The following is a 57,671-nucleotide window of genomic DNA, read 5'->3' on the forward strand; positions in this document are numbered from 1 at the left end:
ACCGTCTGCGGCCACACCCCGAGCCTCGCGGCGACGTCCTTGTTCGTCGCGCCTTCCGCGCACGCCAACACGATCCGCGCCCGCAACGCCAACGCCTGCCCGGTTTTCGCCCGACGCGACCAAGACATCAGAGTCTGACGCTCCACATCGGACAAAACCAGCTCGGCCTTCGGGCGCCCTGTTCGCGGCATACCATGAAGCCTACCCGAATTCAGCAGCTAATCAACGACTCAGGACACTAGACGAGTAATTCCTAAGTCGGTCCGGGGCTGCGAACGCAGCGAAGGGTGTTGATGATCCGTTTGTGACGACAGACCTCAACACCCTTCTCACCGCACTGTACGTGAAGATCGACGACTGCTGGGGCAGGCCCGCAGGGCCGGTCGGCCACCGAAGCTGTCAGACGCCGAGCTGTTGACCCTCGCGGTGGCCCAGGCGCTGCTCGGGATCCGGTCCGAGGCCCGCTGGCTGCGGTTCGTTCCCGCGCGTTTGCCCGGGGCGTTTCCCTATCTGCCGGGCCAGTCCGGCTACAACAAGCGCCTACGAGCCGCCCTGCCGCTCCTCAAGCGGGCGATCCGGGCGGTAGCTGCGGACACCGACCTGTGGACCGACTCCGCCTGGGTGGTCGACTCCACCCCGGTCGAGTGCGGCCGGTCCCGGCCCACCGCGCGCCGCTCACGGTTAGCGGGATGGGCCAGCTACGGCTACTGCCCGTCGCACTCGCGCTGGTTCTGGGGCCTGCGGCTACACCTGATCTGCACCCCGGCCGGCCTGCCGGTCGCCTGGGCCCTGGCCAGCCCCAAGGTCGACGAACGGCAGGTGTTGACCGCAATCCTCGAACACGACCCGGAACTCCTGGCCGAACGCCCCGGTCTGCTGATCATCGCGGACAAAGGCTACGTGTCCGGTGAACTGGACCGCTGGCTGGCCGAACGCGGAGTGCGGCTGCTGCGACCGTCCTACCGCAACCGCACCCCACGACCCGGCGAGCACCTGCTCAAGCCGATCCGGCAACTCATCGAGTCGGTCAACGACACCCTCAAGGGCCAGCTCGACCTCGAGCTACACGGCGGCCGCAGCATCGAAGGCGTCGCCGCCCGCGTCGCGCAACGACTCCTGGCCATGACCGCCGCCATCTGGCACAACCGGACCACCGGACAACCCCTGACCAGGTCCTTGATCGCCTACGACCACTGATCAGGATTAGGACTTACTCGTCTAGGTGTGGCGGAGGAGCTGCGCGGGGTCGCGGAACTCGGCGTCTCCGTCGGCATCTCGGGAGGGCAATCGGCTCCTCAGACGCGTCCGGCGGGATGGTGGCTGTCACCAGCGGCAGCGCGCCTTCCGGCGGCCCGTCCGACCCCCAGGTAAACGCCAGAGCGCAGACCAGCGCCCCTACCGCGAGCCCGCCGACCGCGATCAGCCAGCGTCGCCGACCGGCTGGCCGTGGGCGGGCGTCAAGCTCCAGGTTGTGCAGCACTTGGGTCGGAGCGTCTTCGATCGCCTCGGGGTGCTGCGGGGCGGACCCGCCGTAGCGGTATTCGTTGAGGCCGGCGTCATCGTCGTGCGGGTAATGCTCCTCGTGGGCGTAGCCCACCTCCGGTACGACGTAGGTCTCCTGCAGCACGGAATGCGCGTCCTCGCGCACCGGACCGGCATCGGTCGGTCCGTAAGGCGCCTGGTCCCGCCGTTCCTCCCAGGGGGCCTGCTCGTGTTCGTCGCCCCGGTAGGTCTGGTCGGGCTCGTAGCCCGGCGGTGCAGGGTCGGCCACCGGGTCGGACCCCCGATACGCGTGGTCGTGCTGGCCGTAGGCCCCGTCGTGCTGCTCGTATTTCTCGTACTGCTGGTCCGCCCGGTATCTTGTGTGCCGCGCTTCGTGCTCCTGGTTCGTGTCCTCGGGCTGTACGACTCCTCGTCCGGGTCCGGCACGTCCTCGCGCCACTGCGGTGCGGCGGCCTCCGGCCACTCGTCGTACGTGTCGGAGTCGTTTGCTGTCGGCCGCGACAGGTGAGCGATCCAGCTGTCAATTTCATTTGGGTCGTCGTTTACGTGGGTTCTAGGGATCGGGGCCTTCCTCAGCGCCGTACGGGAACCCCGGGGGTCGAGGGGCATACCGCTCCGGATGGGTGGCCGCGCACCCCGACCTCTCAAACCGGTCACCGACGCATCCGGGGAACATACTAGGCACGACTCGCGGGACCTGCAGAGCGGGCACGCGTTTGAGGCAAGCCGCGGCCAGGCCATGAAGGGCCCCACCCGACGTCCCATCGCATGCGGTGGTCATCCACCCCCTGTACCGTGCCCACGTGAGCTGGCGTGGCCACGTCGAGGCCGGTGGGGGCGATCCGGACGAGGTCCGGGGCGTGGTGACTCTACTGTCGGAATCGATCACTGAGGTCGCGGTGACGCGGCTGCGGCACGCCGTCGCCGCGGCCTCCGGCGCGGCCGGTCTCGCTGGTGACCCATTGGAGGACTTCGTCTTGGCCGTGCACGAGCTGGTCACCAATGTCGTGCGCCATGGTGGCGGCAGCGGACGTCTCCGCCTGCTGCGCGACGCCGCATCCGTGTCCTGCCAGGTCATCGACCACGGTCCCGGAACAGAGGATGTTCCGATCGCGCTGCCGCGCCCCGGAACCCCGGGCCACCGGGGCTTGTGGCTGGCCCAGCAGCTCACTGACAGTCTGGTCATCGACAGCGGGCCGGACGGGACGACAGCTACCGTCACCGCCCGCCTCCCCGGCGTACAGTCGAGCGGGTGAGGTGCGGCGTGGAGCAGACGTGGCGGTCGGAGACGACGGTGCGCGACGGGACCGCCGTCGTGGCGCTGTTCGGCGAACTCGACATCGCCGCGGCGAGCCCGCTGGGGGAGGTCCTGCAGGCGGCGACCGCCCGCGCGCCCCGCGTGCGGGTCGACCTGGCGCGGGTCAGCTTCATCGACTCCACCGTGCTGAACACGTTCGTCAACGCCCACAGCGGTGCCACCGACAGGGGCGTCCGCCTCGCCCTGATCAATCCCACCGGCCATGTCCGGCGCGTGCTCTCGATGACCGGGATCCTGCCCTCGCTCGCCGAGCCGGACTCCGACAGTTAGATCCGGCGCACCGACTTCTCAGCGCGGATTCTGCGGTCACGCGGAGGACAGTGGGTACGCCGGGTTCGCCGTCGGCGGCGGAGGCGGTCACGACCTTGTTGAGCTGCACGCGGACGGCGGCAGCTTCGGCGGCCCGCCGGAGCAGGGCCTAGCCGGCGCCGGTCGGTCGTTTCCTCGGTGCCGATGGCGCGTTGACCAATTTGGGGACCCACCACCATGAGCAACTCCTGATGGTTCGTCCGATGACCCCGATGCCGGCCGTCGCGTCACCGCCCCCCGTGTCGCGGCGCGCAGGGTTGGAGCAGTGAGACGCGTGGTGAGACGTCTGCTCGATGGCCGCTACCAGTCCGAGGAGCTGCTGGGCAGCGGCGGCATGGGTGAGGTGTGGCGCGGTCGCGACCTGCGCTTGGACCGCCCGGTGGCGATCAAGGTGCTCGCCGCGGCCGGCCTGACGGAGCCGATGGCCGCGGAACGCTTCGACCGCGAGGCCCGTGCAGCGGCCGGGCTGACCCATCCGCACATCGTCGCTGTCCACGACTTCGGCGCCGAGGAGAACGACTCCTACCTGATCATGGAACTGGTGGAGGGGCGGACCGTGTCCGCACTGATCGCCGACGGCCCGCTCACCGTCCTGCAGGCGTTGTCGATCGCCGTACAGACCTGCGACGGGATCGCCGCCGCGCACGCGGCCGGGGTGGTGCACCGTGACGTGAAGCCCGGCAACCTGATCGTCACCGCCACCGGCACGGTGAAAATCTGCGACTTCGGCATCGCCCGCCTTCCTTGGGCAGAGGGGGAGAACACCCTCACCGAGCCGGCGGTCAAGCTCGGCACCAGCTCGTACATGTCTCCGGAGCAGGCTCTCGGCCAGCCGGTGGACCACCGCACCGATCTGTACGGGCTGGGCTGCACCCTCTACGCCATGCTCGCCGGCCGTCCGCCGTTCGTCGGCGAGCAGCTCAGCGTGCTGCATCAGCACGTCAACGAGCCACCCCAGCCGCTGCGCGAGCGCAGGCCCGACGTACCCGCCGAGCTCGAAGCGCTGGTCGCCGAACTGCTGGCCAAAGATCCCGCCGACCGGCCGCCCAACGCGGTCGCAGTCCGGGGCCGCCTCGCAGCCCTGCTGCCCCGGGCCGGCACTCCGGTTCCCCTCGTGCCGGTCACGCCGGCGGATCCGGGCCGGCCGGGACGGTCCACGCCGGTGATTGTTCTTCCGCCCCGGCTGGACGCAGTAGGCCCGGCGCGCACCAGGCCGGGGTGCCGCCCGGAACGGCGTCGCCGCGAGGCGCTGCTGGCGGCGGCCCTGCTCGGCGTCGCGCTGCTCGCATTGACCGGCTTCACGCTGCTCGACCGCGACGACCACACCTCGGTCGCGGGACCGACCACGCCGCCGGCATCGGCCACCACCGTCGTGGCGCCCCGCGTGCCGGCTGTGCCGGTCACCGTCGCGCCCGCCACGCCGACCCTGCGGGCCGTCGCGTCCGCCACCCGGACCCCGGCCAGCCGGACACCGAGCCCTCGGGCCACATCCCGAAGGCCGAGCCCCACTCCACCCGCTGACCCGATCGCCGGCATGCGCCAGTCGATCCGGGAGCAGGTGGAAGCCGGCCGGTTGAACCCGGATGCCGCAAAGGACCTGCACACCAAGGTGGACGCGATCGCGAAAGAGATCTCCGAGAACGACACCGACCATGCCGAAGACCAGCTCAAGAAGCTGCGCGACAAGCTCGGCGAACTGCGACGCGACGGCAAACTCACCGCCGACGGCTACGACGCCCTGACCGCCGACGCCGACCGGATCGCCGCCGACCTGCGGTAAGACGTCGAGGTACCCCGCCGCCGAGCGGCTGACGGAGCCAGCAAAAGCTCGTCTTCCTCAGCGCATCCTCCGCGAGGTAACCCGCCGCGGCGTAGCCGACTGACGAGGCCGCCCAACGGCAGCACCGACGCCCACTCGACCCGAGCTTCCACGCCGTCGACCAGGGCGACCTTCGACTCGTACTGCCAAAGGTCCCCCTGCATTCGTTGTTCCTGATCTTCGCCCGGGGCACCCGATCCCTTTGCCCGACGATGGCGGCGGAGGGACGCGTATGAGTTGCGCTCGCGGTCCGGGGCGGATGGGACTGGAGGGGGTGAGCCCGGCCTGGCGGTGGGAGACCTCGCCGGGTGGGCCTGTGCTACGCCGGCCTGTCGCCCCGATGCTGGCCGCGCCGATCGATTCGGTGCCTGAGGGTTCGAACCTGGTCAATGAGCCAAAGTGGGATGGGTGGCGGGCACTGGCCTTCCGGGGGAGCCTCCGACGTCTACTTGCAGTCGCGCGCCGGCAGGAATCTGACGCCGTACTTCCCGGACATCACGCGGGCGGTCCGTACCTTCGTCCCGCCCGGGGCAGCGCTCGACGGGGAACTGGTCGTCTGGGAGCGCGGGCGGACGAACTTCGCCCTGCTGCAACGGCGGGTCACCGCCGGCCGACAGCTGCTGCGCGAAGCCGCGAGCACCCGGCCTACTACGTCACCTTCGACCTACTCGTCGACGCCGGCGGGGAGCCAGTGCTCGACGCTCCACTGGTCGAGCGTCGTGCCCGGCTGGTGCGGCTGCTCGCCGGCGCCCCGCCGCAGCTGGAGGTCACCCCCCAAAGCGCTGACCTGTCCGAGGTCAGCGAATGGCTGACCACCTGGACCGCGGCCGGCGTCGAAGGGGTTGTGATCAAACGCCTCGACAGCCGGTATGAGCCTGGCCGGCGAGGCTGGGCGCAGTTCCGGGCACGTGCCACCACGGAGGCGATCATCGGCGGCGTCACCGGCAGCATCCGCAACCCCGAGACCGCTCTCCTCGGCCGCTTCGACCGGCGGGGTGGACTGCGATACACCGGCCGCACACACCCGCTGGCCACGCCGCAGCGTCTGGAGCTGGCTTCGCTGCTGTCGCCGCCACGTCCGATCGACCGCGGTGTTGCCATCCACTCCTGGCCCGATCCGCTACCGGCCGCCTGGTCCGGCCAGTTCGAGCGGCCCGAGCCGCTGCGCTACGCCCAGGTCGAGCCGACCGTGGTGGCTGAGATTCAGGTGGACACCGCCTACGAGCACCACCGGTGGCGTCACCGCGTCCGGTACGCGCGGCCCAGACCGGACCTGTCGGTGTACGACGTGCCGCTGATCCTCGGCGAAGGCGAAGACCCCTTCTCTGACCACGCGCAAATCGCTTGACTGACCTCAGCCCCACTCTGGACAGGAAGGGTGCCGCAACTGCCCTGCTTATGCAGCAGGAGTTGGCCCAGCTGGTCAGGGCGTTCTTCTCGACGGTGTCGACGGTGAGCCGCCAGCGGATCTTGGTGGCGACCCGTTCGTTGATGTAGCGGCATCCGGCTGAGCTGTAGGGCGGCATCCAGGATCTGGATGGGGCCATCATCGGCCCGGCACTGAGCGGCCAGCATTACCCCGGCCATTGGTCAGGACCGCAGTCGGCGGATCAGGATTCGAAGCGCCACGGTTAGCGCAGCGCCCACAATGGTGAGGACGACTCCGATCACGCTAAAACCGACCGCATAATATCCGTAGTACGACTCGCCGCAGTTCCAGCAGGGGAGACCCCAGCACGCCTACCGTCACCGCGAGCCCCCACGGGATCCCCAGCCATCCAGCTGCCATGGTGCTCCAACCAGGGACCCGCCACGCGAATCCCGCCCCCAACAGAACGGCTGCTAGCAGCAGCGGCCAAGCCGGAGCCGTTGCGCCGAACATGGCATCCCAGACGGTGCCCAATTGCCCTTCGCAGAACCCGCAGACCGCCGCGAGCAGGGATGCCCACAACAGTCGCGGCCTGGGGACGACGAAAGTCATCGCCGCGGCCCCGACGGCCACCAGCAACACAACAGGACCTTGCAGACCCAACGACGTATCCATAGGGCCTCCGAGCGGTGATCCTTCGGGGTCACCAGCGTGACGCACACCGTCAGCGCGGACGATGTCACGCTACGCGTGCTCGCGACCGCAGCCAACCAGGCGACGGCGGCGGGGGAGCGACACGGGTCGACTCGCGGCCCGGGCCAGCGACCATCGCCGCCACCAGCCGGGCGGGTCCGAGGTGGCGGTCGTGTTCCAGGTGGGAACGCGGTGCTGCGGCGTGGCCGCCACGTCAACTGCCGGAGTCGGTGCGACACTGGCCTCATGACCGTCGAACGGCGACCGAGCGAAGCCGAGCGTGAGCGCGGTTGGTACGGCTACGAGCCAGAATCGTTTCAGCGGGCGTCGTTCCTGCAACGGGTGCAGCTGCGCTGGTGGCGCATCCGGTACTGGCGCAAGCACCGACGCGCCCACCAGGCCGCACTGGAACGGTTGGCTGTCCGGCAACGCGAGCGGGGACAGCTGAGCTAAGCAGGGCCGGCGGACTGCCCCTTACCTCGGCGGACCCGTTGAGCAGGCAGGGCGAGGTTGACCGGGGCGGCCCGCTCCTGGGCAGTGTGGGGGTTCGGGGCGGGCAAGAGGCCCCCGGCGAACCTAGGGCCTCAGCGGTGTTTCCTCAAGTGTCAGCAAGGGGAACGCAGAAAGGGGCAGGCCTTTAGCCACCGCAAGCGCAGCGTGCCAGCCAAGATCAAGTCAGGCAGTGACGCCCTGACCGATCTCGCTAGAAGGCGCGGACGACGGTGATGGTGACGTTGGGGCAGGAGTTGGCCCAGCTGGTCAGGGCGTTCTTCTCGGCGGTGTCGACGGTGAGCCGCCAGCGGATCTTCGTGGCGACCCACTCGTTGATGTAGCGGCAACGCGCCGAGCTGTACGGAGGCATCCAGGTGGCGGGGTCCTGGTCACCCTTGGCCTGGTTGACGTTGTCCGTGACGGCCACCAGGGGACGGGAGTCGCCGAGGTCGTTGGCGTAGGCCTGGCGGCGGCTGGTGGTCCAGTTCCGGGCGCCGGAGTCCCACGCTTCGGCGAGAGGCGCCATGTGGTCGATGTCCAGATCGCTGGTGAGCGTCCAGTAGGCGTTGTCGTAGTACGAGTACCAGCGCCCGCCGGACAGGGAGCAGCCGGAGCCGATGGTGGGTTTGGTGGTGGCTTCGGCGATGAGGACCTCGTTGCGGGTGTTGCAGCCGTCGCCGTCAGCGTCGATCCAGTGCGGGAACAGGCTCCGGTCGTACCCGGTGCGAACCTCGGTCGCCACGGGCAGGCTCGACACCGCGGTGCGCAGGTAGGCGGAATAGGTTTCGGCGTAGGCAGGTGCGGCGGTCAGGGCGGTGGTGGCGGTGACGGCGGCCAGCAGGGTGGCGGCCCATCGCGCGGTACGGGTCACGGTCGGCTCTCCCGTTCATCGAAGATAGCGGTACTTCGATATACGCAGGTGCCGACCGGCATAGCAATGGTCTACAAGCGAACAATCCCAGAACAACCGCTTCGCCGGCGGTAGCTGTCAGTCCGTCGCCTCCGAAGCGGGCTGCCGGGACTGGTAGACCTCGACGTCATCAAACCCGTCGGTCAGGACGTAGACGTGCTCAAGCGCGGGCGCCGGGACATCGCTCGTCCCGACGTAGAAGCCAGTCTGAGGCAGCTTGATCACCGCCGGCGGTGCCGTCGGTCGTGACCTCCACGGGCATCAGTCTCCCGTCGGCCGGCCCACCCAGAAACCATGCCTCTACTGCCGCCATCCGACCATCATGCCGCCCGCCATTCCCTCGGCGGCATCCATCAGTAACATCGAGCGCCATGGCCGAGGTGGACGTTCGGCCACTGCGAGGGGAGCACTGTCAGGGCCGGAGTCGGCGGCCGCCCCCCCAGCGGCGGCCCGCTTGGTCGGCGGGGCGTCGATGGCGATTTCGTAGTGGCCGCGTCGGAGGTTCTGCATGAACGCGTGGCCGGCGATGATTACCTGTGCTGTCTTGTCCGTTCGTAGCCCGTGCATCGGTTTCAACCGCTGTTTGAGCTGGCTGTGATCAGCCTTGATCGGGTTGTTCGCGTACTGCTCGACGTGGTGCCACGTGGACGGGATCAGCTCGTCGAGCACAGCGGGGTAGATCGCGGCGGCGTCGGTGACCACCTCGGCGGGTGTCACCTTCAACGTCGATAGCGCCCGTCGGAAGAACCGCCGGGCCGCGCCGCCATCGCGGCGGGCTGAAACTAGCCCAAGCTCCGAGTCGTTTCGGCGTTCAGTGAACTCGCCGGGGTGATCTGACCGCAGACCCGACCCGGGCGTACCGCGTCTCCCGACCAGATAGTGCAACGGCACTGGCGAGACTATGGCGACATGCACAACAGCGTCCGCTCGAAGGAGACCACCGATGCGACCCCTGCGCCTTGTCGCGAACACCCCACGCTCCTTCTATCGCGGCACTGGGCGCATTCATCGCTTCCGGGGGCTACCCGTGCCGGCTGACGCCTACTATCCCGAGGACTGGGTGGGCTCGACCACGGCTCGTTATCGGTCCGCGCCCGCAGGCCTAACTGTGCTCGACGAGGGGCGCACGCTGGCCGAGGAGATGGAGGCGGAGCCGGTGCGCTGGCTGGGCCCGGAGCATGTGGCGCGGTTCGGGCCGGACCCGGCGATTTTGGTCAAGCTGCTGGACGCCGGCGAGCGGCTGCCGCTCCACGTCCATCCCGACCGGCGATTCGGCCGCGATCACCTGGCCTCGCCCTACGGCAAGACAGAGGCGTGGGTGATCGTGGATGCGGTGCCGGACGCGGTCGTGCATCTCGGCTTCGCCCGCGACGTCAAGCCGGACGAGCTGACCGGCTGGGCCAGGACCCAGCAGCTTGCGCCGATGCTCGCGGCGACGAATCATGTCCCGGTGCGGCGGGGTGACGCGGTCCTCGTGCCGGCCGGTCTGCCGCACGCCATCGGCCCTGGGATCTTCCTTGTCGAGGTGCAGGAGCCCACCGATTTCTCGGTGCTCCTAGAGCGCGAGGGGTTCCCGGTGTCGGAATCGTCCGCCTACCTGGGCCTTGTCATGGATGAGGCGTTGGCGTGTGTGGATCGGGGAGCGTGGAGCGAAGGGCGTCTGGCCGACCTGAGTCGGGCTCGCCGGGATGCTCGGCAGGGCCGGCAGGGCGTGGAGCGTCTGTTCCCGGAGCAAGCCGACGAGTTCTTCGCCGCGGAGAGGCTGCGACCTGATCCAGTCAGCGACCTCGACGAGGGGTTCTCGATCATCGTGATGTTGTCTGGACACGGCTCGCTGCGGTACGCCGAGGGAACACTGCCGATCACGGCGGGCGACACGATGGTGGTGCCGTTCGGGGCAGGCCGCTGCGAGCTGCGCGGCGAGTTGGAGGCGATCCGCTGTCGTCCCGCTCTGCGCGCTTAGCTTGCCGCGATCAGAAGGCGGGTGCGGGACGTCAGATGCGAACGGTCGACGTCAGTGATGGCGTCATCGGTGATGAGCGCGTCGAGCCGGCCGTAGTCGCAAATCGGGACCGGTGCGATCTGCCGCAGCTTTGACGAGTCCGTCAGCAGCACGACCCGTTCGGCGATGTCGATGAATGCTCGCTTCGCCTCGGCGTCGAGGGGGGTGCTGCAGTACGCCCCGTCGCGGCCTAGACCGCTCGCGGCGAGGAAGAACGTGTGGACCCGGAGCCGGCTGATCGCGGCGATGGTGTCTGGTCCGGTGAACGCCTGGGTGGATGGATGGAGCAGACCCCCTAGACCGATGAGGGTCAGGTCGTCCCGCTCGGCGAGTGCTGCCATGGTGGGTAGCGAGTGGGTCACCACCGTGACACCGCTTCCGGCCGGCAGCAGCCGAGCCATCTCCAGTGTGGTGGTGCCGGAGTCGATGCCGATGGTCGCTCCGCCCTCGACGAACCGCAGTGCCCGGCTGGCAATCGCACGCTTCTGTCCCGACTGCACCTTTGAGCGCGTGCCGAAGGGGGAGCCGGGCGTGACGCCGGCCGGCGCCAGCGCCCCGCCGTAGACGAGTTCGACGAGCCCTAGGTCGGCGAGTTTCTGTAGGTCGCGGCGGACGGTGCGTTCGGATACCGCCAACTCGGCGCTCAGCTCGGGCGCCGATACGTAGCCGGCGTTGCTCATCCGGCGCAGGATTTCCTCCCGGCGTTTGGGGGCGGAGTCGTAGCGCAGTTTCTGGTCGCCGGTGTGCTGTCGGGCGGTCACAGGTCGACGGTACCGGCCTGGCGACGCCGCCTGTCCGCTGAGCGTCCAAGGCTGGACACAATTTGTCCAACTGTTGACATCCTCTGCTCCCGGCCACAGAGTGGGTGGGGCCAGCCGATCGAAGGGGGCAGGCGTGCCGGACCTCGCTACCTGGCGGGCCGAGGTCGCAGCCGACCAGCGACCGAAGGTGATCGTCGACGACGACCCGACGGGGACCCAGGCCGTCAGCGATGTGGATGTCATTTTGCGACCCCACCGGGCCGCCTTCGACGATTTCTTCGCCTCGGCACAGCCCGCAGCCTTCGTCCTGTCCAACAGCCGGGCGCTCGCCGCGCGGCCCGCAGCCGAACTGGTCGGCGGCATCGCCCTCATGGTCAACGCGGCGGCCCAGGACACCGGACGTCCCGCGACCCTGATCCTGCGGGGAGACTCGACGCTGCGCGGCCACGTGGTTGCCGAGGTCGAAGCCGTCGCGCCACACACGCCGGTGCTCTTCGTGCCAGCCTTCCTCGACGGTGGACGATTCACCCGGGACGGCATCCACTATCTGCGGACCGCGGCCGGGAACGTCCCGGTGGCCGACACCGAGTTCGCCCGGGACCCCGTCTTCGCCTACCGCAGCGCCAACCTCTGCGACTGGGTGCGCGAGGTCAGCGGCGGGCGTAGACACGCGGTAACCGTGCCGCTGGCACGGCTACGCGGACACGGACCGGAAGCCGTCGCCGAAGCGCTGCTGAGCGCGCGGCCCGACGCGTTCGTCATTCCCGACTGCGTCAGCGAAGCCGACATCCTGGCCATCGCGGCGGGCCTTATCAGAGCACAGAACCGGGGTGCGCGGGTGGTGGTCCGCTGCGCCGCCTCGTTGGCCGCCGCCCTGGCTGGCCTGTCCACGCGGCCGCTCGAACGCATCCAACTGCCTCCGCCCGGTCGCGTCCTGGTCACCTGCGGCTCCTTCACCGCCGCCAGCACCCGGCAGTTGCGGGCCTTGGGTGGGCTGTGGGACCGACGCGTGGAGATACCAGCCAGCGCGCAGCGCGGCGACGACGACTTGCTGGCCAGCGTCGCACGGGAGCGACTCGAGCAGGACGGCCACGCCCTGCTGGCGAGCGACCGGACACCCAGTCACGCCGAGATCCCCGCCGCGCCGGAGCTGCTCATGGACACACTCGTGGAGACGGTTCGGCGTCTCGCCGCCGAGGTGGACCTGGTCGTGGCGAAGGGTGGCATCACGTCGGCGCGGCTGGCCACCGACGCGCTTGGCGCGAGCGGCGCGTGGGTCCGGGGACAGATCCTCCCCGCGTACCGGTATGGAACCTGCGCACGCCGCAGGGCGCCCCGTCCTACGTGGTCGTACCCGGCAACGTCGGCACCGACAGCACACTGCGGGACATCCTCGACCGAATCTCCATCGACCCCGACCCGCAGCGGTCGTTGCTCGATCAGGGTGCCGGGCGATGACGGCGGGGCAGCCGCTGCTGGCCGGTCTGGATGTGGGCACCACGCACACGAAGGTCGGGGTGTACCGGGCGGACGGCATGCCGGTGGCACAGCGACACGCCATCACCCCACCCGACGCCGAGGCCATCCGGGACACCGCGCTGCGGCTGCTCGCGGAGTGCGTGGCCGCCGCCGGCGCCCCGCCGCTGGCCCTGGGAGTCGCGAGCATGGCCGAGACCGGCACCTTCGTGGCCGCCGACGGCGCCCCGGTCGGCGAGCTGCTGCACTGGCGGGACCGCCGGGCCCACCGGCAGGCCGACCAGCTGTGCGAGGCCGTCGGGCGTGAGGCCTTTTTCGCCGCCACCGGCCTGCACCCCAGCGCGAAGCTGCCCCTGGCCCGGTGGATCTGGCTGCGCCAGCATGAACCAGACCTACTGCGAAGCGGGTACTGCTGGGCGAACACCGCGGACCTGGTCGTGGCTGCCCTCACCGGAACGCTGGCCACCGGCCCGACTCTGGCCGCACGCACCGGCGCGTTCGACATCACCGCGAAGGCCTACTCGCCAGGGCTGCTCGACCTGGCGGGGCTGCGACCCGACCAGATGCCCCCGGTCCCCGTCGACCGGGTCGCCGGACACGTCACATCCTCGGCCGCGGCACGCACCGGGCTGCCGGCCGGGACGCCGGTCGTCGTCGCCGGACACGACCATCTCGCCGCCGCCTGGGCCGCCGGCGTGCGCGCCGTCGGCCAGGTCGCGGATTCCATGGGTACGGCGGAGGCCGTCATCACCCCGGTCGCCGCGCCCCCGCCGCCGTCCGCGCAGCCCACCGGAACCTCGGTCGGCCCCTTCGTGGACGGCCGCTCGTACTGCCTCATCAGCGGCCTGTCCAGCAGTGGCGGCCTGGTCGACTGGCTGCTCGACCGGGTTGCCCCCGTCACGGAGCCCGACCGGCACCGCTGGTTCAGCGACCTCGTCGGCCCCTCGGACGGACCGCCCACCGGCATCACCGTGCAGCCGTACCTGCAGGGGCGGGCCAGCCCCGAGCCGGACCCGCACCGGACGCTGTCCTTCCACGGCATCAAACCCGAGCACACCCTCGCCGACATCGGCCGCGCCGTCCTTGAAGGGCTGTGCATGCAGGTGCGCTGGATGCTCGAGAGCCAGATGAGAATCAGCGGACGCCGTCCCGACACCGTCACGGTCTTCGGCGGCCCCACCGCCAACCCCACCTGGATGTGGATCAAAGCCCAGGTAAGCCCCGTACCGATCGTGGTGCTGCCCGGGCAGCAGTCCGCGGCCCTCGGCGCCGCCCAGCTCGCCGGGCAGGCGATCGGCGTCGAGGACGTGCCGCCGACGGGACAGCCGCTGGCACGGGATCCGGGGTCGGCGACCGAATGGGAAACGACGTACCGGTCGCAGTTCCTCCCGCTGGTGCGGGCCGCCGACGTGGACACCCCCGACAGTAAGGAACAAGCGTGAACGACACACCGCCGCTGACCCTGGACCGGCTCGCCCGGCCCACCGGGACGTTCGCCATGGTCGCCATGGACCAGCGCGAGAGCCTGCGGACGATGCTCACCGAGCAGGGCCACCCGGCCGACGACGGCGCGCTGGCCTCGTTCAAGCTCGACGTCGCCGCCACCCTGGCACCGCTCGCCTCCGCGTTCCTGATCGACCGGCACTATGCCTACGCCCAGTTGGTCCGCGACCGGGTGCTGCCGGCCGGCTGCGGGCTGATCCTCGCCGTCGACGCGCTGTCCCAACAGCCCGGCGGCCCGGTGGAGGACACCTGGTTGGACGATGACGTCGACCTCGGGCAGGCGCGACGGGACGGCGTGGTGGCGCTGAAACTGCTGGTGATCTGGAAGCGCGACGGTGCCGAGGAACGCCGAGTCGAGCTGGCCCACCGCTTCGTCGAGCTGTGCCGGCAGGCCGGCCCGCTGTCCGTCCTTGAGCCGGTCGCCGTTCCGGCACCAGGGCAGCAGGACTTCGACCTCGAGGCGGGCATCCTCGATGCCGCCGCCGCGCTCGGGCCGCTCGGCCCGAGCCTCTACAAGGCGCAGGTGCCGCGCCGGGGGCGCGGTGACCTCGGCGACCTCGTGGCCGCCTGCGAGAAGCTCGACCGGCAGCTTGCCCGGCCCTGGGTGGTGCTTTCCAACGGGGTGGACGCGGCGGATTTCCCGACGGCGGTCGAAGCGGCATGCCGGGGAGGGGCGTCGGGCATGCTGGCCGGGCGCGCGCTGTGGCGTGACGCCCTTGCCACCGGAGACCCGGCGGCGGCCCTGCGCGCGGAATCCGTGGCCCGGCTGCGGCGGCTCACCGACATCGTCGACCGGTACGGCCGTCCCTGGACCGAGGCGGCGTGATGTACCCGGTCGTCAATCTGGGGCTGCTGTTCACCGAGCTACCGTGGCGGCGACGCTTCGCCGCCGCAGCCGAGACGGGCTTCGACCGGGTGGAGTTCCCGTGGCCCCCGCTGCCGCCGGACGAGGTGACCTGGCTGGTGCGGGCGGCGGGCGTACAGGTCGCGCTGCTGAACATGGACGCCGGCGACCTCGCCGCCGGCCAGCGCGGCTACAGCAACGATCCACGCCTCACCGCACGCTGGCGTGACGACCTGCGACGGGCGGTGGACCTGGCCCGGGACATCGGCTGCCCGCTGGTGAACGTGCTCGCCGGGCGGCGGTTGCCCGAGCTCGACGAGCGCGACCAGTTGAGCTGCCTGACCGACAACTTGCGCTGGGCGGCGGATCTGGCCGAGGCTGCCGGGCTGAAGCTGGTCGTCGAGCCGATCAACGACCACGACATTCCCGGCTACCTGCTGCCCCGCGTCTCGGACGTGATCGCCTTGCTCGACCAGGTCGGCCGGCCCGTCGTCGAACTGCAGCTGGACGCCTATCATGTCGCCGCCATGGGCGATGACGTGACGAAGACGGTCGCGGCGGCGGCAGGGGTGCTGGGGCACGTACAGATCGCGGATTTCCCCGGCCGGCACGAGCCGGGCACCGGGGCTCTGGACGTCGACGCGCTGCTCGCGGCGCTTGGTGCGGCCGGATACGACGGCGGGCTCGCGCTGGAGTACGTGCCCACCCTGCCGTCGTCGGCGAGCCTGCGCGCCGTCGCGGCGCGGTACCCCCGACTGGGGCCGATCCGATGAACCGGGTCTGCCTCCTGCACACCGTCACGGGCCTTCCCGCCGTCTTCGCCGACCTGCTCCGCGCCGAGGTGGGCCCGGTGGACGCGGTCAACATCGTGGACGAAACGCTGCTGCGGGACACCATCGAGCACGGCATGCTGGCGCGCACCCGTCGGCGGGTGGCTGCGTACGCGGCCTTCGCGGAGGAGTCCGGCGCCACCGCGGTGCTGGTCACCTGCTCGTCCATCGGTGAGGCGGCGGAACAGGCCCGCGCCGAGGTAGGCATCCCGATCTACCGGGTCGACGAACCGATGGCCGCCCAGGCCGTCACTGCCGGCGGTCGCATCGGCGTGCTGGCGACGCTCGCCGCCACCCTGCAACCCACGCGCGACCTGTTGCGGCGCACGGCCGGCGAGCCGTGCGAGATCCGCGAGTCGGTCTGCCCCGGCGCGTTCGACGCGCTGCGCGACGGCGACGCCGGCCGGCACGACGAGATCGTCGCCGCCGAGGTGCGCCGCCTCGCCGCCGAGGTCGACGTGCTCGTCCTCGCCCAGGCCAGTATGGCGCGGGTGGTCGACCGGCTGCCGCCGAGCAGGTACCGGTGCCGGTGCTCACCTCACCCCGCTCCGGCGTACGGCAGCTGCGCCCCTTCGCTACGGGCTGAACACTGCGACGGCTGCCCGGTCGGTCCACAGCTCGCCGTTGCGGCAGGCGTGCACCAGGGTCGCCGGCCAGTCCGCCTGCCATCGACGGACGGCCAGCACGCGCGCGACGCTGGCCGCCTTCGCCGGCCCGGTCGCCACCAACCGCACCCGCCGCGACAGCCGGGCGATCGTCGCCGGCCCGACGCTGACCCCCCGTCTCGGTACCTTGTCGAGCGCCGCGAAGTGCGGAAACGTGGCCAGGTTGTCGCGTCGGGTGGTGTCGGCGAGCGCGATCACCCGGGTCCCGTCGGCGATGTCCGAGCCCGGCGGGTTGAAGGCGACGTGCCCGTCGGAAGCGCCGCTGGCCAGCAGAAACAGGTCGACGCCGCCGGCCGCGGCGATGCGCTCGTCGTAGCCCGCGGGGTCGAGCGGGTCGGGCAGCCACACCTGGTCGGCGGGAACCCCGGGACGGCTGCCCACCGCCCGGTTCCAGGGCTCGGCGATCTGCCGGCGACCGAAGCGCTCGCAGCTGTGCAGCACCTCGACCGGCACGCGGCGCGCCGGCCCCGGCGTGTCGTCAAGGTAGTCGTCCATCATCACGATCACGACGTGAGCCAGGTCCATGGGCGCCACGCGCAGCCGGGCGGCCACGGCCAGGTACGTGCTGATCAGGCTGCGCCCACCGGGACAGCCGAGCAGATACCGGCGCCCCTCCCGCGCCGCCTCCGTCATGCCCGTGACGATCTCGACGGCGAGGGCAGCACCGAGCGCATCGGCGTCCGGGAAGATACGCAGCGCGGTCATGGCGACAGCTCCTCAGGGCACACCAGCCTGGGGGCCGCGTCGCGGAACCCCGCGCGTACCGCCTCGTCGGCGGAGAACCCCAAATGGTCGAAGCCGAGCAGCGCGGCACCCGCCACGGGCGGCTCGGCAGGAACGGTGACGGTGAAGTCGGTGTCGAGCTGCGGTGCGGCGGCACGGACGGCGGCGAGCAGCCGCTCGTCCGGATCGGCGAACAGCCCGCCGCCCAACACCAGTGTCCAGTCGCGCTGGCTCCCGGGGAGGCGACGGCGGGCGGTGCAGGCGAGTGTGCCGACCTCCACCGCCAGGCTGTCCACCACGGCGGATGCGACGGCGTCCCCGTCGCGCGCGCAGTCCAGGACGGCGGGGGCGAGGATGCCGAGCCGATGCTCCGCGAGCGTCCCGGCGAGCATCCGCTCGGCGACCGCCCGGACGCCGGGCACGGCGAGCTGTTCGCGGATCACCTGCCGCAGCCCGGTGTCCGGGCCCCGCCCGTCCTCGGCGCGTGCCGCCACCCGGACGGCCTCTCTGGCCAGAAAGTCACCGGCGCCGCTGAGGTCGCCGGTCTGCCAGCCCAGACCGGGGAACTCGTACCGCTCGTCGCCGGCGCGGGCCACGCACTTGAGCCCGGCGCCGCAAACGACCACCACCGCAGGCGCTGCGGCGGCGACGCCCAGCCGCATCAGCGCCCACGCGTCGTTGCCGACCTCGACCGACGTCAGGACCTGCTGCGCGGCTACCGCCTCGCGCCGGGCGTCGACCTGGACGGGCAGGTCGGCGCCGGCCAAGTAGTACGCCCCGTGCGCCCGCGCGAGCGCGTCGGTGGCCAGGCCGGCGTCGCGCGCCGCGATGCCCGCCAGCCGTGTGACGAGGGCGGCCGTGCGCTGCGCGCCGAGGGCGCTGCCGGGACCGCGCACCCAGGACAGCAGCAGCCCGTCGGCGTTCATCAGCGCGACGTCCGTCTTGGAGTTGCCGCCGTCCACCGCCAGGACGAGACGCGGCATCACCGGGCCCAGGGCAGATGCTCGCGATTGCCGGCGATCAGCAGGTCGGTCAGCCGTTCGGCGATGGCGTGCTGGCCGATGAGCGGGTGCGCCAGCAGGGCACGGAACACCCGTTCGCGGCCGCCGTGCACCGCGGCCTCCAGCGCCAGCTGCTCGTACGCGGTGACATGCGCGATGAGGCCGGCGATCAGCGGCTCGACCGGCTCGACCGGCTGGGCGACGGCGCCGTCCGGGGTGATCGTGGCCGCTACCTCGACGACCGCGTCCGGCGGGAGGAACGGCAGCGCCGAGCTGTTGCGGACGTTGAGCACGTGTACCCGGCTGTCGCCTCTGCGCAGCGACGCCATCAGATCCAGCGCCGCCTGCGAGTAGTAGGCGCCGCCGCGCCGGCTGAGCAGGTCGGGTTTGCCGGTCACCTGCTCGTCGGCGTACTGGGCCAGGAGTTGGCTCTCGATCTCCATGACTTCCTGGGCCCGGACGCCGTGCGTCTTCTGCTCGGCGACCACCTCGTCATGCGCGTAGTAGTAGTGCAGGTAATAGGACGGAACGGTGCCGAGGCGCCGGACCAGCTCCGTGGGCAGCCCGGTGGCGCGCGCCACCCGGTCGCCGTGCTCGGCGAGCAGCTGCGGCAGCACGTCGGTCCCGTCGAGAAGGACCCGACGCTCCCAGGTCAGGTGGTTGAGCCCGACGTGGTCGAGGGTGATGCGCTGCGGGGCGACGTCGAGCACCTTGGCGAAGTGCTGCTGGAAGACGACCGCGGCGCTGCACAGCCCGACCACCCGTTCGTGTCCCGCCTCGAGCAGGGCCCGGGTGACGATCCCGACGGGATTGGTGAAGTCGATCAGCCACGCGGTGGGGTTGACCGCCCGAACCTCCTTGGCGACCTGGAGCATCACCGGCACGGTGCGCAGCGCCTTGGCCAGCCCGCCGGCGCCCGTGGTCTCCTGTCCCAGGCAGTCGCACTGCAGGGGCAGCGTCTCGTCCTGCAGCCGCGCGGCCTGCCCACCGACGCGCAACTGCACCAGCACGATGTCCGCGCCGTCCGCGGCGGATGCGATGTCGGTGTGCGTGCTGACCGCCGCCAGATGGTGGCCGGCGGCGAGCATCCGCCGGCTCATGGCGGCGAGCACGGCCAGGCGGTCGGCCGAGACGTCGTGCAGGGCGAGTTCGGTGATGTCGAGCTGGCGACGCAGGCGTACCAGCCCGTCCACGATCTCGGGCGTGTAGGTCGATCCGCCGCCGATGATCGTCAGTTTCACGATCTTCCTTCTGACTGGTCGGAGACGTCGATGACCGCGTTGGCGGCGATGACCGCCGCGAAGTAGCGAGCGCTGTCCTTGACGGTGCGTCGCTGGGTAGACCGGTCGACGTGGATGAGGCCGAAGCGTTGGGCGTACCCCTCAGCCCATTCCAGGTTGTCCAGCAGCGACCAGTGCAGGTAGCCGAGCACCCGTGCGCCGTCGTCGATCGCGCGGGACAGTGCGTGCAGGTGCTCGCGCAGGGCGTGCACGCGTCCGGTGTCCCGCACCCGCCCGTCGGAGTCCGGTTGGGCGTTCCACACCCCGCCGTTCTCGGTGATCAGCATCGGCACGTCGTAGTCGCGGTGCAGCCGTACCAGCAGTTCGTGGAACGCCTCTGGGACGCTCTCCCAGCCGCTGTCGGTGACCGGGACGCCCTCTTGCGCGGGCAGCACCCGCCAGGGCAGTTCGTCCTGACTCGCGGTGATCCGCCGGCGGGTGTAGTAGTTCACGCCGATGAGGTCCGGCCGGTTGCCGATGATGTCGAGGTCGCCCGGGCGCACCCAGTCCATCGGCCCGATCAGCCGTTCGAACAGCTCGGCGGTGTCGGCGGGGTAGTGGCCGCGCAGCACCGGGTCGAGGAACCAGCGGTTCGTGTACCCGTCGGAGGCCCACGATGCCGCGACGTCGGCCGGATCGTCGGTGGCAGGGTAGTTGGGGAAGAGGCTCAGCGGGATGCCGACGCGGGCGGTGGGGCGGCGCTCGCGGATGCGGTCCGTCGCCAGGCCGTGCGCCAACAACAGGTGGTGGCCGACAAGGATGGAGGTGCGAAGATCCTTCTCACCGGGGGCGTGCAGGCCGAGCCGGTAGCCCAGGACGGACACCACCCACGGCTCGTTGACCGTGAGCCACGTGTCGATCCGGTCACCGAGCAGGTCGAGGCAGACGTCCGTGTAGGCGGCGAAGGCCTCGGCGGTCGCGCGGTTGGTCCAGCCGCCGCGCTCCTGCAACGCCTGCGGCAGGTCCCAGTGGTACAGCGTCGGTACCGGCGTGACGCCACGTTCGAGTAGACCGTCGACAATCCGGTCGTAGTGCGCCAGCCCAGCCCGGTTCACCGGGCCGGTCCCCCCGGGGATGATGCGCGGCCAGGCCAGCGAGAACCGGTAGGCGTTCATGTTGAGCTGGGCCATCAGGTCGGCGTCTGATAGCCAGTGGTGGTAGTGGTCGCAGGCGTCCGCGCCGGAGTCCATCCCGCGCTCGGCCGTGAACGTGTCCCAGATGGACGGCGCGCGGCCGTCCTCGTCGACGGCGCCCTCGACCTGGTACGCCGAGGTAGCGGCGCCCCACAGAAATCCGGGTGGGAAGGTACTCGTCACCAGTTCACCTCCGGCAGGCTCAGTGCCGCCTCGCAGCCCAGCAGCAGCACGCCGACGCTCCACGCGTGCGACAGGGTGAGCACCATGCCCTTGGCCTGGAAGCAGGCGGTCTGGTAGTAGCGTTCGCTGGCCATGCCCCGGTAGGCGTTGAAGTCGCCGTCGGCGCGGGCGATGAACTGCCGGAAGCAGGCCAGGTTCTCCCGGGTGCGGTCGAGGTAGTGCCGGTCGCCGGTGGCGGCGGACAACTCGACCATCTCCGGGAGGCAGATCAGGCCGTACGAGTGCAGGTGCTGGTTGCTGGGGGAGGCCTGGTCGGCGCCGCGGCTGCGGAAGTCGTACTGCGCCAGCAGGGTGTGCCCGTCGAAGCGCACGTCGTAGCTGTAGCGGAAAGTCAACATCCAGTCCGCGGCCCGGCGTGCGAACTCCAACCAGCGCGACTCGCGGGTGGCGCGCCACAGGGCCACATACGCCAGCACCGCCGCGTAGCCGTCCTCCGACGTCGGCGCCAGATCGACGTCCTCGGGGGCGCCGTGCAGGAACTCCTCCTCGACGAAGCGGGCGTAGTAGTCGCCACCGCGCCGCGCGGCCTCCAGGAGGCCCGGGTCGAGGTCGCCCGCCTCGGCAAGCGCGGCGACCCAGGTCAGACCTGCGGCACCGGCCCAGGACAGCACCCGGCCGTCGTCGGCGTGCAGCAGGCTGCCCAGGTTGCCGTCCGCGCGCTGGTTGCGTACCGCGACGTCGAGGTTGCTCCGCACCGCCGCCAGCCACCCCGGGCGGTCCACGCCGGCGGCCTGCTCGGCGCGGACGGCGCGGTGCAGGAACAAGGTGGCCTCGGCGAGGGTACGGGCGTGCAGGCCACCCCGGACCGGCGTCCAGCTCTGGCCCCAACCCTTCGCCGCGGTCCACTGGCCCCAGAACGTCCCGGCCGGCGCGAGGTTGCCGCAGATGTGGTCGATCACCGCCGCACCGGCCGCGACATGGTCGTCCTGTCCCCGGCGGCGGCCGTGCGCCAGCAGCGCGTGGGCGTACGGGATTCCGCTGATCCACGCGACGTGCATCGCTGCCCGGTCACCCAGGCCCTGGACGTTGTCGTTGAACTCCCGGTCGAACGCCGCCGTCTCCAGCAGCACCGCCGGGTCGGGGCGGAAGTGCCAGCGGTGCAGGCCGTACGCGGCCAGGTCCGCCGCCTCCGTCACGTCGACCCACGGGCGCAGCGGCTCCGTCGCCGACCGGGCGTGCCGCTCCCGCAGTACCGGCACGTAGGCGTGCCGGTCGGCGGGCAGCCGGTAGAGGCACAGCTCCACGACGTGCCGCTCGCCCGGCTGCCAGACGTGCGTCTGCGCCAGCGGCGCAGCGGGTTCCTGGCTGCCGACGTAGCTGACCGGCTCCTCACGGTACGGGAAATCGGCGTGCAGCTGTGCGATGTCGCCCTCGTGCGCGAACCCGATCCCGGTCAGGCCCAGCGAGCTGTGCTCGTCGACGGTGAGCGCCAGGCCACCGGACGCTCCCCAGACGAACACCGCGGGCGTGGCGGCCCGGTCGGCCCGGAAGCTCCATGCGGGGGAGACGTACCGCCCTGGGGCGGCGGGCTCGTCGACCGTGCGGGCGAAGCGCGGGTAGAGCCGGTGGTTGTCCGCGGGACGGTTGTCGCCGTAGAACAGCCCGGGAATGAGCCAGTACGGATCACCGGCGTCGGCGAGGCTGGCGGACACCCGCAGCCGTGCCTCCACGGGCACCGTGCCCCGGTACGTGGCCGTGATGGTCGCCGTCACGCCCCCGGCGGGCGAAGCCGTCGGTGCCTGTCGCAGTTCCACCTCGAACAGGTGCGGGTCGAGGCCGCTGACGTGCAGCGGCGCGTTCGTCAAGGTCGCCGCCATCAGCCGGCCTCGTGATCAGTTGAGCGGACACGTTCCAGCCGTCGAGCCGTACGCGCCGGTCCTCGGGTGCCACGCCGTCCCACCGGCCGTGCAGGACGCGCTCCTCGCCGGGCAGCAGGTCGATGGCGTTGTCGTCCCAGGTCAGCCAGCCGGGCTCGGCCGCGTGGCGGGCGTCGAGCAGCCGCAGGAACGGGATGGCCGGCCCGGTCTCGTGGCGCAGCCGCAGCGTCCAGGTCGCGCCGGTGGTGTGCAGCCGGGTGGAGATGCCGGCCGGTGGCAGGGCGAGCAGGTCCTGGAAGTCGTGGCCGGCGGTGAGCAGATAGCGGTTCGCCCGCGAGTCGGTTCCGGCGTGCACGGACAGATCCAGCAGGAACGGTTGTGCGTCCAGCTCACCCGCGGGGCACCGGATCTCGCCGAGCGGCTGGGGCCGGCCCTCGACGAATTCGGTCGCCCAGTGCGCCTCGGCGACCTGGCGTCCGCCGAGGCGTACCACCCGGGCGGTGACGCTCCCCGGCCCGGACGCGGTGTCCCACCACGCCCACACGGTCGCGGCGAACTCGTCGCCGGTGACGCGGGGCGCCGGCAGGGCGGCGCACACGTGCAGCGGACGGTAGGCGCGGCGCACGTAGTGGTAGGCGGCCTTCGGCTCGCCGAAGTAGTCGACGGCGGCGGTGCACCAGCCGTTGGGGAAGGACTCGTTGAGCTGCCAGGGCAACACCCCGCAGCTCTCCGGCCGGCGCCGGTTGGCCTCGACGGCGTAGCGCAGGCCGTCCGCTTGGAGGAACTGGCTGGCCCGGGAGAGCGCGCCGAGGTCGGTGAGGGCGTCGCCGAACGCCTGCCGCACCAGCGGTTCGTTGTTCCACCACCGGCCGAGGTGGTCCCAGACGGGGTTGCCGGCCGTGGGAAGGGCATGCTCCGGGGCCGGTACGACCGACTCGATCGCCCGGACATTGCTCATGCCCTCCACGCCGAACTCGCTGAGCAGCAGCCCTCGGCCGGAGTCGTAGAGCCGGTAGTGGTCGGACAGGCCCTGGTGCTCCCAGGGTCCGTGCACGTCGTGCTGTTCCGGGCTGGTCCGTACGCTGTCGAGCGTGTTGCCGAACACCGGCCCCGACGGGGAGGTGGGCAGCCACTGCCGGTTGGGGTCGAGGCGTGCGACGACGTCGTGCAGCGCGGCCAGCACGGGGGAGTCCGCGTCGGTCAGCGGTACCCCGTCGGCCCGCTGCAACTCGTTGCCGCCGCACCAGATGGCCAGGCTAGGATGGTTACGGCGGGCGGGAACGATCTGCTCGGCCTCGGCGACCATCCGGGCCACGAAGCTCTCGTCGTCGCTGGGCACGCTGCGCATGCCGGAGCTGGACTGGGCGAACTCCTGCCAGACCAGGATCCCGAACTCGTCGCATAGGTCGTAGAAGAGGGTGCTTTCGATGAGGCCGCCGCCCCACACCCGCAGCATCGTCACCGCGGCGTCGCGGGCGAGCCCGAGTAGGTGGCGCAGTCGGGCCTCGTCGACCGCGCCGTAGAGGGCGTCGGCGGGGACCCAGTTCCAGCCCTTGATGTCGCTGGCCCGGCCGTTGACGGTCAGCCGGTAGGGCAGGGCGGTGGCGGGCGCACCGGCGTCGCGGCTGAACCGCACGTCCCGAAAACCCAGCCGCAGGTGGCGGTCGTCGCTGCGCGTTCCGCTGCCGTCGTGCAGCGCCACGCGCAGCGCGTACAGGTGGGCCTCGCCACGGCCGTTGAGCTCCCATTCGAGGGGTGCCTCGACCTGGAGGGTGACCTCGGTGGCTGCGCCGTCCAGCGGCACGGTGCCCTTGGCGACGGTCGCGCCCGCCGGGTCGTGCAGGGTGCACTCCGCGCTCGCGCCGGTGGCCTCGCCGTCCACCGACACGGTCACCGTGACGCGGCCCGCGGCGCCGGTCACCGTGGGTCGCGCCCACACGTCGGCCAGCCGCAGCGGTCCGGTCGTCCGGAGCCGGACCGGCGCCCACAGACCCTGGTGCACGATCCGGGGGCAGAAGTCCCATCCGTAGCCCATTCGCCCCTTGTGGACGTTCACCTCGGCGGTGTAGCCGACCTGTGGTTGGCTCATTGGCGCGGGATCGACGACCACGGCGAGGGTGTGTTCCCCGGGGCCGAGTCGTCCGGTCACCTCGACCGTGCGGGAGACGAACGTGCCCTCGTGCACGGCGATCCGCTCGCCGTCGAGGTAGACCGCTGCCGAGTAGTCGATGCCGTCGAATTCGAGGAACGCACGCTCGGTGGGCGCGAGCCCGGCGGTGCGCAGGCGGGTGCGGTACACCCACGTCCGCTGCGGCACCCACTCCGACAGCAGGCTCTGCGTGCCCACGTACGGGGAGGGGACCTGGCCGGCGGCGAGCAGATCGGCGAGCACGCTGCCGGGGACCCGGGCGGGGATCCACCGCCGCTCGTCGTCCTGGCTGTCGCGGGCGTGCAGCTGGGCCCGGTGCAGCTGCCAGTCGTCGCCGAGGAAGCCGCGCAGCCGCCAGCCCTCGGTCAAGGCGGTCACGGACGTCATTCCCGCTCACCTTCCGGCTCGTCCGTGGCCACGGCCTCGGCCGCCGCCGTCGGCCGCTCCAACAGGTCAGCCTCGGCGGCGGGCCGGGCGGGATCGCGCGGGACGACCAATGTCTTGATCTCGTGCGGGCCGAACTCGGCGGTGATCGTGCGGCCGAGGAACGGCAGGTCGATGGCGGCGTTCGCCGCCGCACCGGCCGTCTCGTAGCCCCGGACCACGTAGTCGCCGGTCTGCTCCTCGGCCTGCTTGATCACCGTGATCACCACGTTGTCGGCGTCGGAGACGGCGGCGAAGCAGTGCTGCTGGGGCAGTGGACCATCGTGGCACGACTCCAGCAGGGCGACCGGCGCCTGATCGAGTTCGGCCGCGGCGCGCACGGTCCCGGCGGCCCGCCAGTCGCCGGCATGCGGCAGCAGCCGGTAGGTGAACTGCTGCACCCCCTGGTCCATGACCTCGTAGTCGCCGTCGGCGGGCAGGGGCTGCGGGGCGTGCCATGCGTATGCCGGGCTGCGCAGCGCGGTGAGCCCGATCTCGCCCCCGGTCACGTCGACACCGAACTTGGCGTCGTTGAGGACCGACAGGCCAGCCGCACGCCCGCTCAGCGTGCCGGACACGTCCACCCACGAGTGGCTGACCGTCTCGTGCCCGTCGGCGACCCGCTCGACGTGCCCGTAGGGGATCGCGTGGGTCGCGGTGACCTCGGTCAGGTTGGTCGGGAAGCGCAGCTTGAGCATCCGGAGGCGTTCGTGCCAGTCGATGGTGACCCTGACCTCGAGGTGTCGCGCACCCGCAGCCAGCACGAACTCCTCGGTCAGCGTCGAGGCGCCGAAACTGCTGCATACCCGCAGCACCTGCCGGACGGGGCCGGTCTCGATCCGCCGCACCGACACCGGTGTGAAGGCCCCGATCACGTCCCGATAGGAGACGACCCCGTGGCCCCAGGTGTCGGTCGGGTCGTTCAGCACGACCGCATGCCGCGACCTCGCCGCGTCGCCGCTGATCAGCTCCGCGTCCGTGGCCTTGCACACGAGGCTCGACAGCCACCCCGTCGCCGGGTCGACCATCACCCGCAGGTGATCGTTCTCCAGCACAGTGTCGGTCTCCGCAGCCGGCCTGGGGACAGTGATGTGATCGGGATACATCCGGTAGAGCCGGTAGCCGAGCGGGGGCAGCTCCACCGGCACCACGAGCCGCCGGCGACCGCCGGTCACCGTCGTCGAGCGGGCGGACTGTACGGGGATGCGGTTCTGCGCGTCGTCCTCGGCCACGATCCCGCCGTTGCCGAGGAAGCTGCCGAACTCGACCTCGACGGTGGTCCGCACCGGCCAGGGGTGCGGGTTGAACACCGCCAGGGGCGCCATCCGCTCCTCGTCGGGGATGTCGATCTGGCGGCTGATGCTCTGGATCGCCTGGTTCTGCAGGCGTGCCGCGATCGCCCGCGCCTCACCGAGCTGGTCGCGCGCGTCGTCGTACGCGCTGGGCAGCGCGGTGCCGGCCGCGGTGTCGTGGAAGTGGTTGAGCAGGACCTGTCGCCAGGCGTGTTCGAACTGGTCGGTCGCGCGCGGCACGCCGGTCGCCGCGCTCGCCACCGCAGCCCACTTCTCGGCGGCTTGCAGCGCGTGCTCGGTGTGCCGGATCAGCTTCTTGATGCCGGAGTGCGCGGAGTAGCAGCCCACTCCGTGCGGCTGGATCTCGCCGGAGAACTCGGGCAGGTCCCGTCCGGTGGCGCGGGCCGCGTCGAAGAATGCCCGGACCGTGGAGAAGAGCATCTGCGGGAACTGGTCGCTGCCGTTCAGTTCCCGGATGCTGTCGATGTTCGCCCGGGTCGGGCCGCCGCCGTGGTTGCCGACGCCGTAGAAGCACATCAGCGGGTCGGTGGTGTGCGGCAGTTGGGCCAGCGCCTTGCCGACGTGTACGCCCAGATGCCCCGCGGGGCTGCAGTACTCGTGCGGGATCCGGTAGGCCAGCACCCGTGACCCGTCGGCTGCCTCCCACCAGAACGTCGGTCCGGGCAGCGCGGTCTCGTGCGGCTGTGGCCGCATGAACACGTAGCTGTCTATACCGGACTTCGCCAGCAACTGGGGGATCGTGGCGTTCTGCCCGAACGGGTCGACGTTGCAGCCGACCGACGCCGTCCTCCCGAACTTCTCGGCCAGGTACCGCTGGGAGTACAGCGCGTGCCGGACGAATCCCTCACCGCCGGGAATGTTGCAGTCCGGCTCGACCCACCAACCGCCGACGATCTCGAACCGGCCCGCACGGACCTGCTCCCGCAGCGCCGCGAACAGCTCGGGATCGTGCTCCTCGATCCAGGCCAGGTATCCGACCGAGTCGCAGGTGAAGATGAAGTCCGGATACTCGTCGATCCGTTGCAGGGCGGCGCGGAACGTCGCGCGCGCCTCCTGGTAACCCTCCTGCCACGGCCACAACCACACCGCGTCGATGTGGGCGTTGCCGATCATGTGCAGCTGACCCCGGGTGGCCCGGCCGGCTGGAGGTGCCGACGGGCGGGGGATCGCCGACGGCGACGGGTGTCGGACTGCGGTTGTGCGCGGAGCATGTGGAAGGAGTCCCTTTCCCGTGGTGCGGTGCCGGTCTGGTCAGTGGGGGGCGACGGCCCAGCGGTCGATGTGTTCGCTGAGGAGGTGCAGGAGCAGGACGTGCGCCTCCTGAACCCGGGCCGTGCGCTCGGACGCCACCGCGAAGACGTGCTCGGCGTACCGCGCGGCGGGTCCACCGCCGGCTTCCGGCTGCCCGGTGAACAGGACCGTCAGGGCGCCGGCGTCCCGGCCGGCCCGAAGGCCGGCGACGACGTTGGGGGACCGGCCGCTGGTGGTGAAGGCCACCACCACGTCGCCGGTGCGGGCCAGTGCCGAGACCTGCCGGGCGAAGACGTCCTCGAAGGAGTAGTCGTTGCCGATGCAGGTGGTCACGGTCGGGTCGGTGGACAGGGCCACGGCGGGCAACGCCCGCCGCTCACGGCAGTACCGCCCGATGAGCTCACCCACCAGGTGCTGGGCGTCTGCCGCGGACCCGCCGTTGCCGAAGGAGTAGACGGTTCCGCCGTGGCTGAGGCGCTCGCAGAGCTCGTCGCCGAGGATCTCCACGTTGGCCACGAGCTTGCGGACCGATTCGATTACCGTGAGGTGTTCGTCGACGTGGTGAACGAGCGAGGACCGGTCATCGACAGTCACGAGGGTGCTCCCTGCTGGAGGTGGACAAGTGCGGATGCCGCCGCGCCGACGACGCCGACGGTGTCACCGTGCGAGGCCAGCTCCAGCCGGGCGGCGGCGCCGGCCGGTCGCATGGCCTGCGCGAGCGCGGCGCGGCGCACCGGCAGCAGCAGGGCGTTGCCGGCGCGGGTGACACCGCCGCCGAGGACGACGAGCTGCGGTTCGACCACGTTGATCATCACCGCGATGGCGCGCCCCAGCGCGGCCGTGGTCTCGTCCCAGATCTGCCGCGCCAGCCGGTCACCCTGCGCCGCGTGCGTCGACACGGTCTCGGCGGTCACCACGGCGACATCGCGCATGGACGACGCCGAACCGGCGCCGAGTGCCTCGACGGCCCGGCGTGCGATCGAGGTGCCCGAGGCGTACGCCTCGATGCAGCCGCGCTGGCCGCATCCGCAGACGCGCCCGTTCCAGTCGATGATCACGTGCCCGAACTCGCCACCGTTGCCGGCCGCGCCTCGGTGAACCCGGCCGTCCAGGATCAGGCCGCCGCCCACGCCCGTGGACACCGTGAGGTAGAGCATGTGCTGCACACCACGCCAGGGCCCGAAGTGGTACTCGCCCAGTACGGCGGCCGTGCCGTCGTTCTCCAGGAAGGCCGGCCGGTCGTAGGCGCCGGTCACCAGCTCGACGATGGGCACGTCGTCCCAATACGGCAGCCCGGGCGGGCCCTGCACGCGTCCGGTCACCGGGTCGAGCGGGCCTCCGCAGCCGATGCCGATCGCCGCGATGTCGCCCTGGCTGTGGCCGGACGCCGCCAACGCTTCGTGACCGAGTTTCAGCAGTCGCTCGATGACGATGTCCGGCCCCTCCTCGACCCTCGTGGGTACCCGCACGAAGGAGAGGAGCTTCCCGGTGCGATTCATGACACCTGCCGCGAGCTTGGTGCCACCGATGTCGAGCGCGAGTACGTGATCGCAGAACGGCACGCTGACGTCAGCCCTTCCGACCCTGGGTGGCGATGCCCTCGATGATGTGTCGCTGGGCGACGGCGAAAATGATGATCATGGGAAGGGTGGCGATCACGCTGGCCGCCATGATGATCTCCCAGTGCTGTTCGCCGCCCTGGCCGAAGGTGTCGATGACCGACTTGAGTCCGCGGGGGATCGTGAACAGGGAGGTGTCCTGCAGGTAGATCAGTGGCCGGAGCAGGTCGTCCCAGCTCGCCTGGATCTCGAACACGAACACGATCGCGAGGGCCGGTCGGGACAGCGGCAGGGCGATGCGCCGGAACAACCCGAGGAAGCCGCAGCCGTCCACCCGGGCGGCCTCGAACAGTTCGCGGGGCAGCGACAGGAAGAACTGGCGCAGCAGGAAGATGTAGAACGCCGAACCGAAGATGTTCTGCGCCCAGAGCGGCACCTGGGTCCCGACGAGGCCGAGTTTGTTCCAGATCAGGTAGACCGGGATCATGGTGACGGCCTGCGGCAGCATCATCGTCGCGAGCACCAGCCCGAACAACACGTTGCGCCCGGGAAACCGGAAGTACGCGAAGCCGAACGCCACGAGGGCGCTGCTGATCGTCACGGTCGTGGCCGCGGCGATTCCCACCACCACGCTGTTGCTCATCCACGCCAGCACGGGCGCGTAGTCCCAGACGTCGGCGAAGTTCGACAGCTGCACGTTGCGGGGGATCAGGGCGTTGCCGAACACCTCGGTGCGCGGCTTGAGCGAGGCGCTGATCAGCCAGACGAAGGGATACGTGAACACGACGCTGGCGAGGGCGAGCACGATCAGATAGGGGGCACGCTTCCAGAACGGCCCCTGATCGCGGCCGCCGGACTGCGAACGGGCGCCGGCGACGCGGTCGTTGCCCAACGGGTCAAGGGCAGCCGGAGCCGCAGCGGTCAGGTGCGGAGGCGAAGCGGTCATCGTCAATCCCTTTCGCCTTCGTAGTAGACGAACCGGCGCGAGACGCGCACCTGCACGGCGGTGATGATCATGATGATCACGAACAGCAGCCAGGCGAGCGCCGAGGCGTATCCCATGTGCAGGAACCGGAAGGCCTGCTGGAACAGATAGATCACGTAGAACAGCGCGGCCTCGTTGGAATAGGTGCTGTTCTGCTGCCCGCCGAAGAACATGGTGTAGGCCTCGTTGAACATCTGCAGCGCGGCGATCGTCTGCACGATCAGGGTGAAGAAGAGCGCACCGCTGATCATCGGGATCGTCACCTTGCGGAACTTCGTCCAGCTGCCGGCACCGTCCAGCTCGGCGGCCTCGTAGAGATCCTTCGGCACCTGGCGCAGCGCCGCGAGGTAGATGACCACCGTCCCGCCGACGCTCCACAGCGTGGTGATGACCAGTCCCGGCTTCACCCAGTGGGTGTCCGTCGTCCAGTTGGGGCCGTCGATGCCAAAGAGGCGTAGCGTGCGGTTGAGCAGGCCTTCCTGACCGTTGAGCAGCAGCAGGAACAGCGCGCCCACCGCGACCGTCGGCGTCATCTTGGGCAGGTAGAAGACTGTCCGGAAGAAGCCTGACGCGCGCCCCACCCGGTTGAGCACCATCGCGAGGGCGAGCGCCACGGCCATTGACGCCGGCACGTACATGGCTGCGTATACCAGGGTGTTGCCGAGCGCCTTGGCGACCTTCTGATCCTCCGCCAGTTGGCGGTAGTTCTCCAGCCCCACGTTCTGCGGGGAGTCGATCGCGTTGTAGTCGGTGAACGACAGCACGAGGCTGGCGATCATCGGGCCGAGCGTGAACACGAGGAACCCGATGATCCACAGCGAGATGAAACCGTAGGCGGCACGGATCTCCCGCCAGTTTCTGGTGCGGCGCGCGCCACCCGCAGTCATTCTGTGGGTGGCGGCGACCGATGTCGGCGCGGCCATCACTTCGCCGCGCTGAAAGCCTTGCTCGCCTCCGCCTGCGCCTGCTTCATCGCCGCGTCGGGCTTCTGCTGGCCGGAGAGGGCCCGGTTGACCGCGTCCTGCCAGGCCGTCTTGATCTCACTGCCGGCCTTGGAACCAACGACGGCGAACGCGTACTCGGTGGACGCGTAGTAGTTCTCGATCGCCTTGTCGAACCCGGTCTGGCCGGGCTTGACGTACTTCGCCTTGATCTGCTTGTCGGCCTCCGGGTTGGCGGTCCAGAGGCCGGTGAACTTGGATTTGTTCTTCTCCACCGTCGCCTGGCGTGCCTCACCGGCCTTCAGCCAGGTCTCCGTGCTGGTCATGGTCTTCATCCAGTTGACTGCCGCAGCCGGGTTCTTGGCGCCCTTCGGCAGGCACCAGGCGCTGCCGCTCTGGAAGCTGATCGGGTTGCCCTGCCGGTCGGTGAACGGCAGCGACTGCAGATCGACCTTCGGCGAGGCCTGGACCAGGACGTTGACCAGCCAGCCCTCCCAGGGGAATGCGCCCGCCTGGTTCTTCACGAACTGGTTGCCCGACCCGAAGAGGTCCCACGTGTCGCGGAAGGCCTTGAACTTCGACCAGCCACCCTGCTCGTTGATCAGGCTCAGCGCGTACGTCAGGGCCTCGATGACCTTCGGGTCCTCGAGGTTCGGCGAGCCGTCGGGGTTCACCAGATCGGCGCCGTTGGCTTTCGCCCACAACGGCAGGAACTCCGGCAGCTTCGGGTCGAACCCGATCCGGGCGATCCGACCGCCGTTGGCCTTGTACAGCTTCACGGTGCTGGCGTGCAGCTTGTCCCAGTCGCTGGTGCTCACGTCCGGCAGCGTGAGCCCGACCTCCTGTAGCGCCTTGCCGTTCACCAGGATGTTGCGGGTGTTGTAGAACTCGGGAATGCCGTAGACCTTCCCGTCGACCGTGACCTCCTTGATCGCGGCCTCACGGTAGCCACTGTTCTTGATCCCGGCGCTGGCCATCTTGTCGTCCAGTGGCTCGATGGCACCCTGAGAGGCGTAGCTGCCGACCAACTCACGGTTGAGGTACACCAGGTCCGGAGCGTTGCCGGTGGCGACCGCGGAGAGGAACTGCTGCGGGTCGAAGTCGCCCTCGTTGATGTTGAGTTGAACCTTCGGATAGGCGCTCTTGAACGCGTCGATGCGGGCCTGGCCGACGTCGTCCGGCTTGCCGAAGCCCATTGTCGACAAGGACCCGCTGTCGCCGCCCTTGGTCGCGTCGCTGTTGCTGCTCTTGTTGACCCCGCCGCAGGCACTCACTCCCAGCGCGAGCGCCCCCATCGAACCGGCCAGAAGACCCCGTCGGGTGATCGTCATCGTCACTCCTCACAGACGGCGGATGTCCGGGACCCCTGGGGCGAGAAGCGCAGCCCTGATCTGCCGCTTCGGCGCTGCGCCACCCCGTGGACCAAGAACCAGGACATCGAATGTGGCATCGTTACCACAGTGACCTGGACCATATTTCCGACCCATAGGACTGTCAAGAGTTGTTTGCCGTCGTGTTACCAGCCCGCGACGGCTCCGCTCCCGGGATCAGATCGTGACGGAACCGACCTGTGTGGATGCCGCGCGAGCGACGGGCACGGATGGCTCACGCGGCGCCGCCGTGGAGCTGCGGATGACAATGGACGGCTCGATGTACCGGACGGTCGCCTCGCCGGACTCGGAACCGGCGATCCGGTCCACGACCAACTGCGCACACATCCGCCCGAGTTCGTCGGTGTGCTGGTCGACGGTGGTGATCCCGGGCGACACCATCGACATCCACGGGAGGTCGTCGAAGGCCACCAGCGACAGATCCTCCGGCACCCGCAGCCCGCGCAGCCGCAGCGCCTGGAACGCGCCCTCGGCCAGCAGGTTGTTCGCGGCGAACAGGGCGGTGACGTCGGGACGCCGGTCCAGCAGGGCGTCGACGGCCTCGCGTGCCGCGTCGGGCTGGAACCTCGTCGGCACCACGAGGGCGGGATCCATCGGGGTGCCCGCGGCGCGCAGCGCTGCCCGGTATCCGGCGAGGCGACCGGCGCCGGAGGTCCAGTCCGTCTCGTCGATGAGCAGCGCGATGGTCCGGTGACCGAGGTCGACCAGGTGACTCGTGATCTCCTGCGCCCCCTGGACGTTGTCGACCAGCACGGCATCCGAGCTCAGTCCGTCCACCAGACGGTCGGCCTGAACCACCGGAACACCGTCGCTCATCAGCATCCGCACCGCGCGGTCAGAGACCGGTGTGACGATCGCCGCCGACACCCGGACCGCCAGGAACGTCCGGGCCCCCTCGACCTCGGCGTCGGCCTCGCCGTCGTTGTTGACCACGATCACGTGGTAGCCCGCCGAGCGCAGTCGCTCCTCGATGCCGGCCGCCAGGTTGGCGTAGAACGGATTACGGATGTCGGAGATCAGCACGCCCACCGCGCGGCTGGTGCGGCTGCGCAACGACCGGGCGATGCTGTCGGGGACGTAGCCGATCTCCTCGGCGGCCGCGAGCACCCGGGCACGCACCTCCGCCGACACGTAACCGTTGCCGCTGAGGGCCCGTGACGCGGTGGAGGGCGAGATGCCGGCGGCGCGGGCCAGGTCCTGGATCGTGGGGCGGCGCCGGGGCGAGGCGCGAGTTCCCGCGCGCCCCTCGCCGCCACCCTCACGTTTCCCCACCATAAGACTGGAGTCTATGCGGGAACACCAGCCCGTGCAGTCTACGGTAGGCCGCCCACGCGGCCGCGATCGCCGCCCACGTCGCCTCGACGACGCGGCCACGCTCGAGATCCATCTGATCGGCGTAGTACAGCGCCGGCACGCCCAACGTCGGCGCGGCCGCGGCGTACGCGACGAGGTCCTCCTGGCCAGGCAGGCACCAGCCGTCGGTGTCCACCGGCATCTCCGGACAGGCCGCCTGTACCACCCGCCCCCGGTAGGTCATCTGCTTCACCACAGCGGAGCCGTTCACCCCGGGCGGTGGTGTCCGCCCCTCCGGGTGGTCGAGGTGCAGTACGTCGTTGAGCCGGATCATGTCCGTCACGTCGAGAAACCCGGGATCGGGTGTGTGCGTGACGATCAGGGAGTCCGGCTTCACCCGCTTCGCAGCCCGGTAGGCGACCGCCAGCAACTCGTGCAACAGGTCGAAACCCCACGAGGGGCCGGCGTGACGAAGCGCCGTGCCGGACGGCGTACGGCCCGTGAAGTCGATTTTGAGTCCGTCCGCGTTGAGCCCGTCCGGGTCCAGCATGTGGGCCACGGCGTCCTCGATGACCGACCGGCCCAGCGGGCTCTCGGGATCGATCGCGACGGGCGTGCCGTCGGGATCGCGGACGCACGCCTCGTCGGACGCGCCCTCCGGATCCCACGCCTTCCACCAGAGCAGCACCCGCTGCCCCTCGGCGTGCCGGGCCGCGATGAACCCCGCCAGATCCGGCCATTTTCCGGTGTCGGGCCGGCAGGTGGCGTACTCCGCCTGCCACTTGTCGTCAACGACGACCGTGCCCGGTACGACGCCGTTGGCCGCCAGCGTCGTGAGGAGTTCGTCGTACAGCGCCTGCCGGGACAGGTCGGGCGCGGAGGAATCGCCGTCGGTCGCCAGTGCACACTGTGCCCCCCAACCGCAGAAGATTGGTTGGCGCCAGTGGTCGGCGAGTGACCGTGTGGTGGCCGGCGGGGTCAGGCCGCGCGCGACCAGCTCGTCCCGGTAGCGACCCAACCCGTCGTACGGATCGCGGGCGCCGAACAGCAGCAGCACGGTCGGCGTGGTGAAGGCGTCCTCGACCAGCGTGTGTCCCTGGTATTCACAGCGCAGGCTGAACCCGCCCGGCGTGGGGTCGTATCCGAACTCCACGAAGGGACGTCGTTCGGTCGCCAGCCCGACCATCAGCCACGGCCCGGCTGGCAGCTGTCGATCGTCGTCCGCGGGCTGGCGCGACAATCCGAAGCAGGTCGGCGCGGGGGTGAACAACCAGCGGCCCACCCCGGGCTCGCCGCCCTCACCATTGACGCTGATCACCGCTGGTTCGACCGCCGGTCGGGCGATCCGCCACGGATGGTCGGGGTTCGGCGAGAAGACCGTCCGGTGCCCCGCGCCGCTGGGCAGCATGCCCTGCGGCAGGCGTGCCCCGCCGAGCAGGTGCACGGTCGTGACGCGGCCGTGGCCGCGGACGGTCGCGCGGAAGGTGATCGCACCCGGGTGGAACTCCGTCACCTGGGTACGGCCGGACCAGCGAGAACTGGTGCAGGCGACGGTGACCCGGACGACGCCGTCGTGGAACTCGTGATCGATCCGCTCCACCTGCACCGTCTCATCGGGTCCGTCGAGCGCGTGCACGGAGGCGAGCAGTCGTAGCCGCCCCCACGAACCGCCGTCCGCTCCGGTCACGTCCGCCAGCAGCCGTCGCCGATCAATCCGGGCTGTGTACTGCGCCGTGCGGATCTCCAGGTGTCCGCTCGTCTCGTCGACCTCGATCTCGGGTGTCATCGCACGTCCACCAGCGCCTCGGCCTGCTGCCCGAAGTCGCGGCCGCCGGCGGTCAGGTTGGCCGCCACGCGCGCCCGCCGCTGCGGCACGCCGGGCGGGGGCAGCACGGTGAACCGCACGCACTCCTCGCCGAGCGCCTCGGCCTCGACCTGGCGGTGCCCGGGCGACACCTGCCACCCGTGCGGCGCCACCAGGTCGACCCGCAAGTCGCTGGGCCGCCGGAACGGATTGCGAACCTCCACCTCCAATTGCAGATTCTCACCGCCGGTCACGACCGAGCGGTACGGCAGGATCCGGGCGCCGAACCCCTCTGCACCGAAGTCCACCTCGTCCAGCGGCAGGAGCGCCCGGTGCAGGCGGGCCAGTTCCTCGCCCTTGGCGAGCAGCATGTCCAGGTAGGCGTCGTCGACCAGGCGGGGCTGCCAGTGACCACTGATCATGAGATCGGGGGACAGCCGCCGGTACAGCAGAGCAGAGTCGATGAAGTCGTCGATGCGGAACCGGTTGCGGTACTGGAAGTTGGGCGTCTCCGTGCGCTGCCCGGTGACCGAGCCGCCGTCCTGCTGGTCCCCGGTGGCCACCACCCGGTTGCCGTCGGCCTCGAACGCAATGGCCACCGCGTACAGCGTGTGGCCCGGCAGCGGATACATGGTCAGCTCGTACTCGTGCCACCGCACGGGGATGCCGGTGGGTATCACACGATGCACGGGCAGCGGGTCGTACCACAGGCACGGCAAGTCGTACCGGAGCGGATCGCGCAGGATCGGGGCAATCAGGTCCGCCGCCCAGATCTGGGTGCCCTCCACCTGGTGCAACAGGTTGAAACCGGCTACATGGTCGTCGTGGTAATGGGTGGGCAGGGCCACCTCGACGCGGTCGATTCCGTACTTGCCCTTCAGCGCGTCCAGAGACGCGAGCCATGGCCGGCGCGACGACCGGTCGCTGCCGGAGGGCAGACCGGTGACCATGTCAAAGCCGTAGTCGATGAGCAGCGCCACGCCGGAGTCGGAAAGCAGAGCGTAGCTCGTCGCGAAGGACGTGCGGTTGCGCAGCAGGTGAGGGCTGATCTCCTCGTACGGTTGACGCAGCCAGGAGGTCAGGTCCCAGGGCAGATCGCGCCGGAAGTCCACAAGGGCCTGAAGGTGGTGCCTGGTCTCGGCGATCGCCGGTGCGGGCTCGGCGATGGGTCGACCGTGCGACGGCAGCACCAGGTCGGGCTCGCGGTCGGCGAGCAGGTCGAGCGACAGCACGGACGCGGCGGCGCCTTCCAGTCCGCTGTAACTCCACTGCAGCGCCGACACCGACCAGACCTTTCCGGGACCGTGCAGCAGGTCACCGGTGAACGCCATCCGCTTGCCGTCCAACTCCGCGAGGTAGCTGATCGAGCCCAGGGTATGTCCCGGCGTAGGCAGTGCGGTGAGGGTGATCCCGCCGAACCGGGTGGTCCGGTATTCCGGCACGATGCCATGCACAGGTATGTCGTCCAGCAGCGAGAACCTGTCCTGCCGAAGGTCGTAGTTGTTGTCGAGTGTGCGCATCTGCCAGTGCGCGCTGACGTCGGCGAACAGGTCCCGCTCGGTCGACGGCACCCAGATGCGGATACCGGCGCTGGCGGCCCGCGCCAGGCCCTGCCCCTGGTCACGGTGGTGGTGGGTCATCAGCACATCCGTGATGCGCTCGACACCGTAATCGGCCAAGTGGTCGAGGACCGTCCCGGACCCGAAGTCGATGGCGACGGCGTCCGTCCCGCTGACGAGGAGGTAGACATTGCAGGTGTCGTGGTGCAAGCGCACGCTGTCCGTGAGGCGCATGTGGCAACGATTCCACACGGGCGAACCTCTGGGAAGTACGCCGAGGTCCAAAGATCATTCGACCTAGCAGCCGGGTCGCGGGCCGACCAACCTGTGCAGGCGGGCGATCCCGCCGATCCCCCGCTTCGGCCACGCGCACGTGTTTCTGCCCGCCGCGCCGGGGACCGGCGCGCTGACCGCCGACAGCGAACCCGAAGGGCACTGTGGTGGCCGGCCCTCGGCGGTTGGGTCGCAGCGGTGCTGACAATCACCAGCTGTGGGCAGCCGGTGCGGCAGGAACTTCGACCGGGGTCGTCAAGCAGACGCTTGGCGTGAGCCGCGGACGCTACACCATGATCATGAGGCGGGACGAACAGGAGTTCCGTCAGGAGTACGAGGTGATCGCCGACGGCGACCGGTGTACCCGCATTAACTACTTTAGGGAACCGGACACGGATTGGGAGAAGAGGACGCACGGCAGCTGGATGGTGTGGGACGGCCAGGTCCTGCTCGACTACAACCCGAATGGCGAGCCGGCGTACACCCGGGTCGACGACCCGAACGCCGGCCAGCGGCCGGTCTACGTCCTCCGGGAGGGCTCGCAGCATTTCCGGCGGGCGTGCCCGGAGGCCCGCCGCTTGGGGACGCACACCCTACTCGGGCGTACCGCGGTCCGCCATGCCTGCGCCGCCTCGACCGACGAGGGCGGGACAGGGCCCGGCAAAGCCGTGAGGGTGTCGGGCTTGATCCGATCGGGAGAACCGGCCGGGGCTTGCCCGGCTGTTATCACCGCTTCGACCTGCTCGTCCGTGATCTTCCGGGCGGCGCCCGGACGAGGCTCGTCCGACAGTCCCTCCAAGCGGTCACGCACGAACCGGGCCCGCCACTTGTTCACCGTCTGCGGCCACACTCCCAACGCCGCGGCCACGTCCTTGTTCGTCGCGCCTTCCGCGCACGCCAACACGATCCGCGCCCGCAACGCCAACGCCTGCGCCGTCTTCGCCCGACGCGACCACGAAAGCAGCGTCTGACGCTCTACATCGGGCAACACGAGCTCGGCTTTCGGGCGACCTGCTCGTGGCATACCCGAAGCCCACCCAAATTCAGCAACGACCCCTGCCGGATGGGCGGGCTGAGCGAGGAGTGCGGCGATGCCGTCGATCATCCGCATCCGGTAGTCGCAGTAGGCGTCCTGGTCGCCAGCCTGGTCCTGACGCCAGCGGGTGGCCACGCAGCCGCCGCCTCACGTGGACCGGTACGCGCAGGTGGTGCACCGCCCCATCAGAGCCTTGCCCTGGTTCAGCAGCGGCAGCCGCCGCTGAGCCGCGACGACCGCCTTCTGCCCGGAAACCCGGTCCAAGTGGGTGAGCTGGGCCTGCGGCCAGGGCAAGTTCGTCACAACTGCCGAGCCGTCCGCTTGGATAAAGCGTGAAGACGTGGTCGCACTTCAGGCTGGAGAAGTGACAGAAGCCGGTATCCAGCCCCCGCAGCCGTCGGATGGTGGATACGGCCGGTTCCAGTTTCAGCCGGGCGAAGTGCCCGGCGCCGATCCAGCGGACGCTGGCGGCAAGCACGAACTCGGCGTACTGGTCTGGGGTGGTCGCCCACCCGGGCCCTTGCGAGCCGCGCAGAGCCGCGCGCTGAAGGAGCCGGCTCGCGGGAAGGCGCTGCCCTTGGGCGGCGGTGGGGCCCTGGACGGATGCATCGAAGCAGGGCACGAAGCTGACGGCGTTGATCGCCTCGAAGCCGGCGAGGTGGTCAAAGCGGCCTCGGCACGGCCGAGCACGGTCGGAGTGACCGCGGCGATCACGCCCACCCTTCGGCCGCGCTCGGCCAGCAGCCGCAGCGCGGCGGCTACGCGCGGGTACACCGCCCGGCCGTCGTAACCAACCGCCAGGCGTTGCCCGCCGCGTCCCCGTCGAGGGAGATGCCGATCTGGAGGCGCGGGTACAAGGGACTCGATCAGATCCAGCCACTGCTCATCGAGCAACACGCCGTTGGTCTGCATCGATACCCGCACAACGCTGGGCTGGGACGCCAGTTCGCGCAGGACCTTGGCGACATGGTCGCGTCCGGCCGTCAGCGGCTCGCCGCCATGCAGTTCGACGGCGAGCGGACGCCCCGAGAAGAGCTCGGTGAGCCGACGCACTTGACCGGCGTCGATCCGGGCTCCCCCGGGACCTCCTTGCGCTTCTCGTAGCAATACAGGCAGTCGATGTCGCGGGTCTCACCCCGTAGCTTCAGGATCACCGATACGGCACTGTCGGCGTCTTCGACGTCGAGGCCGCGGTACAGATGGGCCATCGGGTCGTGCTGTTCGGTGGTGCCGTACATCGGCTGCCTCCCAGGGGTGGCCGTGACCGGGCGGGGATCAGTCGTACAGGCGTCCTAGCATGGCGCCCTGGCCGGACTGGAGGATGTGGGCGGCCTCCAGCGGAATCCAGAAGCATTCGAAGTGCGTTGGCTCCTGCTCCCCGTCGTGGTCCTCCCGGCTCATCCACCGCTCCGACGTCGGCTCGGTGAGTTCCATGTGGAAGACGTGGCGGCGCTGGAGCTCGAACCGGTACGGGCTGATGTCGTACTCGGTTTCGCCGAGCTTTCGCACGATCTTGAAGTCCTTGAGGCCGGTTTCCTCCCGGGCCTCCCGCAGCGCCGCCGCCTCTGGCGCTTCGCCGGCGCGGATGCTGCCGGCCGGAACCTCGATGCCGACTTCCTCGTAGCTGTAGTCGGTGTGCCGGAAGACCAGCAGCTTGCCGTCACGTACGACGTAGCAGAGAACCTTGTCCTTGGTGACCCGCTCTGGCATAGGAAAACCTCTTTGGTCCAGCGACCCGAACCTGACGGCGATCGCCTCCGCTGCTTATCGGCGTTGCTGATGCCGTCGGACCTCTTCCTGGAGCACCGCTAGGCGGGCATGAAGATCCGCCAGTTCCGCTGCCACGTGCTGCGCGCGAACGTGCAGGTCGGCCAAATCCCGGCTGAGTTCGTCCTCGCCCTGATCCGAGACCGTCGCGGGCGCCTCCGCCGTCGTCATATCCGTCTCCCCACGGTTGAGCAACCCGCAGAGGGGCAGCGGGTTGCGCAGAACCTACCCAGACCGCCGAGCAGGAAAACCGCCACCCGTTCTCGGCGCCCGCCGGGCGAAAGCGCGGACCGAGCCCGCATGCGGGTTCAAGATCCAGAAGCGAGATCGGCGCGGCATCTGTCGGGCGGCGTGCAGGTGCATAGATGGGGCGCAGGAGTCGTGGGCCGTACCGGTTGGTCAGCTTGTCCGGCCGTTGCGCCACGTCACCAGCCCAGGCGGCGAGTGCTTCGATATTGTTACAGAGAACGGAAGCGTGGCGGCGGCGGCGTCGGGCACCTCGGCGGCGGCGGGAGGCCGCGGCTGCCGGGCTAGTCCACTGAGCGGACCAGCGGGGCGGGTCACGGCGACGCGGCCCGCCCCTTGCCTGTGTCGCAGTCCGCGCCGACCGGCGGCCGCACCTGCACGTCGGGGCACATGCGGCAGCGGATGACCAGGTGCCCGCCGCAGCGGCACGGCCATCATTCCCGCATCGGCGTGGTCGCCGACCCGCCGGCGTAGCCGTGCCCGTTGTGGCACCCCGCGGCTCGTCGCCGACCATTCGCGGACCTGGCGGTAGGGGAAGGCGACCACGTGCGGGTCGGCGCGGGCCCGCTGCACGAGGCGGCGCAGCTCGCGGGGGTGTCGGCGACGCGCTCGACGACGACCACCCCAGCGGGCGAGTTGTCGGCCCGGTTCCAGCGGATCGTGATGTGCCAGCGCGTGTGCCACTCCGCGAGGGCAGGCTACTCGTACAAATGTTCGACCAGGCTGGGAACCTACTGATCTGTGGAGCCCGGGACGCGCACGCCCGCGACGAGACGGCTACCAGCAGCTCACCGCCGAGCACACCCTCTGCAGCAAGCATCGCAGCTCGAAGGGCAGCATCGGCGTACTGCGAACTGCGCTGGAGCGACGCGTGGCCGGAGCAGAGCTGACGCCGCGCGAGCGTGGCCTGGTCCAAAGCGTGGTGGATGCGATGCTGCGCAAGCGCGGACACCCGGGCAGCCCCGAGCACACCGCCATACGCCGGCAGCAGGCCTGCGAGGCGGCGCGGCCCCGCCACCATCAGCTCGCGCAGCTGGTCGCGGCCCGGCTGGCCGGCCTGCCGCAGGACATCGGTATCAGCGACGTCGACCACGTGCTACGCCCGGTCGACGCTGACGAGGCCCACCTCGCGGGTGTGGTGGCGGGCTGGCCGACACCCCGCCCCGTCGCCCGCGTGGTCGCGCGCGCCGCCGCCGGAACCCTGGAGCAGCTGATCGACCGCGGCGTCATCGCCTCGGCGGAGGAGCTGGCGCGGCTCACCCCGCGGTTGGCGGCGGCGACCGCGGCTTCGGCGTACCCGGACCCGGCCCTGCGCATCCTGATGGACGCCACGTACCGTGCCTTCCGCAATCGCCGCTCCCTGTTGCTGCTGAACCTGGAGCACCAGGTACGCCTGGCCGAGCTGCCCTGGGTCCAGGCGGTCGCGTCCGCCCGGACCGATACCAGCGACACCCGCAACCAGGCGCGTCGCACCCTGGTCCGGCTGGCCTCCACCGCGGTCTGCGGGTTCCCGGCCACGGTGCTGCCCAACCCGCTCGTCGGGGAACTGTCGACGCTGTCGAAGCAGGCGAGCCTGCAGCTGCCGTGGGTCGAGGAGCTCGCGGCCGACATCTTCATGGGCAGGTTCTCGGCGAAGTTCCTCCAGGCGGCCAAACTCGCTGGCCGGCGGCTCGCGGGCAGCCTGTACGCGCGGTATTACGACATCGACTACCCGGCCATCGCCGCGATCGACGACACCAGCAGGCGGCTATTCCGGCGTACCCGGACCTTGGACGCCTTCGATCAGGTGTGCCGCGACCGGGCCAGCGCCCGCGGCAAGCGGTCGTGGTTCAACGTCGCGGCCAACGGGATCATCATCGAACAGGCGCAGATTCTGACCGCGCAAAACCTGGCCACGATCGCCGAGCTCGGCATCGACCTGCCCTCGGCGGACCTCGCGAAGCGGTGCCTGGACACCGTGCTGCGGCTGACGGCCCGCATCCACCACAACCCCCGGCCGCTGGGCACCGTCAAGAACACCGCGTACGCGTGGCGGCAGATGCTGTTCTTCCTGTCGCTGTCCTCCTGGGAGGAGCAGACGGCCTTCCCGGCCTACGCCGAGCAGTGGCTGGCCACCCAGCCAGACCACGTGCGGACCCGGCTGGCGCCGGCCGTGACCGGACTCGTGCACGTTATCAGCGGTGGAAAGTTCGACGCGGAGGGCAGGGCCGGCACGGGCCGACGGCTGCTCGCTGGACCACGACCGAGCACTGGATGCTCGACCCGGGACCGCGGGACTGAGGTTCAGCGAGGCAGGGGCTCGGTGTGGTGGGCTACGTGCTCCTGCTGGCGGGTGCCGACGTGGACGCCCGCGACGGGCGAGGGCGGCCGGCGTTGATGTACGTGGTCGAACGCGACGAGCAGCGGGTCATCGCGGCGCTTCTGCTGGGCGTTGCGACCATCGGCCCTATCCGACGAGACGGCCGCCCAGCATGAGCAGCACCGGTCCGAGGTGCTGGCGGAACTCGCCGACCGGTTCGACCCCGACCGCCTGCCGTGACCTGAGGTTCACCCGGGAGCTCTGACCGAGTCGGGCGCGAGGCTGGTGTTGGTGTGCGGGCGGCGGGGCCGAGTCGCTCGTACGCCGAGATCATCACCACCGGTTCCGAGGCTTGCAGGTCGGGGGAGCGCGGTGGTCGTCCCGGTCGGGTAGCTTCGCCGGGTGGTTGATCGAGCGGTGCGACCCGGCGATGTCGCGGTGATGAGGTTGTCAGACGGTGGATTTGGGGCATGTCAGGTTACCGGTGTCGAAGGCCGTGTGACGTCGGCGTATGCGCTGCGCTGGCACTCGGTAGCTCGGCCGAGCCTGGACGAGCTGCGCGGCGTTGAGCCGCTGACGCTTGACCATGCCCACGGCGGGCGCCTTGCTCACTTGTCGATTGGCAGCTGGCATGCGGTGCCGCCGGGGTACACCTGGATCGGAAGTCTGCCCGTCCCCGAGGGCGTGCCGGCGTTGTCGAACACGTACTCGGGCTGGCAGTCACTTGCCGACGATGTGGTCAGGCAGCGCCGCTGGGACCGGGAGTTACCGGCGGCAGTGAAGGCCGCCTACCGTGCGGCCGCCACCCGGGGTCAGGTCGACGTCGACTTCGGCGCCGGGGCGGCGACGCTCGGCGCGGCCACGCCTCGGCTGGACCTGAGCGGTGCGGGGTCGATGCGGGTGCCTACGTCCGGGTCGGTGCGGTGGTCCGCTCTCGATCAGCTGCCCCGCTGCACGGCGTTGACGTGGGCCGGCCCGGACCGTGGCCTCGCCCGGGCGTTGGCGGACCGTCCTGTTGTCTCGTCGCTGACGTGGCGGGAGGCCCCGCCGGTCGTGGATCTGGCCGACACCGGTCTGCAACATCTGTCGTTGGCTGGTGCGGATGTTCGCGAGGTGCGGCTGCCCCGTGGCCTGCATGGCCTTGAGCTGGCGGCAGTGGACCCGGGTCTGGCCGTGTACGCGGCGGACGGCGGCCGATGGCTTCATCTCGTCCTGACCGGCGCCGACGCGGAAACGACGGTTTCTGCAGGCCTGCACGGCGTTCGAGAGGTGGCGATGGACGGTGGCGGCACCATGTCCGCCACTGCCGTCCGGGAACTGAAGGAGTTGGAGAGCCTCCGGATCTACTGGCGCAAGCCACCGGGACAGCTGATCGACGCCGCTGCTCTGGCCGGTCTGACCCATCTGGCCGTCATCGAGCTTGTCGATGGCTACGGCCTGGACGCGGACACACTGCCTGACATGACCTCGCTGACGCAGCTGAGCATCAGCGGTCTACGCCGATCGATCGTGTCCGCCTTGAAAGCCCGGTACCGCGGTACCGGGGTGCGCCTGGTCATCGAAGGCGCGAAGCCCGACACGTGGCTGGCCGCCAACCTGAACAATCCGTTCCGGGACTGGGTCGACGACGATGCCCGAGGCGGAGCCGCCGCCTGCAAGGCATACGCCAGCGCGGTGCGCACCATCGACAAGCTTCCGCAGGACCGTGGTGGGCGTGCCGACGAAGCTGAAGCGGCCTTGCGCAAGCTGGTCGAGGCGCTCAACGGCATCGACCAGAAGTACGAGATCATCGACACGCTGCGCCGAGAGGAAGCCTTCGACGCGTTCATGGAACTCGCCGCCCGGGCCGAAGTCCCAGTGAATCTGGCCGACCAGTGGTTCGACGATTGGCGTGACTTCTAACCGACACGATCCGGCCCGCTGCCGCCGTCTCCGGCGACCCGAGATCAGACCAGGGCCACCGGTACCGGCTTCGCCTCCAGCGGTACGGTGACGCCAATGGGAATCACTAACCAGTTGCCGGTCGGGGCGGGATTGCCTAGCTTGCTCATCGTGCAGAGCATTGGTCCTGGTGCATACGGGTACGCCGGGTGAGTGGTCGTCTTCGCGAGATTGCTCGACAGACGGTCGCGATCGCCGAGTCGGGACGCTATCGCAATGGCGCCGGTGATGAGGTCGTCATCGGCGGGGCGGTACGTGCCGCGGTCGCCGGCACTCGTCATTACCTGTCGGACGAGGTGCTCGCGGTCAGGGACGCGGAGCCCGGCGCCGGCAAGGTGGAGGTGACGTACGAGTCGACGTTGCAGGCAGCCCTTCGGCTTGGGCCTGGTGCGGCTTGTCTGGTTTTCGCGTCGGCGAAGAACCCGGGTGGCGGTTTCCTGGGCGGGGCGAAAGCGCAGGAGGAGAGCATCGCTCGCTCATCAGCGCTTTACCCATGTCTACTTGCCGCGCCGGAGTTCTATGCGTTCCACCGCGGGCAGCGGGATCTGCGTTACAGCGACAGGGTCATCTACTCCCCGGCCGTGCCGGTGTTCCGGGACGACAAGGGCAACCTGCTCGACCAGCCGTACACGACGTCGTTTCTGACAGCTGCGGCGCCGAACCTTGGCGCGATCCTCCGCAACCAGCCCGAGCACGCTGCGGACGTGCCGGCGGTGCTGGTCCGGCGTGCCCGGCGGGTGCTGGAGGTCGCGGCTGCGCACGGGCGTCGAACGATGGTGTTGGGCGCGTGGGGGTGCGGGGTGTTCCGCAACGATCCCGCTACGGTGGCCGGCGCGTTCGCCGACGCGCTGCAGGTGGTCGACCGATTCGACCAGGTGGTGTTCGCCATCCGCGACGGCCTGCCGGGCACACCCGTGTATCGCACGTTCGTGGAACGCTTTCCAGGAACTCCCGTGGACTCGGCGGGTGGTAAGGATCGAGGGTGAGCGTCGCAGGGTCCGCCGGACCCCGCAGGAGAAGAAGCAGCTCAGCTACGAGCACGACCGGCGGAACAACTACGGCGAGAACGACAAGAGTTCCGCACGAGCATTCGCCGTAACAAGCGCTACCCGAACCGGTCGAACCGCCACCACGAGCGGCAGGTGCTCGACGGAGCGGCTGGTCCGGTGGACGAGCGTGTCGCGGATGTGGTCGAGCAGGCGCTGTACGTCAAGCGCCGGCGACGGTGGCGCAAGTGGCCGGACATACCGTTGGGTGTCCACGTCGAGGCGGCTCTGGAGCGCCGGCAGCAGATGGAAGGCGGCCGCAGCGAGCAGTTGGAGGCGAGGCTGCAACGCCTGCGGGGGCGGGGTGGGCGTTGTCCCGAGCAGGGCAAGCGTGGCTTACATGGCTGAGGCCGCCGGTGCACCCCGGATCCGGTTCCGGTTCGAGCTCCGCCCGCTGGCCCAGGTGCATCCATGGGGCCGGGATCGGCGAACGCTGCACTGGTTCGGCCTGACCGATGGCTGGTATTGGATCGAGCTGAACGGCCACGAGCTGCTGCGCTATTCCGACCAGACGGTGCGCCGCTGGCAGGCCGACGGCTATGAGGGCCTGCCCTACGTCGACTACTACGTGGCTCGGCTGTGGGAAGACCTGTTGCAGTTGCTGCCCGCGGTACTCGAGCCGGTGCCCGCCAACCTGGTGCCGTTCATCGAAGCCGACTTCACCGGCTGGCAGGAGCGGGGTGAGCATGAGGAGGTCTTCACCGCCGAGGTCTGGTACGGCAACCGCGTTCTTGATTTGGGCTATCGGCGCAACGGCCCGGTGATTCGATGGTGGCGCACCATCATCAACGGTGCCGACGCGGTGACCGTCGACTGGTGGAATCGACGCTGCGAACATGACATTAATGTCACGTTCGCCGACCCGGTGAGGGGCCGGCTGGTCCTCACCACCGAGGAGTTCATCGACGCCGTGCGGGATCTTGACCGCGACTTGATGGCGGCGATGCACGAGCGGATCCCAGTGCTGGAAGAGCGGCGCGTCGTACTGCCTGATGTCGAGTTGGACCGGACCGCGCTGCGTGCCGAGCACCATCACCGCACCACCTGGTTGCAGCACGCCCTGGACCGGCTTTTGGAAACCGACTGGGTAGCAGTCAGAGCCGGGTCAGCCTTGCTGAGACGCGCCTCATGACCATCAACGACGCCAGCGGCGCGCAAGCGAGGGTTGAGGCCGGTGTGTAGATGGGCGTGACACGCCGGTGACGTACACGCTCCAGGTCTCGGGCTAATCGCACGAGCGAGCGGGCATCCACGGCCGACGGTTCGGTCTTGCTGCTTGACCGCTGCCGTTGGCTGTGGCGTCGCCGACGACGTCCATGCACTTGTCGAACACTCGGACGGCGCCGTCGGGACGTATCGGCCACTGCTGCCCGGGTACGCCGTTGCAGGTCCACAGCTGTACCTTGTTCCCGCTGGTGCAGTCGGTGTTGGTGAAACCAAAAGCAACAGCCGTTCGCCGACCTGGCCGGCGCCGACTCCATTGCCCGCGGTGCACCCGTGCAGAACCGTCGCGGGTCGGGCGCCACGTCAGCTCATGCCCTGCCGATTGGCACGCCGAACGTGTCCACCCCGGCGCCCAAGGCCCGGTCGATCGCTTCGGGAGCGAGCACCCGCGCGGCGATGAGCTGGGCCAGCCCCACTGTGGCGGCACGTTCGCCGAGCTCGCTCGGGACGATCCGCAGCGCTTCGGTGCTGCGGTGCAGCGTGATGTCCCGTACCTGCGCGTCGACCACCTTGACGACGTTCGGCAGGCCCCCGATGATCCCGCCCAGCACGAGTGTGCGGGGGTTGATCATCGCGATGAGCGAGGCGAGGACCATGCCGACCTTCCGGGCGGCGCTGTCGAGCAGTCCGTTGATTTTTGGCTCGTCGGCGCGGTGGACCAGGTCGTTCAGGCTTTTGACTCCGTCAGCGCGCAGCTCCCTGAGCAGCGTGTGCCCCGACGCGTACGCGGCGAGGCAGCCCCGCCGGCCACACCGGCATTGCGGCCCCGACGTGGTCAGTTTGATGTGACCGATGTCGCCGGCAGCGCCGTCGTCCCCGGCGGCTACGGTGCCACCAACGATCAGGCCGGCACCGATGCCGGTCGACCATTTGACCCCCAGCAGCGTCTCGCCGTGGTGCTGGGTCGCCTCGCCGAGCACCAGTGCCCGGGCGTCGTTCTCCAGCACCATCGGCACGTCCCAGTGCTCGCGGATCCGCTCTAAGATCGGGTACGCGTGCCAGCCGGAAAGGATGGGGATCGGTCCGGGTAGGCCGGTCACCGGTGAGATGGGCCCGGGCAGCCCGACTCCGATGCCAATAAGTCGCTCCTCGGTGTTGCCGGGCATCAGCTTGAGGGCGAGCGAGATGAGCTGATGCATCACCTTTTCGGGCGGGGCGGTGGTGATGTCGAAGCGGCACTGGGCCGAGCGAAGCTCCCGTCCGTGCACCCCGGTAAGGCTGACCCGGCCGTGGGTGTGCCCGACGTCGAACGTCAGCACGACCAGGGGGCGGTCATTGAACCGGAGGAGTTGGGCGGGGCGGCGCCCATGGAGGCGGTCGCGCGGCCGCGCAGACAAGGCCGGTGCGGAACAGCGGTGCGATCCGGTCAAGAAGCGTGGGTCGGGACATTCCGGTGGCGTCCAGTAACTGCTGCCGGGTCCAGGCCGGCTTCGACCGGATCAGTGCCAGCAGATGACCAGGGGTGGCACCCATGGTGCGGGCGGGCGCGCTGGCGGTCGTGCCGTTCATCCTTGACCCCTTGACAAGCCGGTTACTGGCATGTGAACTTACGCCACCCCACTTTACAAAAGCGGTCTTACATAACTCGGCGCGGTACCGGGAGATGCAGTGACGAACAGTATGCATGACTTCACGATCAGCCGTCGTGGGCTGCTCGGCGTCGGGCTCACCGCCTTGGCCGCCCCCACCCTGGTCGCCTGCGGAGGCGTGTCGACCAGCGGTGGCGGCGGCAGCGGCGCGCTGAATTTCCTGTCCAGCCAGTTCAATCCTGGACGAGGTAACGCGGTCGGTGAGGATCTTCTCGAACCGCTGGCGCTCCTCAACTGCAAAGTCGCGTTCAACCCGGTGGACCCGAGCGTCTTCTCCTCGACGCTTCAGTCTCAGGTCGACGCCGGCAAGGTCCAGGTCAGCCTCGTCGGGGCGCTGCACGGTGAGCTGGCGCAGCACGCGTCGCGCCTCATCGACCTGGATGACGTTCAGTCCTCGCTCACCGACCGCGGTTTCGCCACGGACATCCTTGAGCTGGGCCGGTTGGGCGGTTCGACGACCAAGTACATCCCCTGGATGCAGGCGTCGTACGTCATGGCAATCAACAAGAAGGCGCTGCAGTGGCTGCCGGCCGGCGCCGACCCGCAGAACCTCACGTACGACCAGCTGCTCGCCTGGGTGACGGCGGCGCGCCGGGGCAACGGCGGCAAGCCGGTTTTCGGCTTGCCGTGCGGGCCGAAGGGCCTCTACCACCGGTTCTTGCAGGGCTTCCTCCTACCCAGCTTCACCGGCGGCCAGATCGCCACCTTCCACAGCCCGGAGGCGGTCCAGGCCTGGCAGTTCATGAAGGAACTGTGGGCCAACACCGCGCCTGCTTCCACCAACTACGACTTCATGCAGGAGCCGTTGCAGCGCGGCGAGGTCCTCATGGCGTGGGAGCACGTCGCCCGGGTGGCCGCAGCGCCCAAGGCGAAGCCCGACGACTGGCTGCTGGTGCCCGCCGCACGCGGCCCGAAAGGGCTCGGCTACATGCTCGTCGTGGCCGGACTCGGTATTCCGCGCAACGCGCCGGAGGCCGACAAGGCCAAAGAGGCGATCAGAGCCCTCACCCTGCCGGACACCCAGGTGGACGTGCTGCGCAACAACAGCTTCTTCCCCGTCGTCAAGGCCACCCTGCCGAGCGACCTGCCGCAGGCCGTGAGCCTGGAGGCCGCGGCCGTGCAGAAGCAGCAGAACGCGGATGAGGCGATCGTCTCCCTGCCGCCGGTCGGCCTGGGTGCAAAGGACGGCGAGGTCTCGCAGATCTTCCAGAACACGTTCAAGCAGATCTGCATCGACCGTAAGCCGATCCAGCAGGTCCTCGACAGCCAGGCCAAGGCGCTCAACACCATCCTCGACGAGCTCAAGGTGCCGTGCTGGAAGCCCGACCCGGCCGGCGCCGCCTGCCGGGTGGGCTGATGACGACCGCGACCCGGCCGACCGACGAGCAGCCGGCGGACGAGCGGACGGAGGCGCCTCGGGCCGCCAGGTCCCCCCGGCGCCGGCCCCGTCTGCCCGCCCCGCTCCTGCTGATCGCGCCCTCGATCCTGTTCATGACGGCACTGTTCGCCTGGCCGATGGTCGTCGGAATCAGCCAGGCGTTCAGCGGCGGCGACGGGCCCACCTCGGCCTACCTGCGCCAGATGCTCGACGATCCGCACTTCTGGCCCGCGGTCCGCAACACCGTCCTGCTGATCGTGGTCCTCATCCCGCTGCAGTTCGTCCTCGCGCTCACCATGGCGCTGCTGGTACGCGCGAAGCCGCGCTTCATCAACGTCCACTTCTTCGTGTGGGTCATTCCGCTGGCGATCAGCGACCTGGCCGCCGGTCTGGTCTGGCTTTCGATCTTCACCGATCAGGGTTACCTCAACTCGATGCTTCACCACCTCGGCTTCGGTGGCTACGCCTGGCTGTCCTACGAACACCCGACCACGATGTACCTCGCTGTGGTGGTGGCCGAACTGTGGCGCGCCACGTCGCTGGTCTTCGTCATCGTCGTCGCCGGGCTGCAGGGCATCCCCAGGGACTACGACGAGGCGGCGGAGATCTTCGGCGCAGGGTACTGGCAGCGGCTGCGCCACGTGCTGTTGCCTCAGCTCCGCCCGAGCCTGCAGGTCGCGATCATCCTCCGGACGATCCTCGCCCTGCAGACCTTCGCGGTGGCGCAGGCGCTCGCCGGCCGGGACTTTCCCCTGCTGGTCGGCGAGACCTACCACTGGTACACCGCGTTGCAGAACCCCAACGTCTCCGCGGCCATCGCGCTCGTGGTCCTGGCGGTGTCCATGGTGACCTCGATCGCGTACCTGTGGCTGCTGCGCCCCAAGAACGAGGTGGAGGCACGATGAGCTCGCGCCGGCGCCGCAACGCGCTGCTGCTGCAGGCGGCCTGTGTCACGGTGACGCTTTTCATGGGCATACCGCTGTACCTCATCGCGCTCGCCGCGCTGTCCAGTCGCGAGGCGCTCAACCGGTTCCCGCTGCCGCTCCTGCCGACCGACATCTCCAGCGACACCATGGCGACGTTCCTGTCGTCCACGGGCGTGATCGGCAGTTTCATCAACTCGCTGACCGTCGGGATCAGCACGCTGTTGCTCTCCCTGCTGCTCGGTGTTCCCGCCGGCTACGCCCTGGCCCGATACGTCTTCCGCGGCCGCAACCCGTACCAGTGGTTCCTGCTGTTCACGCGGGCCTTGCCGATCGTGGTGCTGTCCGTGCCGCTCGCCCAGTTGTTCCTGACCGTCGGGCTCTACGACACCACGTACGCGGTGACCCTGCTGCACACCGCACTGGCGCTGCCCACCACGGTGCTGATAACGGCGGCTATCTTCGTCGCGGTACCGCGGGACCACGAAGAGGCGGCCACGATTTTTGGAGCCTCCGCCGTGCAGGCGTTCGTGCGTGTGGTGCTGCCACAGGCCCTGCCCGGTATCGCCGCGGCGGCGATGTTCACGTTCGTCCTGTCATGGAACGAGGTGCTCGGCGCCGCGATCCTCACCCTCAATCAGCGCACCCTGCCGGCCCAGGTGCTCTCTACCCTCAGCTGGTCCCCGCTGGCATTCCGCTTCGCCGGAGGGTTCGCGCTCGTGCTCCCCGCGCTGCTGTTCATCGCAGTGATGCGCAAGTACCTGCTCAACATGTGGGGGACCACGCTTCGATGACCGGCACCGGTTCGACAAACGACAGCCTGGAGGGCCACCGATGGCCGACATTGTGATCGATGACCTGGTGAAGACCTATCCCGGCGGGAAGGTACGCGCCACCGACGCGATCTCGTTGACCGTTGCCGACGGTGAGTTCCTTGTCCTGGTCGGCCCCAGCGGCTGTGGCAAGACCACGCTGCTGCGGATGGTGGCCGGCCTGGAGACGCCGGACAGCGGCGCCATCCGCATCGGCGGTCGGGATGTCACCGATGTACCCGTGCGGCGGCGCAACATCTCCATGGTGTTCCAGTCATACGCGATCTTCCCGCACATGAAGGTCCGGCAGAACATCGGCTTCGGGCTTTCCATGCGCAACGTGCCGAAGGCGGAGATCGACCAGCGAGTCCGCCGCGCCGCCGAGGTGCTCGAACTCGGCGACTACCTCGACCGGTACCCGGCGCAGCTCTCCGGCGGCCAGCGGCAGCGGGTGGCGGTGGCCCGGGCGATCGTGGTCGACGCCGACGTGCTGTTGATGGACGAGCCGCTGTCCAACCTGGACGCGCTGCTGCGGCTGCAATTCCGGGCCGAGCTGAAGAAGATCGTCCGGCAGCTCGGCACCACGACGGTCTACGTCACCCACGACCAGGCCGAGGCGATGTCGCTCGGGGACCGGATCGCGGTGATGCGGTCGGGCCGGATCGCCCAGCTCGGATCTCCGATCGAGGTGTATGACCAGCCGAGCGACCAGTTCGTCGGCGGGTTCCTCGGCGCTCCACCGATGAACTTCATCCCCGCCCAGGTACGGGCGGCCAACGGACCCGGCGGGCCGACGCTGCGGGTGGGCGACCAGAGCTTGTCCGGCCCGATGCAGCTGGACGCGTACCGCGACCAGGACGTGCTGGTCGGGGTGCGCGCGGAGAACATCCAGGTGTCCACGTCACCCGTCGACGGCTGGGTCGCAGCCCAGGTCGAGGTGGTCGAGCCGACCGGTGCGGCCGTGCTGCTGACCGTGCAGCTCGACGAACACCGGCTGAAGGTCCAGGCGCCGCCGGGGTTCCAGGTGGAGCCGGACAGCAAGGTCTGGCTCACCTGCCCGCCGCAGAGCCTGCGTTTTTACGACCCCACGACCGGTCTCGCGCTGGTGACGGCCCCGTGACCACCACCACCGCGATCTCGCCGTCCGCCCTAGCGGCCAGCGCTGCGTACATTCTGCGCGGCAACGACACGGGCCAGCTGACCACGGCGGCCCCCAAGCTGTACCCACACCTGTGGAGCTGGGACGCCGCGTTCGTCGCGGTCGGGCTGGCCACGGTGTCCGTACCGCGGGCGATCGCCGAGCTGCGGACACTGCTGAGCGCCCAGTGGCGTACCGGGATGTTGCCGCACATCGTGTTCGGACCGGACACCGGCTATTTCCCCGGTCCAGCGATCTGGGAGTCTGGCATCGCGGCGGCTGCGCCCGCCGGCGTGCAGACCTCCGGCATCTGCCAGCCGCCGGTGCACGCGATCGCGGTCCGACGGGTCCTCGACGCGGGCCGGCGCAACGGGGGCACCGACCGGGAACTGGCCGAACGGTTCGTCGCCGAGACGTTCGACCGGTGGTTGGCCTGGCACCGGTGGCTGGCCACCGCGCGCGACCCGCGCGGGCGAGGACTGATCGAGATCCACCACGGCTGGGAGTCCGGGATGGACAACTCGCCGCGGTGGGACCACGCCTACGCTGCGGTGGTGCCCCGGGAGGACCTGCTGTCGGGTCGGTCCCGGCCCGACCTGGAACACGTACGCGACGCCGGACAGCGCCCCACCGACGCCGAGTACCGCCGCTACCTGTGGCTGGTGCACCAGATGAAGCAGGCCCGCTACGACGACGACGCGGTACGCGAGACGGTCGACTTCCGCATGACGGACGTGTTCATGTCCGGCATCGCTGCTGTGGCGAGCGATGTTCTGGCCGAGGTGGGCGACGAGCTGAGCCGCGACGCGGAGGCCGCCGAGCTGCGCGGACTGGCGGACCGGTTGCGGGCCGGCGTCCTGTCCACCGTCTCGCCCGAGACCGGGCTCGCCCGGGACGAGGACGTCCGCAGCGGTACGCTGCTCGACATTCCGAGCATCGGCGGGTTCGCCCCCCTGCTGTGCGGAGGCGATCCCGCGTCGTGGAGCGGCAGATTCGCCTGCTCTGTGGGCCCGACTGGTGCGGCCACCCGGGCCTGCGGTACGCGGTGCCACCGTCGACCTCGCCCCGGTTCCCCGGCTTCGCTCCGAAGACGTACTGGCGTGGTCCGCAGTGGCCGGTCATCAACTGGTTGCTGTACTGGGCGCTCGAGCGGCAGGGCCAGGTCGACCTCGCCGCGCGCATTCGGGAGGAGTCGCTGCGCCAACTCTCCGACCTCGCGTTCGGCGAGTACTACGAACCGTCCACCGGGGAGGCGCTGGGCAGTTCGTACCAGTCATGGACCGCTGCGGTGGCCCTCGACTGGCTCATCTGGGACCGGTAACCCGGGCTCGCTCGCAACCTCAAGGCAGGGAGTGTCCGAATTCATTGGTCTGTTCGTAGGCGGTGGGGCTGAGGTAGCCCAGCGCCGAGTGGCGGCGTCGGTGGTTGTAGAAGGCAATCCACCGGAACACGTCGCGGCGGGCGTCAGCCCCGGATGTCCAGCAGCGTGGTCGACGTCGAGTTCACGCTTGAGGGTGGCGAAGAACGCCTCGGCCAGGGCGTTGTCGTACGACGAGCTGATCCGGCCCATCGAGCGGCGGACGCCGTGGCGACGGCAGGCGTCGGCGAAGTCGCCGCTGGTGTTGCCAGCCGCGATCGGAATGAAAGACCAGGCCCGAGGCGGGCCGGCGGCGTACGAGGGCGTCGGTGAGGGCGGCGTCGACCAGGTCGGTGCGCAGGTGATCGGCGACCGCCCAGCCGACGACCCGGCGGGAGGCCAGATCGATGACGGTGGCAAGGTACAGCCATCCCTCTCACGTGATGATGTAGGTGATATCGCCGCACCACCTGGTGTCGACCTGCGCCGGGTTCGTGGCGAAGTCACACTGGATGAGGTCCGGGCGCGCCTCGGCGGCCGGGTCCGCGATGGTGGTGGTGCGCCACCGGCGCGGGCACCTGCCCGCCAGCCCGGCGGTGCGCCTGTTAACGCCTGGATCCGCCCATCTGGATTGGTCAGTGCGTTGGCAATCCGTTCCGCCCGGTCGGCGTCACCCGGTATGGCCACAGCCCCGGCGACGATGGTCAGCTCTGCGGTGCCGCCGTCGGGGTTCGGGATCGCGCGGGCGGCCCTCTCGGCTTTCGCGGCGCAGAGCTAACCATCCTGCTCGGCTCCGCCAACCGCGACCCGGCACGCTACCCCGACCCGCACCGGTTCGACCCGGACCGTCCGAACATTCAGCCGGTCTCGTTCGGCGGCGGCGCCCACTACTGTCTCGGCGCGCCGCTGGCCCGGCTGGAGGCGCAGGTCGCGTTCCCGCTGCTGCTGACCATGCTGCCCCGGCTGAGCCTGGCCGGCGCCGTTGCATTATCGGATCGGTGGACGTTTTGAACCCGTGTCGGGTCCGCGGTCAGATCGCTTGGGCGAGTTCGGTGAACGCAGCGGCGACCCGCGCAGCGGGCGGGGCGTCGACGGCGAGTTCGTAGTGTCCGCGTCGGAGGTTCTGCATGAACGCGTGTCCGGCGATGACCACTTGTGCTGTCTTGTCCGCTTGTAGCCCGCGCATCGGTCTCAGTCGGTGTTTGAGCTGGCTGTGATCAGCCTCGATCGGATTGTTCGCGTACCGCTCGACGTGGTGCCATGCCTGCGGGATCAGCTCGTCCAGGACGCCGGGGTAGACCGCGGCGGCGTCGGTGACCACCTCCGCGGGTGTCACCTTCAACGTCGACAGCGCCTGGCGGAAGAACCGCCGGGCCGCGCCGGAGTCGCGGCGGGTCGAGACCAGCACGTCGATGACCTGCCCGTACTGGTCGACCGCCCGGTACACGTAGCCACACGCCGTTCACCTTGACGTACGTCTCATCAACGAACCACCTGTCGCCTGGTGAGTGCCGGCAGAAGCGGGCGGCGTTGGCCAGCAGCGGGGTGAACCGCTGCACCCACCGGTAGACGGTGACGTGATCGACCTCGACGCCCCGTTCGAGCAGGAGTTCCTCAACGTCGCGATACGAGAGGTTGAAGCGCAGATACCAGCGCACCGCGACCACGATCATCTCCGGCGGGAACCGGAACCCGGCGAACGCCGACTTCGGAGGCAGCCACGGGTCAGGTCGGGCCGATGACTTCACTGCTCAAGACTGCCTCGATGTTGGCGACGCTCAACGCAACGGAGCCGTGGCCCCGAGCGAGGGGCCGATATGATCGGCGGGATACGTGGAGCGCCGGGAAGTCTGGTCGGCACCGTGAACGACCGTGCGCTCCGGAGGGTCACCCATGCTGCTGCTGTGCTTCGCCGTCGTTCTGCTGGCCGCCGTGCTGCTGTCGGCGCTCGCGCACCGCACGATCCTGTCCACCGCCGCGTTGTTCCTGGTGGCCGGTTTCGTCCTCGGAGAAGGCACCACAGGCGTGCTGCATCTGCACGCCGACTCGCCGATCGTGGCGCAGCTGGCCGAGCTGGCCCTGTTCGCGGTGCTGTTCACCGATGGGATGCGGGTGGGTTGGGCGGACGTGCGCAGCGCCTGGCGGCTGCCCGGGCGGGCGTTGGGCTGGGGGCTGCCGCTGACACTGCTGGTCACCGCCGTGCTGGCCCACTACGTGGCCGGGCTCGGGTGGGCGGAGGCGCTGCTGATCGGGGCGATCCTGGCGCCGACCGATCCGGTGTTCGCGGCTGCGCTGGTCGGCAACGACAAGGTGCCGGCCCGGCTGCGGCACCTGCTCAACGTCGAGTCCGGAGTCAACGACGGCTTGGCGCTGCCGTTCGTGGTGGTGCTCCTGGCGGTCGCGGCCGGCTCGGACGACCTGCACCTGGGCGAGCTGGCCACCGAGCTGGCGTCGGGCTGGCAATCGGCGTCCTCGTGCCCCTCGCGGCGATCGCGCTGGAGCGAACCCGGTTCTTCGCCGCGTCCGCGGCCTACGCACCGCTCAACGGAGTCGCCATCGGGCTGCTGGTGCTGGCGCTGGGCAAGGCCACCCACGGCAACCTGTTCCTGGCCGCGTTCGCCGCCGGCATCACCGTGGCCACGTTCGGGCCGCGGGAGCGGGCCGCGTTCGAGCACTTCGGCGAGAACGTAGCGGAGCTGCTGAAGCTGGCCGCGCTGCTGGTGTTCGGGGCACTGATCTCAACGGCGTTCCTCGGCGAGATCTCCTGGACCGGTTGGGTCTTCGCGGTGCTGGCGATCGTCGTCGCCCGCCCACTGGCGCTGTGGGTGTCGTTCCTGCGCTCCGGCCTGAGCCTGCGGGAGCAGGCCGCGGCGATGTGGTTCGGCCCTAAGGGCTTCGCCTCCGTCGTCTACGGACTGCTGGTGCTGGAGTCCGGCATGGGCGCCGCTGATGAAGTTTTCCATCTGGTCGCCTTGACGATCGTTCTGTCGATCCTGGCGCACTCCTCGACCGACGTCGTGGTCGCCCGGGCGTTCGACGGCACCCGCGACACCCCGAACTGGCACGGCGTGCTGCGGCGGATCCAGCGGGCGCACCGCACGGCGGCGGTGCCGGGGCAGGGCCCGGCGGCCGGCACGGCCGAGACCGCCACCGCGCGGGCCGGCCGGGACGGTGGCGCCGAGGATGGCGTGGCGGCGGGGGATCAGGCGAACACGAAATAGCGCAACCACAGATACGGCACGGCCAGCCCGACGGTGACCAGGGTGACCAGGATTCCGTACCG

Annotated in this window: 48 protein-coding genes and 8 pseudogenes (1 of these 56 running past the window's edge); 26 read left to right on the top strand and 30 right to left on the bottom strand. The window is 70.0% G+C overall.

Translation table 11 applies throughout. From position 1 onward, the window contains the following. Window positions 1-304: 304 nt before the first annotated feature. Window positions 305-1,197, top strand: a pseudogene (locus JNW87_RS03200) (IS982 family transposase). 13 nt (window positions 1,198-1,210) lie between these two features. Here the strand turns inward: JNW87_RS03200 and JNW87_RS03205 are convergent. Next, window positions 1,211-1,771, bottom strand: coding sequence for a hypothetical protein (locus JNW87_RS03205; RefSeq protein WP_238452936.1), 561 nt, complete (start codon window positions 1,769-1,771; stop codon window positions 1,211-1,213). A 535-nt stretch (window positions 1,772-2,306) separates the two neighbouring features. On the opposite strand from JNW87_RS03205, the gene JNW87_RS03210 reads away from it, so the two are divergent. The 5 genes from JNW87_RS03210 (at window position 2,307) to JNW87_RS03230 (ending at window position 7,464) form a co-directional block, all read left to right on the top strand. Next, the gene (locus JNW87_RS03210; RefSeq protein ID WP_238452937.1) at window positions 2,307-2,759 is read left to right on the top strand and encodes an ATP-binding protein; all 453 of its coding nucleotides are present in this window, start codon (window positions 2,307-2,309) and stop codon (window positions 2,757-2,759) included. Between the two features lie 8 nt (window positions 2,760-2,767). Continuing rightward, complete coding sequence (locus tag JNW87_RS03215; RefSeq protein ID WP_238452938.1) at window positions 2,768-3,091, top strand: STAS domain-containing protein; 324 nt, start codon at window positions 2,768-2,770, stop codon at window positions 3,089-3,091. A gap of 316 nt (window positions 3,092-3,407) precedes the next feature. Beyond that, entirely contained in the window at window positions 3,408-4,910 is a 1,503-nt protein-coding gene (locus JNW87_RS03220; RefSeq protein ID WP_238452939.1) for a serine/threonine-protein kinase, read from the top strand. A 379-nt stretch (window positions 4,911-5,289) separates the two neighbouring features. Beyond that, on the top strand, window positions 5,290-6,297 hold the full coding sequence (locus JNW87_RS03225; protein WP_238452940.1) for an ATP-dependent DNA ligase: 1,008 nt from the start codon (window positions 5,290-5,292) through the stop codon (window positions 6,295-6,297). A 960-nt stretch (window positions 6,298-7,257) separates the two neighbouring features. After that, complete coding sequence (locus tag JNW87_RS03230) at window positions 7,258-7,464, top strand: hypothetical protein (protein WP_238452941.1); 207 nt, start codon at window positions 7,258-7,260, stop codon at window positions 7,462-7,464. A gap of 250 nt (window positions 7,465-7,714) precedes the next feature. Here the strand turns inward: JNW87_RS03230 and JNW87_RS03235 are convergent, their stop codons facing one another. The 3 genes from JNW87_RS03235 to JNW87_RS03245 all read right to left on the bottom strand — a co-directional run bounded on the left by JNW87_RS03235 (window position 7,715) and on the right by JNW87_RS03245 (window position 9,385). Beyond that, on the bottom strand, window positions 7,715-8,374 hold the full coding sequence (locus JNW87_RS03235) for an HNH endonuclease family protein (RefSeq protein WP_238452942.1): 660 nt from the start codon (window positions 8,372-8,374) through the stop codon (window positions 7,715-7,717). A 117-nt stretch (window positions 8,375-8,491) separates the two neighbouring features. Next, window positions 8,492-8,638 (bottom strand): hypothetical protein, encoded by a 147-nt coding sequence (locus tag JNW87_RS03240; RefSeq protein WP_238452943.1) that lies wholly within the window; start codon window positions 8,636-8,638, stop codon window positions 8,492-8,494. A gap of 75 nt (window positions 8,639-8,713) precedes the next feature. Next, a complete protein-coding gene (locus JNW87_RS03245; RefSeq protein ID WP_309233891.1) occupies window positions 8,714-9,385 on the bottom strand; it encodes a DDE-type integrase/transposase/recombinase in 672 nt (223 codons plus the stop codon). On the opposite strand from JNW87_RS03245, the gene JNW87_RS03250 reads away from it, so the two are divergent. Beyond that, window positions 9,357-10,376 (top strand): class I mannose-6-phosphate isomerase, encoded by a 1,020-nt coding sequence (locus tag JNW87_RS03250; RefSeq protein WP_238452944.1) that lies wholly within the window; start codon window positions 9,357-9,359, stop codon window positions 10,374-10,376. The two genes, JNW87_RS03245 and JNW87_RS03250, sit on opposite strands and share 29 nt — an antisense overlap. Here the strand turns inward: JNW87_RS03250 and JNW87_RS03255 are convergent. After that, on the bottom strand, window positions 10,373-11,176 hold the full coding sequence (locus tag JNW87_RS03255) for a DeoR/GlpR family DNA-binding transcription regulator (RefSeq protein WP_238452945.1): 804 nt from the start codon (window positions 11,174-11,176) through the stop codon (window positions 10,373-10,375). The two genes, JNW87_RS03250 and JNW87_RS03255, sit on opposite strands and share 4 nt — an antisense overlap. Before the next feature lie 187 nt (window positions 11,177-11,363). Between JNW87_RS03255 and JNW87_RS41270 the strand changes: the two are divergent. The 6 genes and pseudogenes from JNW87_RS41270 to JNW87_RS41275 form a co-directional block, all read left to right on the top strand. Further along, a pseudogene (locus tag JNW87_RS41270) lies at window positions 11,364-12,428 on the top strand (four-carbon acid sugar kinase family protein); the annotation flags it as partial. Between the two features lie 20 nt (window positions 12,429-12,448). Beyond that, complete coding sequence (locus tag JNW87_RS03260) at window positions 12,449-12,634, top strand: hypothetical protein (RefSeq protein ID WP_238452946.1); 186 nt, start codon at window positions 12,449-12,451, stop codon at window positions 12,632-12,634. Continuing rightward, window positions 12,631-14,094, top strand: a complete 1,464-nt coding sequence (locus tag JNW87_RS03265) for an L-fuculokinase (RefSeq protein WP_238452947.1) — start codon at window positions 12,631-12,633, stop codon at window positions 14,092-14,094. Before JNW87_RS03260 ends, JNW87_RS03265 begins: the two co-directional genes overlap by 4 nt. Continuing rightward, on the top strand, window positions 14,091-14,981 hold the full coding sequence (locus tag JNW87_RS03270; RefSeq protein ID WP_200210996.1) for a hypothetical protein: 891 nt from the start codon (window positions 14,091-14,093) through the stop codon (window positions 14,979-14,981). The genes JNW87_RS03265 and JNW87_RS03270 overlap by 4 nt, the downstream gene beginning before the upstream one ends. Then, a complete protein-coding gene (locus JNW87_RS03275) occupies window positions 14,981-15,772 on the top strand; it encodes a hydroxypyruvate isomerase family protein (protein WP_238452948.1) in 792 nt (263 codons plus the stop codon). The genes JNW87_RS03270 and JNW87_RS03275 overlap by 1 nt, the downstream gene beginning before the upstream one ends. Further along, window positions 15,769-16,326, top strand: a pseudogene (locus JNW87_RS41275) (aspartate/glutamate racemase family protein); the annotation flags it as partial. The gene JNW87_RS03275 and the pseudogene JNW87_RS41275, both read left to right, overlap by 4 nt. Before the next feature lie 78 nt (window positions 16,327-16,404). On the opposite strand, the gene JNW87_RS03280 reads toward JNW87_RS41275, so the two are convergent. The 20 genes from JNW87_RS03280 to JNW87_RS03375 all read right to left on the bottom strand — a co-directional run bounded on the left by JNW87_RS03280 (window position 16,405) and on the right by JNW87_RS03375 (window position 40,606). After that, entirely contained in the window at window positions 16,405-17,199 is a 795-nt protein-coding gene (locus JNW87_RS03280) for a 6-phosphogluconolactonase (protein WP_238452949.1), read from the bottom strand. Continuing rightward, window positions 17,196-18,200: an N-acetylglucosamine kinase gene (locus tag JNW87_RS03285; RefSeq protein ID WP_238452950.1), complete on the bottom strand. Its 1,005-nt coding sequence runs from the start codon at window positions 18,198-18,200 to the stop codon at window positions 17,196-17,198. The genes JNW87_RS03280 and JNW87_RS03285 overlap by 4 nt, the downstream gene beginning before the upstream one ends. After that, entirely contained in the window at window positions 18,200-19,459 is a 1,260-nt protein-coding gene (locus JNW87_RS03290; RefSeq protein ID WP_238452951.1) for a 6-phospho-beta-glucosidase, read from the bottom strand. Before JNW87_RS03290 ends, JNW87_RS03285 begins: the two co-directional genes overlap by 1 nt. Next, window positions 19,456-20,814: a GH1 family beta-glucosidase gene (locus JNW87_RS03295; RefSeq protein WP_238452952.1), complete on the bottom strand. Its 1,359-nt coding sequence runs from the start codon at window positions 20,812-20,814 to the stop codon at window positions 19,456-19,458. The genes JNW87_RS03290 and JNW87_RS03295 overlap by 4 nt, the downstream gene beginning before the upstream one ends. Then, a complete protein-coding gene (locus JNW87_RS03300; protein WP_238452953.1) occupies window positions 20,811-22,544 on the bottom strand; it encodes a hypothetical protein in 1,734 nt (577 codons plus the stop codon). The genes JNW87_RS03295 and JNW87_RS03300 overlap by 4 nt, the downstream gene beginning before the upstream one ends. After that, complete coding sequence (locus JNW87_RS03305; RefSeq protein WP_238452954.1) at window positions 22,498-25,227, bottom strand: glycoside hydrolase family 2 TIM barrel-domain containing protein; 2,730 nt, start codon at window positions 25,225-25,227, stop codon at window positions 22,498-22,500. The genes JNW87_RS03300 and JNW87_RS03305 overlap by 47 nt, the downstream gene beginning before the upstream one ends. Next, window positions 25,224-27,689, bottom strand: coding sequence for an alpha-mannosidase (locus JNW87_RS03310; RefSeq protein ID WP_238452955.1), 2,466 nt, complete (start codon window positions 27,687-27,689; stop codon window positions 25,224-25,226). Before JNW87_RS03310 ends, JNW87_RS03305 begins: the two co-directional genes overlap by 4 nt. Window positions 27,690-27,827: 138 nt before the next feature. Next, on the bottom strand, window positions 27,828-28,421 hold the full coding sequence (locus JNW87_RS03315) for an SIS domain-containing protein (RefSeq protein ID WP_238452956.1): 594 nt from the start codon (window positions 28,419-28,421) through the stop codon (window positions 27,828-27,830). Continuing rightward, complete coding sequence (locus tag JNW87_RS03320; RefSeq protein ID WP_309233892.1) at window positions 28,418-29,389, bottom strand: ROK family protein; 972 nt, start codon at window positions 29,387-29,389, stop codon at window positions 28,418-28,420. Before JNW87_RS03320 ends, JNW87_RS03315 begins: the two co-directional genes overlap by 4 nt. A 7-nt stretch (window positions 29,390-29,396) precedes the next feature. Continuing rightward, complete coding sequence (locus JNW87_RS03325) at window positions 29,397-30,278, bottom strand: carbohydrate ABC transporter permease (protein WP_238452958.1); 882 nt, start codon at window positions 30,276-30,278, stop codon at window positions 29,397-29,399. Window positions 30,279-30,334: 56 nt separating this feature from the next. Continuing rightward, window positions 30,335-31,294 (bottom strand): carbohydrate ABC transporter permease, encoded by a 960-nt coding sequence (locus JNW87_RS03330; protein ID WP_238452988.1) that lies wholly within the window; start codon window positions 31,292-31,294, stop codon window positions 30,335-30,337. Further along, window positions 31,294-32,643, bottom strand: coding sequence for an ABC transporter substrate-binding protein (locus JNW87_RS03335; RefSeq protein ID WP_238452959.1), 1,350 nt, complete (start codon window positions 32,641-32,643; stop codon window positions 31,294-31,296). Before JNW87_RS03335 ends, JNW87_RS03330 begins: the two co-directional genes overlap by 1 nt. Before the next feature lie 216 nt (window positions 32,644-32,859). Next, on the bottom strand, window positions 32,860-33,978 hold the full coding sequence (locus tag JNW87_RS03340) for a LacI family DNA-binding transcriptional regulator (RefSeq protein ID WP_238452960.1): 1,119 nt from the start codon (window positions 33,976-33,978) through the stop codon (window positions 32,860-32,862). After that, window positions 33,962-35,782, bottom strand: a complete 1,821-nt coding sequence (locus tag JNW87_RS03345; protein ID WP_238452961.1) for a hypothetical protein — start codon at window positions 35,780-35,782, stop codon at window positions 33,962-33,964. The genes JNW87_RS03340 and JNW87_RS03345 overlap by 17 nt, the downstream gene beginning before the upstream one ends. Further along, window positions 35,779-37,593: an MBL fold metallo-hydrolase gene (locus JNW87_RS03350; protein WP_238452962.1), complete on the bottom strand. Its 1,815-nt coding sequence runs from the start codon at window positions 37,591-37,593 to the stop codon at window positions 35,779-35,781. The genes JNW87_RS03345 and JNW87_RS03350 overlap by 4 nt, the downstream gene beginning before the upstream one ends. Before the next feature lie 559 nt (window positions 37,594-38,152). Further along, window positions 38,153-38,743: a helix-turn-helix domain-containing protein gene (locus JNW87_RS03355; RefSeq protein WP_309233894.1), complete on the bottom strand. Its 591-nt coding sequence runs from the start codon at window positions 38,741-38,743 to the stop codon at window positions 38,153-38,155. Window positions 38,744-38,815: 72 nt separating this feature from the next. Continuing rightward, entirely contained in the window at window positions 38,816-38,971 is a 156-nt protein-coding gene (locus JNW87_RS03360) for a hypothetical protein (RefSeq protein WP_238452963.1), read from the bottom strand. Between the two features lie 680 nt (window positions 38,972-39,651). Beyond that, entirely contained in the window at window positions 39,652-39,906 is a 255-nt protein-coding gene (locus JNW87_RS03365; protein WP_238452964.1) for a hypothetical protein, read from the bottom strand. A 37-nt stretch (window positions 39,907-39,943) separates the two neighbouring features. Then, window positions 39,944-40,378 carry an NUDIX domain-containing protein gene (locus JNW87_RS03370; protein ID WP_238452965.1) on the bottom strand — a complete coding sequence of 145 codons (435 nt, stop codon included), beginning with the start codon at window positions 40,376-40,378 and terminating at the stop codon, window positions 39,944-39,946. A gap of 54 nt (window positions 40,379-40,432) precedes the next feature. Next, window positions 40,433-40,606, bottom strand: a complete 174-nt coding sequence (locus JNW87_RS03375; RefSeq protein ID WP_238452966.1) for a hypothetical protein — start codon at window positions 40,604-40,606, stop codon at window positions 40,433-40,435. 946 nt (window positions 40,607-41,552) lie between these two features. On the opposite strand from JNW87_RS03375, the gene JNW87_RS03380 reads away from it, so the two are divergent. The 5 genes from JNW87_RS03380 (at window position 41,553) to JNW87_RS03400 (ending at window position 47,099) form a co-directional block, all read left to right on the top strand. Continuing rightward, window positions 41,553-43,058 carry a hypothetical protein gene (locus JNW87_RS03380; protein WP_238452967.1) on the top strand — a complete coding sequence of 502 codons (1,506 nt, stop codon included), beginning with the start codon at window positions 41,553-41,555 and terminating at the stop codon, window positions 43,056-43,058. Window positions 43,059-43,382: 324 nt separating this feature from the next. Then, entirely contained in the window at window positions 43,383-44,882 is a 1,500-nt protein-coding gene (locus JNW87_RS03385) for a hypothetical protein (RefSeq protein WP_238452968.1), read from the top strand. A gap of 188 nt (window positions 44,883-45,070) precedes the next feature. Then, window positions 45,071-45,907, top strand: coding sequence for a TIGR02452 family protein (locus tag JNW87_RS03390; protein ID WP_238452969.1), 837 nt, complete (start codon window positions 45,071-45,073; stop codon window positions 45,905-45,907). 180 nt (window positions 45,908-46,087) lie between these two features. Then, on the top strand, window positions 46,088-46,315 hold the full coding sequence (locus JNW87_RS03395) for a hypothetical protein (RefSeq protein WP_238452970.1): 228 nt from the start codon (window positions 46,088-46,090) through the stop codon (window positions 46,313-46,315). Beyond that, entirely contained in the window at window positions 46,308-47,099 is a 792-nt protein-coding gene (locus tag JNW87_RS03400; protein WP_238452971.1) for a DUF5984 family protein, read from the top strand. The genes JNW87_RS03395 and JNW87_RS03400 overlap by 8 nt, the downstream gene beginning before the upstream one ends. A 400-nt stretch (window positions 47,100-47,499) precedes the next feature. Here JNW87_RS03400 and JNW87_RS03405 read toward each other — a convergent pair whose 3' ends face one another. Continuing rightward, complete coding sequence (locus JNW87_RS03405) at window positions 47,500-48,450, bottom strand: ROK family protein (protein WP_238452972.1); 951 nt, start codon at window positions 48,448-48,450, stop codon at window positions 47,500-47,502. 415 nt (window positions 48,451-48,865) lie between these two features. Between JNW87_RS03405 and JNW87_RS03410 the strand changes: the two genes are divergently transcribed. The 6 genes and pseudogenes from JNW87_RS03410 to JNW87_RS41285 all read left to right on the top strand — a co-directional run bounded on the left by JNW87_RS03410 (window position 48,866) and on the right by JNW87_RS41285 (window position 54,352). Next, window positions 48,866-50,137: an ABC transporter substrate-binding protein gene (locus tag JNW87_RS03410; protein ID WP_238452973.1), complete on the top strand. Its 1,272-nt coding sequence runs from the start codon at window positions 48,866-48,868 to the stop codon at window positions 50,135-50,137. Continuing rightward, on the top strand, window positions 50,137-51,063 hold the full coding sequence (locus tag JNW87_RS03415; protein ID WP_238452974.1) for a carbohydrate ABC transporter permease: 927 nt from the start codon (window positions 50,137-50,139) through the stop codon (window positions 51,061-51,063). The genes JNW87_RS03410 and JNW87_RS03415 overlap by 1 nt, the downstream gene beginning before the upstream one ends. Then, window positions 51,060-51,875: a carbohydrate ABC transporter permease gene (locus JNW87_RS03420; RefSeq protein WP_238452975.1), complete on the top strand. Its 816-nt coding sequence runs from the start codon at window positions 51,060-51,062 to the stop codon at window positions 51,873-51,875. Before JNW87_RS03415 ends, JNW87_RS03420 begins: the two co-directional genes overlap by 4 nt. A gap of 40 nt (window positions 51,876-51,915) precedes the next feature. Further along, entirely contained in the window at window positions 51,916-53,013 is a 1,098-nt protein-coding gene (locus tag JNW87_RS03425; RefSeq protein ID WP_238452976.1) for an ABC transporter ATP-binding protein, read from the top strand. Beyond that, window positions 53,010-53,996: pseudogene (locus tag JNW87_RS41280) on the top strand (hypothetical protein); the annotation flags it as partial. The gene JNW87_RS03425 and the pseudogene JNW87_RS41280, both read left to right, overlap by 4 nt. Before the next feature lie 80 nt (window positions 53,997-54,076). Continuing rightward, complete coding sequence (locus JNW87_RS41285; protein ID WP_375373455.1) at window positions 54,077-54,352, top strand: glycoside hydrolase 100 family protein; 276 nt, start codon at window positions 54,077-54,079, stop codon at window positions 54,350-54,352. A gap of 19 nt (window positions 54,353-54,371) precedes the next feature. Here the strand turns inward: JNW87_RS41285 and JNW87_RS41290 are convergent. Both JNW87_RS41290 and JNW87_RS41295 read right to left on the bottom strand, forming a co-directional pair. Beyond that, window positions 54,372-54,500, bottom strand: a pseudogene (locus JNW87_RS41290) (integrase core domain-containing protein); the annotation flags it as partial. A gap of 33 nt (window positions 54,501-54,533) precedes the next feature. Continuing rightward, entirely contained in the window at window positions 54,534-54,815 is a 282-nt protein-coding gene (locus JNW87_RS41295; RefSeq protein WP_375373456.1) for a DDE-type integrase/transposase/recombinase, read from the bottom strand. A 347-nt stretch (window positions 54,816-55,162) separates the two neighbouring features. Between JNW87_RS41295 and JNW87_RS03430 the strand changes: the two are divergent. After that, window positions 55,163-55,399: pseudogene (locus JNW87_RS03430) on the top strand (cytochrome P450); the annotation flags it as partial. Window positions 55,400-55,418: 19 nt separating this feature from the next. Here JNW87_RS03430 and JNW87_RS03435 read toward each other — a convergent pair. After that, window positions 55,419-56,061, bottom strand: a pseudogene (locus JNW87_RS03435) (IS6 family transposase). Between the two features lie 220 nt (window positions 56,062-56,281). Here JNW87_RS03435 and JNW87_RS03440 point away from each other — a divergent pair. Beyond that, a pseudogene (locus JNW87_RS03440) lies at window positions 56,282-57,609 on the top strand (cation:proton antiporter). Here the strand turns inward: JNW87_RS03440 and JNW87_RS03445 are convergent. Further along, on the bottom strand, window positions 57,591-57,671 hold the final stretch of the coding sequence (locus JNW87_RS03445; protein WP_238452977.1) for an SLC13 family permease. 1,218 nt of this gene lie beyond the right edge of the window; the window shows 81 of its 1,299 coding nt (coding positions 1,219-1,299); the start codon falls outside the window, past its right edge; it ends in the stop codon at window positions 57,591-57,593. The pseudogene JNW87_RS03440 and the gene JNW87_RS03445 overlap by 19 nt on opposite strands.

It is taken from the genome of Micromonospora sp. ATA51, assembly GCF_016802855.1.
GTDB lineage: Bacteria > Actinomycetota > Actinomycetes > Mycobacteriales > Micromonosporaceae > Micromonospora > Micromonospora sicca.

Bases quoted from the DNA above. Each gene is read 5' to 3' on its own strand.
- JNW87_RS03370 (WP_238452965.1), bottom strand. From the start codon at position 40,378: ATGCCAGAGCGGGTCACCAAGGACAAGGTTCTCTGCTACGTCGTACGT.
- JNW87_RS03335 (WP_238452959.1), bottom strand. From the start codon at position 32,643: ATGACGATCACCCGACGGGGTCTTCTGGCCGGTTCGATGGGGGCGCTC.
- JNW87_RS03330 (WP_238452988.1), bottom strand. From the start codon at position 31,294: ATGGCCGCGCCGACATCGGTCGCCGCCACCCACAGAATGACTGCGGGT.
- JNW87_RS03350 (WP_238452962.1), bottom strand. From the start codon at position 37,593: ATGCGCCTCACGGACAGCGTGCGCTTGCACCACGACACCTGCAATGTC.
- JNW87_RS03365 (WP_238452964.1), bottom strand. From the start codon at position 39,906: ATGTACGGCACCACCGAACAGCACGACCCGATGGCCCATCTGTACCGC.
- JNW87_RS03400 (WP_238452971.1), top strand. From the start codon at position 46,308: ATGGCTGAGGCCGCCGGTGCACCCCGGATCCGGTTCCGGTTCGAGCTC.
- JNW87_RS03420 (WP_238452975.1), top strand. From the start codon at position 51,060: ATGAGCTCGCGCCGGCGCCGCAACGCGCTGCTGCTGCAGGCGGCCTGT.
- JNW87_RS03250 (WP_238452944.1), top strand. From the start codon at position 9,357: ATGCGACCCCTGCGCCTTGTCGCGAACACCCCACGCTCCTTCTATCGC.
- JNW87_RS03355 (WP_309233894.1), bottom strand. From the start codon at position 38,743: ATGCGGATGATCGACGGCATCGCCGCACTCCTCGCTCAGCCCGCCCAT.
- JNW87_RS03340 (WP_238452960.1), bottom strand. From the start codon at position 33,978: ATGGTGGGGAAACGTGAGGGTGGCGGCGAGGGGCGCGCGGGAACTCGC.
- JNW87_RS03280 (WP_238452949.1), bottom strand. From the start codon at position 17,199: ATGACCGCGCTGCGTATCTTCCCGGACGCCGATGCGCTCGGTGCTGCC.
- JNW87_RS03425 (WP_238452976.1), top strand. From the start codon at position 51,916: ATGGCCGACATTGTGATCGATGACCTGGTGAAGACCTATCCCGGCGGG.
- JNW87_RS03285 (WP_238452950.1), bottom strand. From the start codon at position 18,200: ATGCCGCGTCTCGTCCTGGCGGTGGACGGCGGCAACTCCAAGACGGAC.
- JNW87_RS03375 (WP_238452966.1), bottom strand. From the start codon at position 40,606: ATGACGACGGCGGAGGCGCCCGCGACGGTCTCGGATCAGGGCGAGGAC.
- JNW87_RS03310 (WP_238452955.1), bottom strand. From the start codon at position 27,689: ATGATCGGCAACGCCCACATCGACGCGGTGTGGTTGTGGCCGTGGCAG.
- JNW87_RS03225 (WP_238452940.1), top strand. From the start codon at position 5,290: ATGCTGGCCGCGCCGATCGATTCGGTGCCTGAGGGTTCGAACCTGGTC.
- JNW87_RS03275 (WP_238452948.1), top strand. From the start codon at position 14,981: ATGTACCCGGTCGTCAATCTGGGGCTGCTGTTCACCGAGCTACCGTGG.
- JNW87_RS03265 (WP_238452947.1), top strand. From the start codon at position 12,631: ATGACGGCGGGGCAGCCGCTGCTGGCCGGTCTGGATGTGGGCACCACG.
- JNW87_RS03345 (WP_238452961.1), bottom strand. From the start codon at position 35,782: ATGACACCCGAGATCGAGGTCGACGAGACGAGCGGACACCTGGAGATC.
- JNW87_RS03230 (WP_238452941.1), top strand. From the start codon at position 7,258: ATGACCGTCGAACGGCGACCGAGCGAAGCCGAGCGTGAGCGCGGTTGG.
- JNW87_RS03305 (WP_238452954.1), bottom strand. From the start codon at position 25,227: ATGACGTCCGTGACCGCCTTGACCGAGGGCTGGCGGCTGCGCGGCTTC.
- JNW87_RS03415 (WP_238452974.1), top strand. From the start codon at position 50,137: ATGACGACCGCGACCCGGCCGACCGACGAGCAGCCGGCGGACGAGCGG.